Origin of the sequence: Campylobacter sp. BCW_6461 (assembly GCF_001762735.1) — a bacterium.
Classification (GTDB): Bacteria; Campylobacterota; Campylobacteria; order Campylobacterales; family Campylobacteraceae; genus Campylobacter_D; species Campylobacter_D jejuni.
Genome location: NZ_MJXJ01000028.1, coordinates 22,692 through 80,362 on the forward strand (window position 1 = coordinate 22,692; position 57,671 = coordinate 80,362).

At 31.7% G+C, this 57,671-nt stretch carries 54 protein-coding genes, 2 tRNA genes and 1 pseudogene (1 of these 57 only partly in view); 30 read left to right on the top strand and 27 right to left on the bottom strand.

The features are described 5' to 3' along the window. Positions 1 to 631, top strand: a 631-nt coding sequence (locus AJ882_RS09690) for a DUF2920 family protein (protein ID WP_261659913.1), incomplete at its 5' end; no start/stop codon positions are given. Positions 632 to 644: 13 nt separating this feature from the next. Here the strand turns inward: AJ882_RS09690 and AJ882_RS08505 are convergent. From AJ882_RS08505 to dcd, 10 genes and pseudogenes are all read right to left on the bottom strand, one after another. Continuing rightward, positions 645 to 866, bottom strand: coding sequence for an acyl carrier protein (locus AJ882_RS08505; protein ID WP_002789840.1), 222 nt, complete (start codon positions 864 to 866; stop codon positions 645 to 647). Beyond that, entirely contained in the window at positions 866 to 1,927 is a 1,062-nt protein-coding gene (locus AJ882_RS08510) for a beta-ketoacyl-ACP synthase III (RefSeq protein WP_011049944.1), read from the bottom strand. Before AJ882_RS08510 ends, AJ882_RS08505 begins: the two co-directional genes overlap by 1 nt. Then, positions 1,917 to 3,479, bottom strand: coding sequence for an HAD family hydrolase (locus AJ882_RS08515; protein WP_002867328.1), 1,563 nt, complete (start codon positions 3,477 to 3,479; stop codon positions 1,917 to 1,919). The genes AJ882_RS08510 and AJ882_RS08515 overlap by 11 nt, the downstream gene beginning before the upstream one ends. Continuing rightward, complete coding sequence (locus AJ882_RS08520) at positions 3,479 to 4,387, bottom strand: class I SAM-dependent methyltransferase (RefSeq protein ID WP_002788411.1); 909 nt, start codon at positions 4,385 to 4,387, stop codon at positions 3,479 to 3,481. Before AJ882_RS08520 ends, AJ882_RS08515 begins: the two co-directional genes overlap by 1 nt. Beyond that, positions 4,381 to 4,605 carry an acyl carrier protein gene (locus AJ882_RS08525; RefSeq protein WP_032591391.1) on the bottom strand — a complete coding sequence of 75 codons (225 nt, stop codon included), beginning with the start codon at positions 4,603 to 4,605 and terminating at the stop codon, positions 4,381 to 4,383. The genes AJ882_RS08520 and AJ882_RS08525 overlap by 7 nt, the downstream gene beginning before the upstream one ends. Further along, positions 4,602 to 5,387, bottom strand: coding sequence for an AAC(3) family N-acetyltransferase (locus AJ882_RS08530; RefSeq protein ID WP_070279740.1), 786 nt, complete (start codon positions 5,385 to 5,387; stop codon positions 4,602 to 4,604). The genes AJ882_RS08525 and AJ882_RS08530 overlap by 4 nt, the downstream gene beginning before the upstream one ends. Next, positions 5,384 to 6,695 (bottom strand): annotated as a pseudogene (locus AJ882_RS08535) (DUF4910 domain-containing protein). The gene AJ882_RS08530 and the pseudogene AJ882_RS08535 overlap by 4 nt, the downstream one beginning before the upstream one ends. Next, on the bottom strand, positions 6,688 to 7,818 hold the full coding sequence (gene pseC, locus AJ882_RS08540; protein WP_011049942.1) for a UDP-4-amino-4,6-dideoxy-N-acetyl-beta-L-altrosamine transaminase: 1,131 nt from the start codon (positions 7,816 to 7,818) through the stop codon (positions 6,688 to 6,690). The pseudogene AJ882_RS08535 and the gene pseC overlap by 8 nt, the downstream one beginning before the upstream one ends. Position 7,819: 1 nt before the next feature. Next, the gene (gene pseB, locus AJ882_RS08545) at positions 7,820 to 8,824 is read right to left on the bottom strand and encodes a UDP-N-acetylglucosamine 4,6-dehydratase (inverting) (protein ID WP_002859335.1); all 1,005 of its coding nucleotides are present in this window, start codon (positions 8,822 to 8,824) and stop codon (positions 7,820 to 7,822) included. Between the two features lie 48 nt (positions 8,825 to 8,872). Continuing rightward, complete coding sequence (gene dcd / locus AJ882_RS08550) at positions 8,873 to 9,433, bottom strand: dCTP deaminase (RefSeq protein ID WP_002859334.1); 561 nt, start codon at positions 9,431 to 9,433, stop codon at positions 8,873 to 8,875. Positions 9,434 to 9,580: 147 nt separating this feature from the next. Between dcd and accB the strand changes: the two genes are divergently transcribed. Together accB and AJ882_RS08560 are read left to right on the top strand one after the other, a co-directional pair. After that, on the top strand, positions 9,581 to 10,036 hold the full coding sequence (gene accB, locus AJ882_RS08555; protein WP_002853623.1) for an acetyl-CoA carboxylase biotin carboxyl carrier protein: 456 nt from the start codon (positions 9,581 to 9,583) through the stop codon (positions 10,034 to 10,036). A gap of 1 nt (position 10,037) precedes the next feature. Beyond that, positions 10,038 to 11,369, top strand: a complete 1,332-nt coding sequence (locus AJ882_RS08560) for an acetyl-CoA carboxylase biotin carboxylase subunit (protein ID WP_002867331.1) — start codon at positions 10,038 to 10,040, stop codon at positions 11,367 to 11,369. Between the two features lie 36 nt (positions 11,370 to 11,405). Here AJ882_RS08560 and salC read toward each other — a convergent pair whose 3' ends face one another. Then, entirely contained in the window at positions 11,406 to 12,221 is an 816-nt protein-coding gene (gene salC, locus AJ882_RS08565) for a peptidylprolyl isomerase SalC (protein WP_011049941.1), read from the bottom strand. A 64-nt stretch (positions 12,222 to 12,285) separates the two neighbouring features. Between salC and gltX the strand changes: the two genes are divergently transcribed. The 4 genes from gltX to AJ882_RS08585 are packed head-to-tail and all read left to right on the top strand — an operon-like array spanning position 12,286 to position 16,214. Continuing rightward, complete coding sequence (gene gltX, locus AJ882_RS08570; RefSeq protein ID WP_011049940.1) at positions 12,286 to 13,677, top strand: glutamate--tRNA ligase; 1,392 nt, start codon at positions 12,286 to 12,288, stop codon at positions 13,675 to 13,677. Position 13,678: 1 nt separating this feature from the next. Further along, positions 13,679 to 14,914, top strand: coding sequence for a malic enzyme-like NAD(P)-binding protein (locus AJ882_RS08575; protein ID WP_002867333.1), 1,236 nt, complete (start codon positions 13,679 to 13,681; stop codon positions 14,912 to 14,914). After that, entirely contained in the window at positions 14,911 to 15,537 is a 627-nt protein-coding gene (upp, locus tag AJ882_RS08580) for a uracil phosphoribosyltransferase (protein ID WP_002867334.1), read from the top strand. The genes AJ882_RS08575 and upp overlap by 4 nt, the downstream gene beginning before the upstream one ends. Positions 15,538 to 15,542: 5 nt before the next feature. After that, entirely contained in the window at positions 15,543 to 16,214 is a 672-nt protein-coding gene (locus AJ882_RS08585; RefSeq protein WP_002867335.1) for an MqnA/MqnD/SBP family protein, read from the top strand. Here AJ882_RS08585 and AJ882_RS08590 read toward each other — a convergent pair. Continuing rightward, positions 16,211 to 16,861, bottom strand: coding sequence for a potassium channel family protein (locus AJ882_RS08590; RefSeq protein ID WP_002853664.1), 651 nt, complete (start codon positions 16,859 to 16,861; stop codon positions 16,211 to 16,213). The two genes, AJ882_RS08585 and AJ882_RS08590, sit on opposite strands and share 4 nt — an antisense overlap. Before the next feature lie 10 nt (positions 16,862 to 16,871). After that, entirely contained in the window at positions 16,872 to 18,215 is a 1,344-nt protein-coding gene (locus tag AJ882_RS08595) for a TrkH family potassium uptake protein (RefSeq protein WP_002867336.1), read from the bottom strand. Between the two features lie 139 nt (positions 18,216 to 18,354). Between AJ882_RS08595 and AJ882_RS08600 the strand changes: the two genes are divergently transcribed. Further along, positions 18,355 to 18,430 (top strand) — tRNA-Phe (locus AJ882_RS08600). Between the two features lie 115 nt (positions 18,431 to 18,545). Here AJ882_RS08600 and AJ882_RS08605 read toward each other — a convergent pair. Both AJ882_RS08605 and AJ882_RS08610 read right to left on the bottom strand, forming a co-directional pair. Continuing rightward, positions 18,546 to 18,622, bottom strand: a tRNA-Ile gene (locus AJ882_RS08605). A gap of 53 nt (positions 18,623 to 18,675) precedes the next feature. Then, positions 18,676 to 19,776 (bottom strand): FtsW/RodA/SpoVE family cell cycle protein, encoded by a 1,101-nt coding sequence (locus tag AJ882_RS08610; RefSeq protein ID WP_002887899.1) that lies wholly within the window; start codon positions 19,774 to 19,776, stop codon positions 18,676 to 18,678. A gap of 77 nt (positions 19,777 to 19,853) precedes the next feature. Here AJ882_RS08610 and AJ882_RS08615 point away from each other — a divergent pair, with 77 nt between their 5' ends. The 17 genes from AJ882_RS08615 (at position 19,854) to AJ882_RS08695 (ending at position 39,419) form a co-directional block, all read left to right on the top strand. After that, on the top strand, positions 19,854 to 20,822 hold the full coding sequence (locus tag AJ882_RS08615; protein WP_002867338.1) for an RluA family pseudouridine synthase: 969 nt from the start codon (positions 19,854 to 19,856) through the stop codon (positions 20,820 to 20,822). Then, positions 20,767 to 22,002 carry a fibronectin type III domain-containing protein gene (locus AJ882_RS08620; protein ID WP_074482847.1) on the top strand — a complete coding sequence of 412 codons (1,236 nt, stop codon included), beginning with the start codon at positions 20,767 to 20,769 and terminating at the stop codon, positions 22,000 to 22,002. The genes AJ882_RS08615 and AJ882_RS08620 overlap by 56 nt, the downstream gene beginning before the upstream one ends. Next, the gene (gene trmB, locus AJ882_RS08625; RefSeq protein ID WP_011049923.1) at positions 22,002 to 23,180 is read left to right on the top strand and encodes a tRNA (guanosine(46)-N7)-methyltransferase TrmB; all 1,179 of its coding nucleotides are present in this window, start codon (positions 22,002 to 22,004) and stop codon (positions 23,178 to 23,180) included. The genes AJ882_RS08620 and trmB overlap by 1 nt, the downstream gene beginning before the upstream one ends. 69 nt (positions 23,181 to 23,249) lie before the next feature. After that, positions 23,250 to 23,915 (top strand): cell division ATP-binding protein FtsE, encoded by a 666-nt coding sequence (locus AJ882_RS08630; protein WP_002856386.1) that lies wholly within the window; start codon positions 23,250 to 23,252, stop codon positions 23,913 to 23,915. Beyond that, positions 23,902 to 24,708, top strand: a complete 807-nt coding sequence (locus AJ882_RS08635) for an ABC transporter permease (RefSeq protein WP_002867341.1) — start codon at positions 23,902 to 23,904, stop codon at positions 24,706 to 24,708. Before AJ882_RS08630 ends, AJ882_RS08635 begins: the two co-directional genes overlap by 14 nt. Continuing rightward, on the top strand, positions 24,705 to 25,898 hold the full coding sequence (locus AJ882_RS08640; RefSeq protein ID WP_002867342.1) for a murein hydrolase activator EnvC family protein: 1,194 nt from the start codon (positions 24,705 to 24,707) through the stop codon (positions 25,896 to 25,898). Before AJ882_RS08635 ends, AJ882_RS08640 begins: the two co-directional genes overlap by 4 nt. Positions 25,899 to 25,949: 51 nt before the next feature. Beyond that, positions 25,950 to 26,669 (top strand): UMP kinase, encoded by a 720-nt coding sequence (gene pyrH, locus AJ882_RS08645; RefSeq protein WP_002854049.1) that lies wholly within the window; start codon positions 25,950 to 25,952, stop codon positions 26,667 to 26,669. Positions 26,670 to 26,679: 10 nt separating this feature from the next. Further along, positions 26,680 to 26,904: a DNA-directed RNA polymerase subunit omega gene (locus AJ882_RS08650; protein WP_002853464.1), complete on the top strand. Its 225-nt coding sequence runs from the start codon at positions 26,680 to 26,682 to the stop codon at positions 26,902 to 26,904. Then, positions 26,888 to 29,083 (top strand): RelA/SpoT family protein, encoded by a 2,196-nt coding sequence (locus AJ882_RS08655; protein WP_002867343.1) that lies wholly within the window; start codon positions 26,888 to 26,890, stop codon positions 29,081 to 29,083. The genes AJ882_RS08650 and AJ882_RS08655 overlap by 17 nt, the downstream gene beginning before the upstream one ends. Before the next feature lie 11 nt (positions 29,084 to 29,094). Beyond that, complete coding sequence (gene tyrS, locus AJ882_RS08660) at positions 29,095 to 30,300, top strand: tyrosine--tRNA ligase (RefSeq protein ID WP_002874423.1); 1,206 nt, start codon at positions 29,095 to 29,097, stop codon at positions 30,298 to 30,300. Then, the gene (locus tag AJ882_RS08665) at positions 30,297 to 31,388 is read left to right on the top strand and encodes a nitronate monooxygenase (protein ID WP_002857924.1); all 1,092 of its coding nucleotides are present in this window, start codon (positions 30,297 to 30,299) and stop codon (positions 31,386 to 31,388) included. Before tyrS ends, AJ882_RS08665 begins: the two co-directional genes overlap by 4 nt. Then, positions 31,388 to 33,367, top strand: coding sequence for an N-acetylmuramoyl-L-alanine amidase (locus tag AJ882_RS08670; RefSeq protein ID WP_002867345.1), 1,980 nt, complete (start codon positions 31,388 to 31,390; stop codon positions 33,365 to 33,367). The genes AJ882_RS08665 and AJ882_RS08670 overlap by 1 nt, the downstream gene beginning before the upstream one ends. After that, on the top strand, positions 33,364 to 35,205 hold the full coding sequence (mnmC, locus tag AJ882_RS08675; protein ID WP_002867346.1) for a bifunctional tRNA (5-methylaminomethyl-2-thiouridine)(34)-methyltransferase MnmD/FAD-dependent 5-carboxymethylaminomethyl-2-thiouridine(34) oxidoreductase MnmC: 1,842 nt from the start codon (positions 33,364 to 33,366) through the stop codon (positions 35,203 to 35,205). Before AJ882_RS08670 ends, mnmC begins: the two co-directional genes overlap by 4 nt. Positions 35,206 to 35,325: 120 nt before the next feature. Beyond that, complete coding sequence (locus AJ882_RS08680; protein ID WP_070279742.1) at positions 35,326 to 36,465, top strand: hydrogenase small subunit; 1,140 nt, start codon at positions 35,326 to 35,328, stop codon at positions 36,463 to 36,465. A 2-nt stretch (positions 36,466 to 36,467) separates the two neighbouring features. Beyond that, the gene (locus AJ882_RS08685; RefSeq protein WP_002867348.1) at positions 36,468 to 38,183 is read left to right on the top strand and encodes a nickel-dependent hydrogenase large subunit; all 1,716 of its coding nucleotides are present in this window, start codon (positions 36,468 to 36,470) and stop codon (positions 38,181 to 38,183) included. 10 nt (positions 38,184 to 38,193) lie between these two features. After that, positions 38,194 to 38,886, top strand: a complete 693-nt coding sequence (cybH, locus tag AJ882_RS08690; protein ID WP_002853700.1) for a Ni/Fe-hydrogenase, b-type cytochrome subunit — start codon at positions 38,194 to 38,196, stop codon at positions 38,884 to 38,886. Further along, complete coding sequence (locus tag AJ882_RS08695; RefSeq protein ID WP_002859319.1) at positions 38,883 to 39,419, top strand: HyaD/HybD family hydrogenase maturation endopeptidase; 537 nt, start codon at positions 38,883 to 38,885, stop codon at positions 39,417 to 39,419. The genes cybH and AJ882_RS08695 overlap by 4 nt, the downstream gene beginning before the upstream one ends. Here the strand turns inward: AJ882_RS08695 and recR are convergent. From recR to AJ882_RS08710, 3 genes are read right to left on the bottom strand one after another with little or no spacing between them, the layout of a single operon-like run. Then, a complete protein-coding gene (gene recR / locus AJ882_RS08700; RefSeq protein ID WP_011049920.1) occupies positions 39,416 to 39,988 on the bottom strand; it encodes a recombination mediator RecR in 573 nt (190 codons plus the stop codon). The two genes, AJ882_RS08695 and recR, sit on opposite strands and share 4 nt — an antisense overlap. Continuing rightward, on the bottom strand, positions 39,988 to 41,223 hold the full coding sequence (locus AJ882_RS08705; RefSeq protein ID WP_070279744.1) for an ArsS family sensor histidine kinase: 1,236 nt from the start codon (positions 41,221 to 41,223) through the stop codon (positions 39,988 to 39,990). Before AJ882_RS08705 ends, recR begins: the two co-directional genes overlap by 1 nt. Continuing rightward, the gene (locus tag AJ882_RS08710) at positions 41,220 to 41,891 is read right to left on the bottom strand and encodes a response regulator transcription factor (RefSeq protein WP_002853168.1); all 672 of its coding nucleotides are present in this window, start codon (positions 41,889 to 41,891) and stop codon (positions 41,220 to 41,222) included. Before AJ882_RS08710 ends, AJ882_RS08705 begins: the two co-directional genes overlap by 4 nt. Positions 41,892 to 42,047: 156 nt before the next feature. Here AJ882_RS08710 and dnaJ point away from each other — a divergent pair, with 156 nt between their 5' ends. After that, positions 42,048 to 43,169, top strand: a complete 1,122-nt coding sequence (gene dnaJ, locus AJ882_RS08715; RefSeq protein WP_011049918.1) for a molecular chaperone DnaJ — start codon at positions 42,048 to 42,050, stop codon at positions 43,167 to 43,169. 115 nt (positions 43,170 to 43,284) lie between these two features. Here the strand turns inward: dnaJ and porA are convergent, their stop codons facing one another. Together porA and AJ882_RS08725 are read right to left on the bottom strand one after the other, a co-directional pair. Next, complete coding sequence (gene porA / locus AJ882_RS08720) at positions 43,285 to 44,580, bottom strand: group 2 major outer membrane porin protein PorA (protein WP_052795691.1); 1,296 nt, start codon at positions 44,578 to 44,580, stop codon at positions 43,285 to 43,287. Between the two features lie 251 nt (positions 44,581 to 44,831). Next, positions 44,832 to 45,287, bottom strand: coding sequence for a low molecular weight protein-tyrosine-phosphatase (locus AJ882_RS08725; RefSeq protein ID WP_011049916.1), 456 nt, complete (start codon positions 45,285 to 45,287; stop codon positions 44,832 to 44,834). A gap of 53 nt (positions 45,288 to 45,340) precedes the next feature. Here AJ882_RS08725 and AJ882_RS08730 point away from each other — a divergent pair, with 53 nt between their 5' ends. Both AJ882_RS08730 and AJ882_RS08735 read left to right on the top strand, forming a co-directional pair. Beyond that, a complete protein-coding gene (locus AJ882_RS08730; RefSeq protein ID WP_014517271.1) occupies positions 45,341 to 46,522 on the top strand; it encodes an MFS transporter in 1,182 nt (393 codons plus the stop codon). Between the two features lie 17 nt (positions 46,523 to 46,539). Further along, positions 46,540 to 47,202, top strand: a complete 663-nt coding sequence (locus AJ882_RS08735; RefSeq protein ID WP_002859315.1) for a DUF4230 domain-containing protein — start codon at positions 46,540 to 46,542, stop codon at positions 47,200 to 47,202. A gap of 49 nt (positions 47,203 to 47,251) precedes the next feature. Here AJ882_RS08735 and AJ882_RS08740 read toward each other — a convergent pair whose 3' ends face one another. From AJ882_RS08740 to guaA, 7 genes are all read right to left on the bottom strand, one after another. Continuing rightward, positions 47,252 to 47,734, bottom strand: a complete 483-nt coding sequence (locus AJ882_RS08740; protein WP_002859314.1) for a DNA-deoxyinosine glycosylase — start codon at positions 47,732 to 47,734, stop codon at positions 47,252 to 47,254. After that, positions 47,731 to 49,890, bottom strand: a complete 2,160-nt coding sequence (locus AJ882_RS08745; protein WP_002908583.1) for a polyribonucleotide nucleotidyltransferase — start codon at positions 49,888 to 49,890, stop codon at positions 47,731 to 47,733. Before AJ882_RS08745 ends, AJ882_RS08740 begins: the two co-directional genes overlap by 4 nt. Before the next feature lie 69 nt (positions 49,891 to 49,959). Continuing rightward, entirely contained in the window at positions 49,960 to 52,008 is a 2,049-nt protein-coding gene (locus tag AJ882_RS08750; RefSeq protein ID WP_011049915.1) for an LPS-assembly protein LptD, read from the bottom strand. Then, complete coding sequence (locus tag AJ882_RS08755) at positions 51,998 to 52,450, bottom strand: RDD family protein (protein ID WP_002853161.1); 453 nt, start codon at positions 52,448 to 52,450, stop codon at positions 51,998 to 52,000. The genes AJ882_RS08750 and AJ882_RS08755 overlap by 11 nt, the downstream gene beginning before the upstream one ends. Further along, a complete protein-coding gene (purD, locus tag AJ882_RS08760; protein ID WP_002853212.1) occupies positions 52,447 to 53,697 on the bottom strand; it encodes a phosphoribosylamine--glycine ligase in 1,251 nt (416 codons plus the stop codon). Before purD ends, AJ882_RS08755 begins: the two co-directional genes overlap by 4 nt. Before the next feature lie 239 nt (positions 53,698 to 53,936). After that, entirely contained in the window at positions 53,937 to 55,397 is a 1,461-nt protein-coding gene (locus AJ882_RS08765; RefSeq protein ID WP_002867356.1) for a hypothetical protein, read from the bottom strand. An 85-nt stretch (positions 55,398 to 55,482) separates the two neighbouring features. Beyond that, entirely contained in the window at positions 55,483 to 57,018 is a 1,536-nt protein-coding gene (gene guaA, locus AJ882_RS08770; RefSeq protein WP_011049914.1) for a glutamine-hydrolyzing GMP synthase, read from the bottom strand. A 138-nt stretch (positions 57,019 to 57,156) separates the two neighbouring features. Here guaA and AJ882_RS08775 point away from each other — a divergent pair, with 138 nt between their 5' ends. Both AJ882_RS08775 and uvrC read left to right on the top strand, forming a co-directional pair. Then, positions 57,157 to 57,651 carry a hypothetical protein gene (locus tag AJ882_RS08775; RefSeq protein ID WP_002867358.1) on the top strand — a complete coding sequence of 165 codons (495 nt, stop codon included), beginning with the start codon at positions 57,157 to 57,159 and terminating at the stop codon, positions 57,649 to 57,651. Next, positions 57,644 to 57,671: the start of an excinuclease ABC subunit UvrC gene (gene uvrC, locus AJ882_RS08780; protein ID WP_002898461.1), read on the top strand. The gene runs 1,775 nt beyond the window's last position; the window shows 28 of its 1,803 coding nt (coding positions 1-28); its start codon is at positions 57,644 to 57,646; its stop codon lies off the right edge, out of view. Before AJ882_RS08775 ends, uvrC begins: the two co-directional genes overlap by 8 nt.

The following is a 57,671-nucleotide window of genomic DNA, read 5'->3' on the forward strand; positions in this document are numbered from 1 at the left end:
ATACCTATCTTTACTCATAGCAAAAATAGCTCCTTGGTATGTGGATGGTGTGATTGATAATTCGGGTTCGGCTGTTCCACCGCTTAATTATATTATTGGTAGAGAGTTGGAATTTAAAAGCAAAGATACTAATGGGGATATGTATATGCAGGGCGATCATTTTTTTGTGAGTTGTTTTCTAAAAACCCACTGGACGCGTAAAGAAAATTCACCTTATTTTTTTAATAATGAAAATTATTTTATTAGAACATTGTTAAATAAGGATCATTTGATTTTGCAAAGTCAAAAAAATAAAAATATTATTTATGTGAGTTATCATAGTAAAGAAGATCCTTTAACTCCAGCAAATTTTAAAGAACTAACCATGCAAATATTAAAAATTTTAGGTTACGATGTAAGCTTAAATTTGATAGATGAAAATAAAATTGATGGAAAATTTATTAAAAATTTAGATCATGGTTGTGGTATACCTGATAAAGCCTTATTTAGAAAAGAACTTCCTTTAATGCTTGAAAAACTACAAGGAAGAAAATCTTTCATGCAAGAAAATTCCATCTCTTATCCTTGTGGAAATAAAGTGTTTATATTTAAAGATGTGGGTGACAAATTTGAATTAGTGATAAAAGATTAAAACCTTAAAGGTTTTAATCAAGCTTTGCTAAATTGATTAAATCACTTACTTTTTGACAATTTTTCAAGTCCTCGGCTGTGATTTTTAAAGTAAAAAGATTTTTATAAAGCACCATCACAGATACAAAAGCCAAACTATCCCACTCATCTATATCATCAAGTAGCATATCCTCGTTTAAGTCTTCATCTCTATGCATAGCTTCTTTAAGCTCTTCTAAAAATTCAGTTTTTGTCATTATTTCTCCTTTGTGTAAATTAAAATATCTTTTGTGTATAAATCTTTGAAATTCAACACCGCACTTCCCCAGCTAAGCCCTGCACCAAAAGCACTTAAACTCGCTTTAAATTCTTTTGGAGTATCTAGTTCGCAAAGTAGGGCAGGTAGTGAACAAGCGCTTAAATTAGCGTATTTTTCCATGATGAAATTAGGAACTTTATCATCATTAAGTTTTAATTCTTCTTTGATGCAATCAACCAAATACGCATTGGATTGATGAAAAAGATGAAAAGCAATGTCTTTTTCATCTACTTTAGAAAATTCTAAAATTTCTTTAAAGCTTTTAGGTTCGCTTTCCAAAGCCATATTGAAAATATTTGCTCCGTCCATATAAAGATTTTCTAATTGTCTAAACTCCTCAGTTTGCATGAGTGAATCATCGTTGAAAATATCTGCTTTAGGTATTCTCATCGCACCTTTTGGAATGATGAGTTTATCAAAATATTTTCCATCGCTTCCAAGCTCAAAAAAAGCTTCGTTAAAATCCGTTTTTTCAATTAAAGTTGCACTTACTCCATCACCAAAAATAGGAGCTAAATTCATATTTTTAGGGTGGATGAATTTGCTTAAAGTATCTCCACAAATGAGTAAAATTTTACCTAAGCCACTTTGTATTAAAGAATGAGCGACAAATAAGCCGTATAAATACCCTGCACAAGCTTGCCCTAAATCAAAAGCTACAGTTTTGGAGCTTAAATTTAAAAGTTGGTGTAAATAACAAGCCGTAGAAGGCATGAAAAAATCAGGACTTTGAGTTACTACGATGAGTGCATCAAGGCTATTTTTATCTATATTTAAACCTTGTAAAAGTGTATTGGCTGCGTGTTTTCCAAGATCGCTTACGCAAGTGTTTTCATCGCAAATATAACGCGTGTTTAAACCTATGACTTTTTTCATTCTTTTAAGGGTTTTGATATCGTTTGAAAAAACGCTTTCTAACTCATCATCAATGCAAATTTTATGTTCAGGTACGCTTACGCAAATGCCTGAAATTTTGGCTTTATCAAATCTAGTTTTCATGGATTATAAGTCCTTTGAAGTTTAAATTTTGAAATGGAATAAGGGCTGAGTTTTTTTCAAATTCTTTGGAAATTTGTTCTAAAAAGCTCAAAAATGGCATATTTCTTTCGCCTTTTTGATAGTAAAGCCTTGCATTATTGTTTTTAAGATCAAAGAAATGTAAAGCTAGTTCAAAGGCTTTAAAAAACATTCTAGTTTCAAGTTTTCTACCTAAAGCCCTACAAGAAATGCAAAGATCATCGATAAATAAATTTCCTTCTTTACAAGAAAAAACAAAAATAGCGATAATCCCACTATCGCTTAATTTATCACTCATACTCACACTTACAATGAGTTCTTTTTGCATGTGTTGTGCGACTTTTTCTTGATTTAAGCGTGTGTAATTAGCGATAAATTGATTGGTTTTGCCTAAAAGTTCGCTAATGCGAGGGATATTTTGCAGATCATTTTGTCTAAAATCTAAGCTGATTTCAAGATTTTGAAAATATTCTTCATCGCTTAAGCTTTTAAGCTCTTCTCTTAAAGCATTGGCTGCTATATCTTTGGCACGAATTTGATCTTCTTTGGTGTTTGAAAGTTTTAAAAGATTAGGAAAAAGCTTGATTTTATAAAGTATATTTTCATCGCATAAAAGTGTTTTAACACCTGTAAATTTAGTGTTTTCAAGCTCGGCGATATTATCATCTATAAAAAGCATAGCATTAGTATTTATATTAAATTTTTTAGCAATTTTTAAGATATTTTCACCCTTTGGTTCCCAATTGATCATTCTAGCATCAAAATCATCCCATTGTAAGATAAAATCTTTCCTTGTTTCAAAAAGTTTTTTTGCGTCTTTTTCTTCATTTTTTGAAGCTAGGGCAAGTAAAAAGCCTTGTTTTTTAAAAGTTTTAATTTTTTCTTGTAAGGTTTTGTGCAAAGGACTTAAATTAAGATTATCTATACCCTCTTCACCTAAAATTCCTTGATACAAGGTATTATCAAGATCAAGTACAAGAGCTTTAAGAGCGGGTTTTACGAGTGCAGGGATGAGGCTAAGTCCTAAAATTTGTGCTAAAAAAATCAAGGCTTTATTATTAAGCTTAGAGCCTGTAAGTTCTTCTTTAGCTAGGTCTAAAATATCTTCTTCATCAAAATACTCTTTTATGAGTTTTTCTATGTTAAAAATTTCACAATTTAAAATTTTTTTATCTGTTTTAAATTCTCCTAAACTAAGAACTAAAATAGGGTTTTGTGAAATTTTTCTTAGTTCTAAAAGTCTTTCTTCTATAAAATTTTGCACATTATTTTTATAGCGGGTTAAATCTAGCCATAAAAGTTCTAAACTAGCTTCTTTAAAGTTATCAAAACTCAAGCTATCATCATAAGAGCTGAAATTAAACTCAGCTCTTAAATTAGCAAAATGTAAAAAAGGAGCAATGATGCTTTGCACTCCTTCAAAAGCATGATTTCTATGGATATTAACAAGAAGATCTTGACTTTTACTAAAGTCTAACTCTTTGGCAAATTTTATAAGCCCATTGCGTTTTAAATGAGGTGAAAAAAGATTCATTATTTTTCCAAAACCACTGCCATAACAATGGCATTTTTTGTTTTTAATGCTTTTTCTAAAGAATAATTATTTGCCATAAAATATTCGCATTCTTTGATTTTTAAACCTGCATTTTTAAGCAAATCTTTAACTTCATCAGGATGGGAAAATAAATAAATATGGTCAATAGCAGGAGCGTTGATAGGGATGGTTGCAAAAATTTCTCCACCATCATTCAGTAAAGTTTTTACATCTTTCATAAACTGTAAAGGTTGTTCTACGTGCTCCAAGACTTCTCCCATTACAACTAAATCTGCTTTATTGTTGAAATTGCATTTAGTGAAATCTTTACATATAAAATCACATTTAAAATTATTTTGATTAATTGCTCCAAATTGATTTTCTACCATATCTTTGCTCATTTGACAACTTATAGGAGAAATATCTATTCCATAATATTCTATAAATTTTTGACTTCTTAGTGCTTTAACAAAAAATTCTCCATGACCAGGACCGATTTCAAGATAAGTGCTTTTTCGATCTTGTTTTTTATCTATATATTTAGCAAAATATCTTCTAACTTCAATATGAGCATTCCAAATAAAAGAAGATATAGCAAGTCCCACCATGTATTGCTTCATATAATTTTCATTGAAATATACCATATTTTTTACTTCTGCTAAAGTGCTATATCTATATTTTCCAAATTCTATAAAATATTTAGTTTCTTCTAGAGTGTCATTGAGTACAACTATATAACTTTTAGCTTGTTCTTCTAGATTGATGTTTAATGTATCTTTATAATAGATGATAAGTTTTTCTAAATCATTATATTCTTCATCTGAAAGTTGCAATCCATCTAAACATTTTTTATGCAAAGCATTTTTTTCTTCTATGAGTTTAAATAGTTTTTTAGTATTTTTTAACATAATTTCTCCTTAATAGCTTTTAAAAGTTCATTTTGAGATTTTAGCTGACTTAATTCATCTTTGCTAAATTTGATTTCAAATTCTTCTTCTAAACTCATGATGATATCAATATGAGCTAAAGAAGTCCAGTTCTTGCAGTTTTCCATGCTTAAATTTGTATTTTCATCTACTTTGGTTTCAAGTATATTTTCTAAAATTTCATAAAATTGTTTCATTATCGATCTTTCTTATATATGGCTAATTTATCATTGGTCAAGGCTTGACATATTGCTTGAACATATTCTCTAGTATTATAAATTTCTATAAAATTTTTAGCAAAATTTATTTTTTTATAATTTTGCGTTTCTTGAATTATAGGATTAATTTTATTAATATCGCATAAATAAGACTGTTGCAAATCTCTAGCGTAGTAGTCAATAGTTATTGTTTTTTCTTTCCTTTTTTCGTTTATTAAAATACCTTTAAAATTTTTAAAATATCTACAAAAAGTTGTATTTTTTTCTTCTGCGTAATGAACTAGAGCGTGCCCTTCATTTAAACCAAAAATTATATATTTTCCATTCTCTTTGGCTAAAACTTCATAAACACAATTTTCCCCAAAACAACTTGTTGTATCTTTTAAAAATAATTCTTCTTTTGCTCCTTTTATAGCAAAAGAAAATATAGGATCGTTTGTGCGTTTTACTCCTGTTTGTTTGCGAAAATATTCATTTAATGCTCCCATTTTTGTTTTGGAATTTATTTTGTCATAAACTTCATTTTTACAAAAACTATAAGTAAAGGTTGGCATGATCAAAGTGCCTTCCTGACCTATAACTTCAAAAAAACAATTGAGTATAGTCTGTAAAAATTCATTTCTAGAAAGCAAAGGTATGCCAAATTTAAAAAGTTCTGTATGTACACATAAAATATCGCCTCTTTTTATACCTAGTTGATAAAAAGCATCTATTAAATCCTTATCGGAGTATTTTTTGTCATTGTGTTCTAAAAAATATTTCATTTTACTAGTCCATAAAATTTTATTTTTTTCAAAAGTTCTTTAAATTCATAAGCTTGCATATTTAAGATATTGGCTATATCGATGATATCATTCTCTCCATCACAGTAAGCTAGAAAATTACAAGCTAAAGGAATGTCATTGGCAGTGCTAAGGGTATGATATAGTCCTCTTTTGCCAAGATTGGGCTCGCATACTATGGTGTTTTTATATACGGCGTTGATTTCTAGATTTAAAATCATTTCTTGCATGCTTTGAAGTCCACCCATTAAACCTTTTTCAGAGATAAAATTGAGATTATCTTTGCTGGTGTGGTATTGTTCGTATTCTAGGTATCTTGTGCGACATACTCCTACAATGCCAAGATTTACAAGCGGAGCATTGTATTGTCTTTCATCGCTTCCGCGATCCAAAAAACTAAAAGCTTTGAAATTTTCTTTATTTTTAAGCGTATGCAAGGCAACTTTATCGCTTAGAGTGTTTTCTTTAGGTGTATGTATGAGTGAGTAAGCATGATCATCGCCTAAGCAAGAAAGCACAAAGCCTGCTTTAACATATTTTTTTAAATGCTCTAAATGTTTGCTAAGATAGACTATAGACCCTATGGTTTCAGGGATGATGACAAAGCGGTAATTATATTTTCTTTCTTTTAAACCCAAAAGCCATTTTGCTAGGAAAATAGCCACCACAGGGCCACTAAGCTCGTTATTTGCCATGGAAGGATGACAAAGATAGGTTGAAATTAAAATTTCATCTTTTGAATTTTGCGTACTAGGTAGGATAAAATCAGCATAGTCCAAAACCCCATTTTCATCATGTTTTGCATCGATATAAACTTTGTATTTGCCTTTTTTAAGTTTTTTTCTTTCATTATGCGTGAGACAAAATCCCCAACGCCTTTTGTAATAACTCGTTACATAAGGAATAGCATCGGGCATTTCTTCTATGGAGTAAAGATGATCTTGAAGTTCTTCTAGTTCGATTTCTTTATCGATAGCTTCGCTATAGTTTAGAAGGTGTAGATTATGCTTTTTAAAATCACAAATTTTTTCTCCTTCTGGAGTGATGATATAGGCTTCTTTGGCGTTCCATTCATCAGGGACTATCCAGTCAAAAACCTTTGTACCACTTTTTATAGAGTGAAATTTGAGTATCCCCCCCCCCGCCCAGAGTTTTATTTAAAATTTCTAAGCTATCTCTAAAACCTTGCCCTGTGATACTTCTAGGGATAGGAAAAAGTTCACAAGCTAGTTCATACATAGCCTTTCCAGTTTGGCTAAAATCTTGGCTTCTAAAGTCTAGCTTATCCACAATATCCCTTTTTAACTTTTTCAAGAATGCTAAATAAAGTATCTTTGACAAATTTTGCATCTTTTAGATTCATTTCTTGATGACAAGGTATGCTAAGCTCGGCTTTGTAAAAATTATCCGCATTTTGGAGTTTGATTTCCCCTAAGAGTTTTTTATAAAAACTAAACTCATAAGTAGGTTTGTAATGCACCTGTACACCAACTCCTGCATGAAGCAAGCTTTCAAAAAGCTCTTCTTTTTGACAATAAAATTCAGGAAAAAGCAAGATAGGGTATAAATGTCTTGAGCTTTTTTTATAATTTTTGATTTTTATCGTGGAAAAATAAGGATTTTTTTCAAATTCTTTATCGTAAAAACTTGCGATTTCTTCTCTTTTTTCAAGATTATGATCGAGTTTTTTAAGCTGGTTTATCCCTAAAGCACAAGCAACATCACTTAAGCGGTAATTATAGCCAAGTTCTACCATATCGCTATCCCAAAGCCTTTTTTTAACAATACCATGGCTTCTTAAAAGCTTGATTTTATCGATAAGCTCTTCATTATCACTCACCACAGCCCCACCTTCAAAAGTAGTGATAGGCTTAACAGGGTGAAAAGAAAATATAGAAAGATCGGCTTTTTTTCCTACTTTTTCACTTTTATACAAAGCACCTAAAGCATGGCTTGCATCATCGATTAAAGGGATATTGTATTTTTTAGCAAGGCTTGAAATTTCATCTATTTCAACGCTATTTCCCCCAAAATCCACCACGCTAATAGCTCCTATATTTTTACTATCTTTTAAAAGTCTTGCTTCTAGTTTTTTTTCATCAATATTGCCATCGTTTTTAATGTCGATAAACTCTACCTTAGCTCCAGCTATTAAGGCCGCATTAGCCGTAGCAGCGAAGGTTAAAGGAGTGGTTAAAACGATTTTTTCTTTGATGCCTAGTGCTGTATAGGCAAGATGAAGGGCTGAAGTGGCTGAGTTTAATACACAAGCGTGTTTTACGCCCACATATTCACAAAGGGCTTCTTCAAATTCATCTACCTTTTTACCCCCTGTTAAAATTTCATCTTTTAAAGCTTTTGTAAGCGCATCTATATCGCTTTGATCGATGTTTTGATGAGAATAAGTAAGCATTTTAAAAACCTTCGGTGTGATTGATGATTTCTAAAAGTTCTTTTTCGCTTGTCCATAAAGGATTATTATCCGAACTATAAGAAAAACCATCTTTTACCTTTTGTCCTTTTTCGCCTAGGGCATTGATACTAAAGTCATTATCTTTATCTACAAGTTTAATGCTAGGGCTTATGGCATAGTAGTTTTCAAATTCATAGGTTAAATGACTATCATCGCTTGAAATCATGATTTCATGTAGTTTTTCTCCTGCTCTTATGCCTATGATTTTATGGCTTAAATTAGGAGCTAGAGCATGGGCTAGATCGGTGATTTTCATCGAAGGAATTTTAGGGATAAAGATTTCTCCTCCATGCATTCTTTCAAAATTACTCAGTACAAATTTTACTCCATCTTCAAGGCTGATCCAAAAACGAGTCATTCTCGTATCGGTGATAGGAAGTTCTTTAGCTCCTTCGCTGATGAGTTTTTTAAAGAAAGGCACCACTGAACCTCTTGAACCTACAACATTGCCATATCTTGTAACACCAAAGCGTGTTTGCTTGTTACCTGCTATGTTGTTTGCAGCGACAAAAAGCTTATCGCTTGCAAGTTTGGTTGCACCGTATAAATTTACAGGATTGCAAGCCTTATCCGTACTAAGAGCGATACATTTTTTAACCCCATTTTCAAAACAAGCATCTATGACATTTTGCGCGCCGTGGATGTTTGTTTTTATACATTCCATAGGGTTATATTCAGCAATAGGCACATGCTTCATCGCAGCAGCATGTATAACAAAATCCACATCACGCATAGCAGTGCTTAAACGCTCTTTGTCTCTTACATCTCCTATGAAATAACGCATGCAAGAAGCGTTAAAAACGCTTGCCATTTCAAATTGTTTAAGCTCATCACGAGAATAAATGATGATTTTATTAGGTTTATAATTTTCTAGCAAAACCTTAGTATAGGTTTTTCCAAAAGAGCCTGTTCCGCCTGTGATTAAGATATTTTTTTTGTTAAACATTTTGCCTTCCTTTGCTTAAGTTTTTTAAAATTAAAGCAACAAGTGTTCCTATTTTAAAATTCTTGGCAAGGTTATGCCCGTTTGAGCTTGATACTTGCCTTTTTTATCTTTATAAGTGGTGTCACATTTTTCATCACCTTGTAAAAACAACACTTGTGCTATGCCTTCATTAGCATAAATTTTTGCAGGTAAAGGCGTAGTATTTGAAATTTCTATAGTAATATGTCCTTCAAAACCTGGTTCAAAAGGGGTAACATTGACGATGATACCACATCTTGCATAAGTGCTTTTGCCAAGACAAATAGCTAAGACATCATCAGGCATTTTAAAATACTCTATAGTTCTAGCTAGGGTAAAAGAATTTGCAGGAACTATACATACATCACCTTCAAAATCTACTACATTTTCTTCTACGAAATTTTTTGGATCCACTACAGTTGAATTAACATTGGTAAAAATTTTAAACTCACGTCCTACGCGTATATCATAACCATAGCTTGAAAGTCCATAGCTTACCACACCTTTTCCTATATTTGCTTCGCAAAATGGTTCGATCATCTTGTGTTCTAATGCCATTTTTCTTATCCAATTATCCGCTTTTAAGCCCATTTTTAACCTTTTAATATTTGTAATTGTTTGTAAGGATTATAACCTAAAAAATCTATATTTTTTATGATTTTTTTCTTTTTTAAAGTTAAATTTCAAGTTTTTTTATATAATACAAGGTTAAGTTCTTAAATTTTGTAGGAGAATTTTATGACAAAAGAAGAAATTAAAGAGTTAGTAAACCTTTTTGCTGAAGCAAATATTAGTAAAATTAAGATCAAAGAACAAGATGGTTTTGAAATAGAACTTGAAAGAGATATGTGCTGCGATGTTCCAGCTCCTGTTTGTCCTCCAGTTCCAGCTCCACAACCTATCAATGTAAGCGTTGTAAACGAAGCTCAACCTAGTCAAAGTGTAAAATCAAACAAACCAAGTATAAATAGCCCTATGGTAGGAACTTTCTATCAAGCTCCAAGTCCAGGTGCAGCACCTTTTGTAAAAGTAGGCAGTACGGTTAAAAAAGGCGATACTATAGCTATTATCGAAGCGATGAAAATTATGAATGAAATTGAAGCGGAATTTGATTGTAGGATCGCTGAAATTTTAGTTGCTGATGGTCAGCCTGTAGAATTTGGAATGCCTTTATTTGCGGTGGAGAAATTATAAAATGGAAATTAAAAGCATATTAATTGCTAATCGTGGAGAAATAGCACTGCGTGCTTTAAGAACGATTAAAGAAATGGGTAAAAAAGCAATTTGTGTGTATTCTGAAGCAGATAAAGATGCTTTGTATTTAAAATACGCTGATGCAAGCATTTGTATAGGCAAAGCAAGAAGTTCTGAAAGCTATTTAAATATCCCAGCTATTATTACAGCAGCTGAAATTGCTGAAGCAGATGCGATTTTTCCAGGATACGGATTTTTAAGCGAAAATCAAAATTTTGTTGAAATTTGTGCTAAACATAACATCAAATTTATAGGTCCTTCTGTGGAAGCTATGAATTTAATGAGTGATAAATCAAAAGCAAAACAAGTCATGCAAAGAGCAGGCGTACCTGTGATCCCAGGAAGCGATGGGGCTTTGGCAGGAGCTGAAGCAGCTAAAAAACTTGCCAAAGAAATAGGTTATCCTGTGATTTTAAAAGCAGCTGCAGGTGGTGGTGGTCGTGGTATGCGTGTGGTTGAAAATGAAAAAGATCTTGAAAAAGCGTATTGGTCGGCTGAAAGCGAGGCTATGACAGCATTTGGCGATGGAACTATGTATATGGAAAAATACATACAAAATCCACGCCATATAGAAGTACAGATTATAGGAGATAGTTTTGGGAATGTGATTCATGTGGGCGAAAGAGATTGTTCTATGCAAAGACGCCATCAAAAACTTATAGAAGAATCCCCTGCGATTTTGCTTGATGAAAAAACACGCACTAGGCTTCATGAAACTGCTATTAAGGCAGCTAAAGCCATAGGATATGAAGGTGCGGGAACTTTTGAGTTTTTAGTAGATAAAAATTTGGATTTTTATTTTATAGAAATGAATACGCGTTTGCAAGTTGAACACTGTGTAAGTGAAATGGTAAGTGGGATTGATATCATAGAACAAATGATTAAAGTAGCAGAAGGTTATGCTTTACCATCTCAAGAAAGTATTAAATTAAATGGGCACTCTATAGAATGTAGAATCACAGCCGAAGATTCCAAAACTTTCTTGCCAAGTCCAGGTAAGATTACTAAATACATTCCACCAGCAGGACGCAATGTCAGAATGGAAAGTCATTGTTATCAAGACTATAGCGTGCCTCCTTATTATGATTCTATGATAGGCAAACTTGTAGTTTGGGCAGAAGATCGCAATAAAGCTATTGCAAAAATGAAAGTAGCTTTAGATGAGTTGCTTATAAGTGGGATAAAAACAACCAAAGATTTTCATCTTTCTATGATGGAAAATCCTGATTTTATTAATAATAATTACGATACAAATTATCTTGCAAGACATTAAAATTTCCCTATTAAAGGGAAATTTTAATTGTAATTTTTATCTTAAATATTCTATATTGATTTTAGAGCGGAGTTTATCAAAATAATCCTGTATAAAATTTTGTCTTTGTTCACTTACATAAGCGTTTAAAACTTCATTTTTAACTTGTTCATATTCAGGAGTTTGTGCCCCATCTCTGCTTTTAACTTCATAGAGTTCATAGCCATTTTTTCCATTTAAAACAGGGGAAAAGCCTCCAACAGGAATTTGTGATAAAAGCCCTAAAAGTCTTGGATCGGCATTACTTGTGTTTAAAGATGCATTTTGTGGTTTAAGGATTGTTTTTTTTGTATTTTTGATATTTTCTAAAGTTTGAGGATTGTTTGATAGATAAATATTTGCATTAATTTGTGTATAAAAAGTGAATTTATCTTTATTTTGTTCGAAAAATTTTTTTGCTCCATCATCACTAAAATCAGTTTTTGCCATACTTGCGATTTTTTCATAAAGCTTTCTTTTTTCTAAGTCTTTTTTAAAATTTGCACGAAATTGTTCATAGCTTTGATTTTTGGATTTTAAATTTGCTTTGAAAGCATTTAAAGTCGTTTTGTTTTGAGCAAGCATTTTATTTATAGCATCATCAAGCTCTAGATCATTGACTACAATACCTAGTTGTTTCATTTGTGAAATTTCCATTTTTTCATTGATGAGTACGCCTAAAGCTTTATTTCTATCAATTTTAAGTACTTTCATAGTTTGATCTATATCATAAGTTGTGATAGGCTCTTTGTCTACAACTACAGCTATAGCATTAATGGTATTTGCACTAGCTAAACTTGCAAAAAATGCAAAACTTAATAAAATTTTTTTCATTTCAAACCTTTATTTAAGTATAAATATCGCATTATATCAATAAAAATTTAAGAAAAGGCAAAAAATGCACGAAAAACTTACAACGCGTTTTGCTCCAAGCCCAACAGGGTATTTGCACATAGGTGGACTTAGAACAGCTCTTTATAATTATTTATACGCTAGAAAAAATGGTGGAAATTTTTTACTTCGTATCGAAGATACGGATTTAAAAAGAAATTCCAAAGAAGCTACTAAAGCAATTATCGAAGCTTTTAAATGGTGCGGTTTAGAACATGATGGAGAAGTAACTTACCAATCAGAGCGTTTTGATCTTTATAAAGAATATGTTAAAAAGCTTTTAGATGAAGGCAAGGCGTATTATTGTTATATGAGTAAAGAAGAATTAGAAGAATTGCGCGCCAAGCAAGAAGCTGCCAAAGAGCGCCCAAGATATGATGGAAGATATAGAGAATTTACAGGCACGCCACCTCAGGGTATAGAGCCTGTTGTGCGTATTAAAGCACCTCAAAGCGGTGAGATTGTTTTTAAAGATGGGGTTAAAGGCGAGGTGAGATTTAAAGCAGAGGATATAATGGATGATTTTATCATTGCAAGAAGTGATGGAACTCCAACTTATAATTTTACTGTTGTTATTGATGATGCTTTAATGGGGGTAAGTGATGTGATTCGCGGAGATGATCATCTTTCAAATACTCCTAAACAAATTGTGCTTTATGAGGCATTGGGTTTTAAAATTCCTAAATTTTTTCATGTGGCTATGATACATGGAGAAGATGGTAAAAAGCTTTCAAAAAGACATGGGGCAACTGATGTTATGGAATACAAAGAAATGGGAATTTTACCTCAAGCTTTGCTTAATTTTCTTGTGCGTTTAGGTTGGAGCCATGGTGATGATGAGGTTTTTTCATTAGAAGATTTGAAAAAACTTTTTGACCCTTATCATATTAATAAAAGCGCATCTTGTTATAATGCTAAAAAGCTTGAATGGCTTAACGCTCATTATATTAAAACTTTGCCTTTTGAAGAGATTAACCGTCAGCTTAAGGATCTTGGCTTTGATTTATCTGTTTATGAAAAGGCAGGATTTTTACTTGATTTATTAAGAGAGCGTGCAAAAACCTTGCATGATATTATCAATGGTGCAAAAAGTATAGTTAATGCGCCGCAAAATTATGATGAAAATGCAGTACAAAAATTTATTAACAAAAATAATTTAGAATTGCTCCAAGCATTTGCTAATACACTTAAAGATCAAAAAACAGGTAAAGATTTTGAAGATTTTACAAATGATTTTTTAGAAAAAAAAGAAGCAAAGTTAAAAGATTTGGCTCAGCCTATACGCATAGCTTTAACAGGGAGTGCGGTAAGTCCTAGTATTTTTGAAGTATTAGAATTTTTAGAGGTTGATGAGTGCAAAAAAAGAATAGAAAATTTTTTAAAAGTTAGAGGAAAATAAAATGAATTTAAAAGAAGAAGCTTTAAAATACCATTTAGGTGGGAAAATTGATATTGTACCAAGTAAGCCAATGGCTACAAGCCATGATCTATCTTTGGCGTATAGCCCAGGAGTTGCAGAACCTTGCCTTGAAATCGCTAAAGATAATGAGCTTGCTTATACTTATACAAATAAGGCTAATTTAGTAGCTATAGTTAGTGATGGTTCTGCTGTTTTAGGACTTGGAAACATAGGAGCGCAGGCTTCAAAACCTGTTATGGAAGGTAAGGCTTGTTTGTTTAAAAAATTTGCAAATGTCAATGCTTATGATATAGAAATTGATGTTCATAGTGTGGAAGAGATTGTAAATTTTTGCAAAGCTTTGGCTCCAACTGTAGGCGGGATAAATTTAGAAGATATAGCTGCTCCAAAATGTTTTGAAATCGAAGCGGCTTTGCAAGATTTAGGAATTCCTGTAATGCACGATGATCAGCACGGAACAGCTATTATTTCAACTGCGGGACTTATGAATGCTATGGAAATAAGTGGTAAAAAATTTAAAGACATCAAAGTAGTTGTAAGTGGTGCAGGTGCCGCAGGTATAGCAAGTGCTAAAATGTATAGAAATTTAGGGGTCGAAAATATTATTTTAGTAGATAGCAAAGGAGTGATTTCTAAAGATAGAAATGATTTAACTCCTCAAAAGCTTGAATTTGCTGTTGATTCTAAGGAAAAGACTTTAAAAGAAGTTTTAAAAGGAGCTGATGTTTTCCTAGGACTTAGTGCACCAAAAATTCTTGATGATGAAATGGTTTTAAGCATGGCAAAAGATCCTGTGATTTTTGCTTTGGCAAATCCTATTCCTGAAGTGATGCCTGAAGATGTAGCTAGACTTAGAAAAGATGCGATTGTAGGAACAGGAAGAAGTGATTATCCAAATCAAATCAATAATGTTTTAGGTTTTCCTTTTATTTTCCGTGGGGCTTTAGATGTGCGTGCAAGTAAAATCACTGAAAATATGAAAGTAGCGGCTGCTAAAGCATTAGCAGATCTTGCAAAACTTCCTGTAAGCGATGCGGTTAAAAAAGCTTATAATTTAAGCACTTTAGAATTTGGAAGAGATTATGTTATACCAAAACCTTTTGATGAAAGAGTAAAAGCTGCAGTAAGTACAGCTGTAGCAGCAGCTGCGGTAAAAGATGGTGTGGCTAAGGTGAAAAATTTTGATGAGAAAGCTTATTTTGAAAGCTTAAAATGAAAAATATTCATTGTATCAATCATCCATTGATCGAACATAAATTAGGAATTTTAAGGGCTAAAGAGACAAAGCCCTTTCAATTTCGTATGTTAATCGATGAAATTTCATCTTTTTTGCTTTTTGAAGCGAGTAAAGATTTTTCTTTAAAAGAAATTGAAATTTCAACACTTATACAAAAAACTACAGTAAAAAAACTTGATGAAAAGATTATGATTTGTCCTATTTTAAGAGCTGCATTAGGAATGCTTGAAAGTGTTTTTAAGATGATTCCTGATGCAAGTGTTGGGTTTTTGGGGTTTGTGAGAAATGAAGAAACTTTAAAGGCGGATTTTTATTTTCAAAAACTTCCCAAAGATGCAAAAAAACGCACTGCTATTGTTATAGATCCTATGTTTGCTACAGGTGGGACTGCTATAGAGGCTTGTAATTTTTTAAAAAGCCAAGGAGTTAAAAAAATAAAATTTATATCCATACTTGCTGCTCCACAAGGTTTGAAAAAATTTAGCCAAATGCATGATGATGTAGAAGTTTTTGTGGCTTGTATTGATGAAGGTTTAAATGAAAAAGGTTATATTATCCCAGGGCTTGGAGATGCAGGAGATAGAGTGTTTAACACTCTTTAAAAGAGATGATTTTTGGAAAAATTGATTATATTAATCTTTTACCTTTACATATATATCTTAAGAAATATCCCCTACCTAATGGTTATAAAGCAAGTATGGAGTATAAAAAAGGAGTTCCAAGTAAGCTAAATAAAGATTTATTTTATAGAAGAATTGATGCAGCTATCATTTCAAGCATAGAAAGTGCTAGAAAAAAATATAAAAATTTAGATTTGGGTATTTGTGCTAATAAAAGAGTTTTAAGTGTATTAGTAGAAAAAAATACATCAAATGCCAAAGATCCAAGTTCAGCAACTTCAAACGCTCTGGCTAAAGTATTAAAACAAGATGGAAAAGTAATTATAGGTGATAAGGCTTTAAAGCTTTATCTAAAAGATCCTTCTAAATATATCGATTTATGTGCAAAATGGCACGAAAAAACAGGATTGCCTTTTGTTTTTGCTAGATTTTCTTGTGTGCAAAAAAAAGCTTTATATAAACAAATTTTGAAAAAATTTCCAAAAACAAAGATTAAAATTCCCTATTATATACTTCAAAAATATGCCAAAACAAGGGATTTAGATGTAAAAGATGTTAGATATTATTTAGATGAAGTTATATATCATAAAATTTCTACCAAAGAAAAAACAGCCTTAAAGCGTTTTGTAAAGGCTTGCAAGGCTTTAAATCTTGCTTAGTGTTCAAATTCTCTAAGTTCCTTAACTGTTCCAAGGAGAATTACAACATCTCCACTATAAACTGTCGTGGTTTCTAAATCAGGTAGTATTTCCCAGTCGCTATTTAATTTTTTATAAGAAATCACTTTCATATTTTGTGCTACATGTTTTAAAGAATTTCCTGCTAATTTTTCATCTATATTGATCTTAATAGCTCGTATAGTATTTGCTGAAAGATCAAAAACTTCATAATCAGCATCTTTGGTTAAAAATTCTTTTACTAGTCTTTTAGCACTTTCTTTTTCAGGATAAATAACCTTTGTGGCGCCTAACTTAGAAAGAATTTGACCATGGATATTAGAGGTTGCTTTAGCAATGATATTTTTAACACCTATATCTTTAAGCGCCATAAGAGTAAGGATTGATTTTTCAACATTTTCTCCTATGCTGACAATAACAACTTCAACATCATGAAAGCCTGCTTCTTTTAGGGCTGAAATATTTGTAGAATCTAAAATATAAGCATAGCTTGGAGGATTTTGTATGCTTTTTAAAGCTTCCTCATCTTTATCTGCAACGATAACAGTATGACCTCCAGCAATGAGTTCATCTGCTACAACTGAGCCAAATTTTCCAAGTCCTATAATTCCATAATTAAGATTTTTCACGATTTTACCTTTATAAATTAACCTTTCCTTCAGGGAATTTTAAATGAATAGATTTGTCTTGTTTGAATACCGAGAGTAAAAAAGCAAAAACACCTATCCTACCACTTAGCATCATAATGATGATAATTACCTTGCTAGGATCACTAAACAAAGCGCATAAAGATAAAGTTCCACCATTTCCTACTGAAATTCCTACAGTTGCAAAAGCTGAAGAAGTTTCAAAAAGCAAGGCTATAAAATCAAATTTTGACTCTAGCAAGGAAAGCAAAATAACAGCTATTACTATATAAACAGCTGAACCTACAGCTATGATAAAAGCTTTAGATATAGTTTCTCTTGGAATTTCATGTCCAAAAATTCTAACTCTTCCATCGCGGATACTCCAATAAGCATAGAGCAATAAAACCATTACAGTTGTTACTTTCATACCCCCAGCTGTTCCACCTGGTGCACCACCAATAACCATAAACAATGATCCAAAAAATAAGCTTGCATCATGCAAATGTCCCATATCTAAGGTATTAAATCCTGCTGTACGGTAGTTAATAGCGATAAAATATGAGCTTAAAATTTTATCAAAAAATGAAAAATGTCCTATAGTTTGAGGATTTGAGTATTCAAAAGCAAAAATAATAAGTGTTGAAGAGAGTATAAGAAAAATACTTGCAACAACAACTATTTTTGTATGTAGGCTTAAATTTTGCAATTTTTTTCTTTGAAAAAAGTATAATTCAACCAAAACAAAATATCCAAGCCCTCCAATAATAATCAAAGAAGTGATAATAAGATTAATTGTTATATCATGTTTATAAGCTATAAGCCCATGTTCAAATATAGTAAACCCAGAATTATTAAAAGCGCTAATAGAATGAAAAATTCCAAACCATAAAGCTTTCTTAAAATTCATTTCAAGGGCAAAACGCATGGTGAGAAGTATAGCACCTATCAATTCTATAGTAAAAATGAACAGCAACACCTTTTTAAAAAATTTAAATAAACCATCCATTGATGGATAAAATAAAGACTCTTTTAGTAAATTTCTTGCACTAAAACCAACTTTTTTGCGTATGAGTATATAAACAAATAAACCTATACCCATATATCCTAAACCGCCAATTTGTACTAAAGCTAAGATAATAATTTGCCCTGCTAAAGTAAAATCAACCGCAGTGTTTTTAACTACTAATCCTGTCATACTAACAGCAGATGTGCTTGTAAAAAAGGCATCTAAAAAATCAATAGGGGTTGTATGTGCCCAACTTGAATGTAGCAATAAAGCCCCAAACAATGCAATAATAATATAACCAGCTAGTAAAATTTTAAAAGTTCGTCTATCTAGTCCAAATTGTTTCAAAAAATTTCCATTTGATAATGATCTAAAGCGGGTATTCTATCTTATTAAAACTTTAAGGGAAATAAAATTTTATTTTTGTATTTAAACTCAAATTAAAGAAAAAAAGATACAATTGTATTTTTAATTTATCAAACATTGTGGTTGGATAGCTCAGTCGGTAGAGCAGCAGACTGAAAATCTGCGTGTCGGCAGTTCGATTCTGCCTCTAACCACCACTTTATCTTTTAAAAAAATCACATCACATACTTTTTTATATAAGATTGAAATATCTAAAGAATTTAAAAATTATTTTTTAAAGAGAGAATCTATAGCTTATACATATACATAGAATGGTGGATTTAGCAGGACTCGAACCTGCGACCAACCGGTTATGAGCCGGTTGCTCTAACCAACTGAGCTATAAATCCGCCTAAGTTGAATTAAAAGATAAAATTATATCTTATTAATGCTTAAAAATATTTTATTTAGCCTTTATATCCGTCCAAAAATATCTAAAAGTGATTAAATGCTGTAAAATTCCAAAAAAAATCATAAAAATAGTAAAAGAACTTCCACCATAACTAAAAAAAGGCAAAGGGATCCCAACTACTGGTGCAAAACCTATAGTCATTGAGATATTTACTGCCGCGTAAATAAAAATAAATAATGCAACGCAATTAATAGCAACTCTAGCAAAATAATCATCTTTAAGTTTATAATTTAAACTAAGTAGATGAAAAATAAGTAAAATATAAAATATAATTAATGTTAATCCCCCAATAAATCCAAATCTTTCTATCATGTAAGCGAAGATAAAATCGCTAGTTGAAATAGGTAAAAATTTAAAATGAGTTTGTGTAGCTTCATCTTGAGATTTTCCAGTTAAACCACCATTTCCAATAGCTATCATTGATTGGGTTACTTGATAACTTGGTTTTTCTGAAATAAAATCATGAATTCTTTGCTTTTGGTAGGGCTTTAAAAGATGTGTATAAATAATAGGAGAGCTAACGCTTATAGCTATAACAATACTTAACCAAATTTTATAATGAACTCCCATGATAAAAAGCACTCCAAAACCAACAAGTAGTAAAACCATAGCACTTCCTAAATCAGGTTCTTTTGCAATTAGCAAAAAAGGCAAGATGATGTAAAAGCTAAGTTTGATGAATTGTTTAAGTTTGTATCCATTTTTTGGAGGAGGATTTTGATAAATAAGATAGGCAAGCATTAAAATAAAACTAGGTTTAAAAATTTCAGAAGGTTGTATAGTAAAGTGAGTAAAAGGAATTTCAAGCCATCTTTTAGCACCTAATTTTTCAACCCCAAAAATATCTACGCTTAGCAATAAAAAAATATTAATCCAATAAGCAACAGGAATAATCCAAATAAATTTCCTTATGGGAAAGAAGAAAAAAACCATAAAAGCAAACAATCCCACACAGGCATAAACAAACTGTTTTTCTGCTAAAAAAGGATTAGCTTCAAAGATTAAGAAAAATGAAATAAGAATTATGGGTAAAAATAAAATGGGTTGCATATAGTCAAAATGAGTTAAAATTCTTCTATCTAATCTAAACAAAATTTGCCTTCAGTTGGTAATATAAAGCTATAATTATAAACTAAAATTTTAAATTTATCAAAACCTCTAAGGAAAAAATGCAAACTTTTTTAGTAGATGAAAATTCAAGGCTTGATGTATTTTTGGCTAAAAAATTAAACCAAAGTCGCAATCAAGTTGCTTTACTTATAGAAAAAGATTGTGTACAGGTTAATGATAAAATTCAAGATAAAAATTCATTTAAGCTTAAAAATGGTGATATTATTTCTATTGCAAGTTTAAAGCTTTGCAATGAGATAAAACCTCAGTTTGAAGTGGATTTTGATATTGATGTGTTATACGAAGATGAAGACTTGCTTGTTTTAAATAAACCTTCAAATTTAGTCGTTCATGGAGCAAGTAGCGTTAAAAATGCCACTTTGGTGGATTGGTTAATAGAAAAAAAATATACTTTATCAAATTTAGGAGGAGAGATAAGAGCTGGTCTTGTCCATAGATTAGATAAAGATACAAGCGGATCTATACTAATAGCGAAAAATAATTTCACCCATCAAAAATTAAGTGAACAGCTTGCAGATAAAAGCATGGGAAGAATTTACCTTGCGTTAATTGATTTGCCACTAAAAGAAGATAAAATTATAGTAGAAAAATTTTTAATGCGTTCGCCTTCTAATGCTATTAAAAAAATAGCCATAGATAAGGAAAATAAATTCAGTAAAAACGCAAAATCAGCTTTTATAAATGTAGTAAAAACTGAAAACTTAACTTTGATGGCTGCTAAGCTTTTCACAGGAAGAACTCATCAAATTAGAGCGCATTTAGCTAGTTTAAATCGCCATATTTTGGGTGATGGTTTGTATGGTTATAACGGTAAGTATGATTGTAGGATAATGCTACATGCTTATTTTTTGTATTTTATCCATCCAAAAACCAAAGAGCAAATTTTTGTTAAAGCACCTTTGATGGAAGATTTTAAAAATATTATGTTTGAACAAATTAATTTAGGAGAGAATGATGAAAAGATTTCGCTTGAGTTTTTACTTGAGTTTTTTAACTCTTTTGCTTAGTGCTTGTAGTGTTTCGCAAATGAATTCGCTAGTTTCAAGCAAAGAGCCTGCTGTAAATGAGAGCTTGCCAAAGGTTGAAAGTTTAAAAAATCTTAGTGATATGAGTAACATTGCTTTTGAATGGGAGCCTTTATATAATGAAAATATCAAAGGATTTTATCTGTATCGTTCTAGCGATGAAAATCCTGATTTTAAACTTGTAGGTACTATTAAAGATAAGTTTCAAACTCATTATGTAGATACTAAATTAGAGCCTGGTACTAAGTATCGTTATATGATGAAAAGCTTTAATGAACAAGGACAAATTTCAGAAGATGGCAAGGTTATAGAAGTGAGCACAGCTCCAAGACTTGAAGCTGTTCCTTTTGTTCAAGCTGTGACTAATTTGCCTAATCGTATTAAACTTATTTGGCGTCCGCATCCTGATTTTAGGGTTGATTCTTATATTATTGAAAGAACCAAAGGTGATGATAAAGAATTTAAAAAAATTGCAGAAGTAAAAAATCGTTTAAACGCTGAATACATCGATAGTGATTTAAAACCTAATGAAAATTCAAGTTATAGAATTATTGCTGTGAGTTTTAATGGGATAAAGAGTGAGCCAAGTCAAGTTGTAAGTTCTACAAGCAAGGCTTTACCTCCTCAAGTTGAGCATTTAAGTGCTAGTACAGATGGTTCTAATAAAATCATTTTAACTTGGGATGCTCCTACGTATGAAGATTTTTCTTATTATAAAGTTTATTCTACGAGCTCAAGTTTCCTTCCTTTTAGTGTTTTGGCAAAGACTGATAAAAATTCTTATGAGGATATAGTAGAAGGAGCAGGTAAAAGCAAGTATTATAAAGTAACAATGGTCGATAAAGATGGTCTTGAAAGTCCTATGCCAAAAGATGGTGTAGAAGGTAAAACTTTAGGCAACCCTTTGGCTCCTAGTATTATTTTGACCCAAAGCACAAGTGAAGGGATAAATTTAGAATGGAGTGATAATGATACTAGAGCTGTTGAGTATGAAATAAGACGCTATGGTGGGGAGCAAAATGCAGTTTTTAAAGGGATTAAAGAAAAGCGATTAAAAGATGTAAAAGCTTTACCAGGGGTGGAATATAGTTATGAAGTTATTGCTATTGATTCAGCTGGACTTCGTTCAGAACCTTCAAGCAAAGTTAAGGCGGCTCAGTAGTGCCAAATTTTAAAAGTAAAAAGATCAAAGAAATAAATCTGCCTTATAGTAAGGATGATGTTGAATTTCTTTGGCTTGCTAAGAATGATAATGTTAGTCTTATTTATACAAAGGTTCAAGAAGAGAGTTTTTTTCTGCAGATTAAAAAAGCACAAAATGGTTTTGTGATTAAAGGCGATAAACATACAAAACCTTCTAAAATAGGTTATTTGCAAAAGGCTTTAAAAATCTTTAAAGAAGGTTTTTGTGAGGATATTATCAATGAAGCTTTTGGACTTAAAAACAATGCTTTAATTGAAAAAACACCATTTATCGTTGACAATTTTGATGAGCTTTTGTCTAGGCTTCAAGGTAAAATTTATATAGAAATAGGCTTTGGATCAGGAAGACATTTGCTTTATCAAGCAAAAGAAAATCCAAATGTTTTAATTTTAGGGGTGGAAATTTACAACCCAGCTTTAACTCAAGTGGCTAAACTTGCTAAAGCACAAAATGTAAATAATATTTTGCTAATCCAAAGTGATGCGAGATTGTTATTGAGTGTATTAAAATCAAAATCAGTTGAAAAGATTTTTCTACATTTTCCTGTTCCTTGGGACAAAAAGCCTCATAGGCGAGTTATTGGGAAAGATTTTTGCAAAGAATGTGCTAGGGTTTTAACCCAAAATGGTCGTTTTGAACTTAGAACAGATAGTTTTGAGTATTTTAATTTTACTCTAGAACAATTTTTGACTTTTCCTGTTCCAAAATTTAGTCTTAGAAAAAATGAAAATTTAGAAATTTCAAGCAAATATGAAGATAGATGGAAAAAGCAAGAAAAAAATATATATGATCTTTGGGTGTGGAATTTTAACCAAGAGTGTAAAAACTATGAGTTAAATGAATTTAATCTCTCATCGGTTGAATTTTCTAAAGAGGATTTGAAAAAAATAGAGCAGAACTTTAAAAATATTACTATAAAAAAAGATGATTTTTTCTTGCATTTTGAAAGCATCTATAAACAAGATGAGAATTTGCTTTTAAAGGTTGCTTTTGGAGCTTTTAATAAGCCTGAACATTGTTATTTGCATCTTGATAAAACGATTGATTTTGCTTTTAAAGAGCCATTTAAAATTCAAGAAAATATTAAAGCGATAAATGAATTAAAAGAAATTTTAAAAGTTCAGTTTAAAATATAATTTTTCTTGAAAATTAAGCAAAAATAAAGCATAATTTAAAAATTTAAAAAGGGAAATTAAGGAAAAAGGATGCCTAATTTAATCCAAGCAAATAAACTTACTTTAGGTTATGATGAACTAGTTATTAAAGAAGCGAGTTTTGCTTTTAAGGATGATGATTTTGTTTTTATTACGGGTAAAAGTGGGAGTGGTAAGAGTACGCTTTTAAAGTCTTTTTATGGAGATTTAGAACCTATTTCTGGTAAACTTGAAGTATGTGGATCTTTGATGAATAAAATTGGAAATTTAGAACTTTTAAAATTACGTCAAAGAATAGGGATTATTTTTCAAGATTATAAACTTGTACAAGAATATAGTGTTGAAAAAAATGTTATGTTGCCTTTAATGATTAAAGGTTATAGCAAAAAAGTATGTCATGATCAAGCTGCTAAGCTTTTAAAGCATGTAAATTTAACTTTTAAAGCAGATAAATTGCCTAATCAACTTAGCGGTGGTGAGCAACAACGCGTCGCTATGGCTAGGGCTTTAGCTCATAATCCAAAGCTTTTGCTTTGCGATGAGCCAACGGGAAATTTGGACGAGTATTCTTCTGATATTATATGGACTCTTTTAAAATCTGCTAGAGAGCTTTTAGGAACTTGTGTTATAGTGGTAACACATAGAATTCCTAGTAATTTAAGAGTGGATTATCGTCGTTTTAATATAGAAAATGGAAAAATGAATGAAATTTTTTAAAACACATTTATCTTTAATTTTACCTTTACTTTTTATGATGTTTGCTTTTGAATTTATTTTGGTTACAAATGCAACTTTAAAGCATTATGAAGAACTTGTTAATAAAGATTATAATATTATAGTTGTCAGCAAAACTAAACTTGATCAGAATGTAGTAAAAACAAAAGTACCATTTTTTGCTGGACTTGAATCTTTAGATCCTAAGGGTTTAATTGATCGTTTGAAAAATGATGTTTCTGAAAAGAATTTGAAAGTTTTAAAAGATTCTCTACCAAAATTTTATACTTTAAAATTAAATTCTTTGCCCGATCAAAATGAACTAAATTCGATTAAAAATCAACTTTTAAATATTGTAGGTGTTAGTAAGGTTGAAACTTTTTCCAAAACCCATGATAAGATATACTCTTTGCTTATTTTGATGAAATTTGTTTTTTGGTTATTTTTGTTTATCATTATTTTACTTGCCTTTGTTTTGTTTTTAAAACAGATGAGAATTTGGCTTTATGAACATACCGATCGTATTGAAATTATGTGTTTATTTGGAGCTCCGTTTTGGTTTAGATCTTTTATGCTTTATAAGGTGGTTGTGGTTGATTGTTTTATTGCTTTTGTTATTTTACTTGCCTTTTTTACCCAAATTTTTGATCTTTCTATTATCCAAGAAAGTTTAAAGGCTGTAGATATTATTTTTCCACCTATTAATTTTATTTTACATTTGACTTTAATTTTTTTAGCTACTTTGTTTATTTGCTTGTTGTGTGTAAATACGGTTATGTTTAAGGTTAAAAGATGAGAAAAAATATTCTTATCTTTTTTTGTTTTTTTTTGTTTGTTGATATAAGTTTAGCAAACGCTATAAATGAAAAAACAAAAAGTTTAGAAGAAAATAAACGCATACAAGAACAGTTAAATAAAAAACTTGAAGATTTGGCTAGCGATATTTTAAATGGTGAAAAAAGTTTGAAAGATCTAAGTTTGCAAATTGAAAGCTTAAATTCACAAACTTCTAAGCTTGAAGCAAGTGCTAAGGCTCAAAATCAAGAGTTAAACACCCTTACAAGCCAAAATGAAGATTTGCTTAAAAGTAAATCAAATATGGAAGGTAAGCTTATATCTTTAATGGCTAAAGATTTTGCTTATGATTTACCTATCCCTCAAGGCTATATTGAAAGTGAAGAAAGTTTTATGGCTTTTGAAATTTTAGGAAGTTTAAACAAAGTTTTAAATGAAGAAATTTTTAAAATTTCTAAAGATTATGAGGGAGTAAGCAGGCTTATTGATGATAAACAAGCTCAGATTAAGAAAATCAATGAAAGTCTTAAGGATTACAACGCTCAATTAGCCAAGCTTCAAAGTTTAAAACAAAAACAAATTAGCGAAATTAATAAACAAAAAACAGATCGAACCATATATGCAAAAAAACTCGATGACTTACAAGCTCAGCAAGAAGAGCTTAGAAAAACATTAAATCAATTAAAAATTATTAATAATAAAGAAGGTGCAAATTTAAACAAAAATGATACTAAAATAGTAAAAAATAATCAACAAATAAGGCAATTAGGTTCAAGCTATCAAGGAAGTTCAGTCAAGCGTTACACAGGAAAAAAAACCATAGCTCCATTGGATTCTTTTACTGTGAAGCAAAAATTTGGAAATTATGTTGATCCTGTTTACAATCTTAAAATTTTTAACGAGAATGTAGTTTTAAGAAGTAATAAAAGCGATGCAGTTGTTAAAAATGTGCTAGATGGAAAAATAGTTTTTGCTAAAGATACTAGTATGTTAGCTCGAGTTGTTATTGTTGAACATGATAATGGCATACATACAATATACGCACATTTAGATAAGATTGCTCCTAATATTAAAGTTGGTAAGAATATTAAAAAAGGTGCCGTAGTGGGTAGAATAAAAAATGATCTTACTTTTGAAGTAACTCAAAAAAATTTTCATATCAATCCTTTGGAACTCATTAGCTTAAATTAGCTAAATTTAATGGAATTTAAAATATAATTTCAAGTTAAATAAGGAGAAATAATGCAAGAGAGAAAAAGAGTTTTAGTAAAATTTTCAGGAGAGGCTTTAGCAGGTGAAAATGGCTTTGGTATAGAAAATTCTATTTTAAAATTCATAGCTTCAGAGATTAAAGAACTTATAAAAAATCAAATAGAAGTAGGCATAGTTATAGGCGGTGGTAATATTATTCGCGGAGTAAGTGCTGCTAAGGGCGGATTGATTAAAAGGACAAGTGGAGATCATATGGGAATGCTTGCTACAGTTATCAATGCTATTGCTATACAAGAAGCTTTGGAAAGCTCTGGACTTGAAGTTAGGGTTCAAAGCGCCATTCAGATGGAAGCATTTTGTGAAACTTATATTATGAGAAGAGCGCAAAGACACTTAGAAAAGGGTCGTGTTGTGGTTTTTGCTGCAGGTACTGGAAACCCTTATTTTACTACGGATACAACAGCTATTTTAAGAGCTGTGGAAATTGATGCAGATATGGTAATAAAAGCTACAAAAGTTAATGGAGTTTATGATAAAGATCCAAAACAATTTGATGATGCAGTATTTTTAAATACTTTAAGTTATGATGAGGCTATGCAAGATAATATTAAAGTGATGGATGATACAGCTATAGCTTTAGCTAAAGATAACAAACTTCCTATTGTGGTTTGTAATATGTTTGAAGAGGGTAATTTACTTAAAATCATACAAGGTGATACTAGCCTTTGTTCAATCGTTAAAAATAATTAAGGAGAAAATTATGGATAAAAGAATAGAAGAAGTAGCGGCAAAAGCTTTGGAAAAAATGGGTAATGATAGATATCGCCTTTCTTTAGTGGTAGCAAAAAGAGCGGAACAATTGGCAAATGGAGCAACCCCTTTGGTAGACTTTGATAAAAATAAAAATAAACTTGCAGATATAGCTTTATATGAAATTGCAGAAAATAAAATCACTTTAGAGGGTTTAGTTGAAACCAATCGATGAAGAATTATTGCTTGAACAATTAATCGATAATGTAAAAAATTGTAAAGATTTAGAAGCTGCTAAGGCTTTGCTTTTCGAAATTTGTGGCCATGATGCTATTCTTGAAAAAGCGGTAGATTACTGTATATTTTGCCATGAAGGGCAGTTTAGAAAAAGTGGAGAGCCTTATGCGGTACATCCTATTTTAGTAGCAACACTGGTTGGATTTTTAAGTGAAAATAAAAGCAATATTTTAGCTGCTTTATTGCATGATGTGATCGAAGATACAAACTGTACTAAAGAAGAACTTAGAGAGCAGTTTGGTTCTGAGGTTTTAAAACTTGTTTTAGGGCTTACTAAAATTATAGAAATTAGAGAAGATAATCTCATTTCATCAAAATCTAAAAAAAGTTTAACTAAATCAGCCTTGACTTTCAGAAATATGCTTTTAGCAAGCATTGAAGATGTTGGGGTTTTGATTGTGAAGTTATGTGATAGGCTGCATAATATGCTTACTCTTGATATTCTAAGAGAAGATAAGCAAAAAAGAATCAGCGAAGAAACTTTAGTTGTATATGCCCCAATAGCCCATAGACTTGGTATTTCAAGCATAAAAAATTATTTGGAAGATCTTAGTTTTAAATATCTTATGCCAGATGAGTATAAGCTTATTGACAATTATATCAACTCCAATAATCAAGAAATGCAATTAGGTTTAAATGAATTTATTTCCAAAATCGAACTTTTATTTTTGAGCAATGGCTTTAGACAAGGTAGTTTTGAAATTCAAAAACGCATTAAACATAGCTATTCTATTTATCTTAAAATGCAAAGAAAAGGCATTGGTATTGAAGAAGTTCTTGATTTGCTTGGGGTAAGAATTTTGGTTGAAAAAGTAAGTGATTGTTATTTAGCTTTGGGAATTTTACATACACATTTTAATCCCTTGGTTTCGCGTTTTAAGGATTATATAGCCTTGCCTAAACAAAATGGTTATCAAACCATACATACCACACTTTTTGATGCTAAAAGTATTATAGAAGCACAAATTCGAACTTTTGATATGCATAAAATTGCGGAATTTGGTATAGCAGCGCATTGGAAATATAAAGAAGATGGCAGTGTGGTTGCGCCTCGTCTTGATTGGCTTACAGATATTTCAATGCAAAGTATAAACAATCTTGAAAATGCAGAAGATTATAATGCTATTGAACTTTATGAATATGCTAAAGATAGTCTTTATGTTGAAGATGTCGCAGTTTATTCTCCTAAGGGAGAAATTTTCACTTTGCCTCGTGGTGCAACGGTTCTTGATTTTGCTTATGAAGTGCATACCAAAGTAGGGCTTCATGCAAAAAGTGCTTATGTAAATCGTATTAAAGTGCCTTTGTTAACCGAGCTTAAAAATGGCGATATTGTGCGAGTGGTTACTAGCAATGATAAATTTTATCGCTGTTCTTGGATAGATAGTGTTAAAACAGGAAAAGCAAAAGCAAGTATAAGGGAATTTTGTAAGCAAAAAATCAGAGAGATTAATCTAGCAAGTTCTATTAATATGTTAAGTTTTATTTTTGGAGTTGATAAAAACAGAATTGAAACTTGGATAGAAAAAGAAAATTTAGCCAGACGTATTAGACAAGTAGCAACAGATAGTGCTTATTTGAAAGATATAGTTAATGGTCTTAAAAAATACGCCAAGAAGTCATATTGGTTTGATAAATATGAGATTAAAGAACAAAAAATAGGAAATTTTACTCTATATTGTAACCATAAAATCGCTAATGTGGATTTTGATTTTTGCTGCCATCCAAAAAGAGGTGATGCTGTTTTAGCTTTTGTTAAAGGTGGTAACGCTATTGTCCATCATAAGCTTTGCGATAGAGCTGATAAAATGATAGATAATAATCAAGATATGGTATTTATAAAATGGGATTCTAACATCCCTAAATCTTATAAATTGATTTTTTCTTTGGAAAATAAAAAAGGTGTTTTAGCGGAATTTTTGGCATTTTTAGCTAAAATGCAGATAAATTTATTAACAATTAATTTATCAAGTGATTTAAATTCGGCGGTAGATTATTTTGAGATTACAATGGAAATTCCTGATAATATCAATCCAGATAGTGTCAAGGATAGGTTAAAATCTCGTTGTAAAATTTTAGATTTTACATCTTTAAATGATGCTTATAAAGAAGGTTAAAAAGGTTTATTATGGATATAAAAAAAATATTAGCAGAAGTTAAGCGTGGTTGTGCAGAGCTTATTGATGAAGAAAGAATAGAAAAATTAATTAAAAATTATTATGAAAAGGGTGAAAATTTCTTTATAAAGGCGGGGTTTGATCCTACAGCGCCTGATTTACATTTAGGTCATAGCGTGGTTTTAACAAAAATGGCTTTTTTGCAAAAACATGGAGCTATTGTGCAGTTTTTGATTGGAGATTTTACAGGACAAATTGGCGATCCAAGTGGAAAAAGTGCAACGCGTAAAAAGCTGGATAAAGAGCAAGTTTTAATCAATGCTAAAACTTATGAAACGCAGGTTTTTAAGGTTTTGGATAAAGAAAAAACACAGATTAAGTTTAATTCTACTTGGCTTAATGAACTTGGAGCTGCGGGTATAGTAGAGCTTACTTCAACTTTTAGTGTAGCTAGAATGCTTGAGCGTGACGATTTTACCAAGAGATTTAAAGAGCAAAGTCCTATTTCGATTTGCGAGTTTTTGTATCCTTTACTTCAAGGATATGATAGTGTGGCTTTAAAAAGCGATATTGAAATGGGTGGAACGGATCAAAAATTTAATCTTTTGATGGGAAGACAGCTTCAAAGAGTTTATAACATAGGAAAAGAACAAGCTGTGATTATGATGCCTTTACTCGAAGGTTTAGACGGTGTAAACAAAATGAGTAAGAGTTTAAATAATTACATTGGTGTTACAGAAAAAGCTAATGATATGTATGCTAAAATTTTAAGTATTAGTGATGAATTGATGTTTAGATATTATGAACTTTTAAGTCAAAAAAGTCTAGAAGAAATTGCGCAAATAAAAAAAGATATAGAACAAAGCAATTTACATCCTAAAAAAGCTAAAGAAAATTTAGCTTTAGAGATTACAGAGCGTTTTCACTCCAAAGAAGAGGCTAATAATGCTAAGTCTGAATTTGATAGAATTCATTCTCAAAATGCTTTGCCAAGTGATATGGCTGAGTTTGAAATACAAGGAAAAATTTGGCTTGCTAAGGCTTTGGTTGAATGTGGTTTGGAAAGTTCTACTTCTGCGGCAAGAAGAAGCATCAGTGCTAATGCAGTAAGTGTAAATTCTCAAAAAGTTAGCGACGAGCAAATGTATTTGAAACAAGGAGAATACATCTTACAAATAGGTAAAAGAAAATTTGCAAAATTAAAGGTAAAAGAATGAATTTACAACCCTTACAAATAGGAAAACATACTATAAAATATCCCATTTTTCAAGGGGGAATGGGACTAGGCATAAGCTGGGATAGATTAGCTTCTGCAGTTTCTTTAAATGGTGGACTTGGGATTATTTCTTCTGTGGGAACAGGATATTATGAAGAAAGAAAGTATGCAAGTAAAGAATTAAATGCTAAGCCTTATGGAAGTGAAAATTTTTACTCACGCAAGGGTTTGCAAGCTTTGATTAATAATGCAAGAAAAGTTTGTGGCGATGCACCTTTGGGGTGTAATATCTTATGTGCAAGTAATGATTATGCAAGAATAGCACGCGATGCTTGTGAGGTTGGTTTTAATGTGATTGTTTCAGGTGCTGGACTTCCTACAAATTTACCTGAATTTACTGCAGATTTTCCTGATGTGGCTTTAGTGCCTATCATTTCATCTGCAAAGGCTTTAAAAATTATTTGCAAAAGATGGCAAAGCCGTTACAATCGCTTGCCTGATGCAGTGGTTTTAGAAGGGCCAAAAAGTGGAGGTCATCAAGGTTTTACTTATGAGCAGTGCTTAGATCCAAATTATCAGCTAGAAAAATTAATCGCTCCTGTGGTAGAAGAGGCTAAAAATTGGGGGTCTTTTCCCGTGATTGCTGCAGGTGGAATTTGGGATAAAAAAGATATAGAAAATGCTATTTCTTTAGGGGCTAGTGGTGTTCAAATGGGAACGCGTTTCATAGGAACTTTTGAATGTGATGCGAGTGAAGAGTTTAAAAGCGTTTTGCTAGCTTCTAAAGAAGAAGATATAGAGCTTATTAAATCTCCTGTGGGCTATCCTGCTCGTGGAGTTAGAACCAATCTTTTAAATTTGGTAGATAAAAGAATGGGTCCAAAGATTAATTGTATAAGCAATTGTGTAGCGCCTTGTGGACGTGGAAAAGAGGCGACTAAAGTAGGGTATTGTATAGCAGATAGGCTTTTTGATGCGTGGTCAGGCAAAAAAGAAACAGGACTTTTCTTTACAGGTGCAAATGGATATCGTTTAGATAAGCTTATCAGTGTTAAAGAACTTATGGAAAAATTGGTTAATGGTGAATAATGGCTAAAATTTTTGTATTTTTAGTATTTGCTTTCACAACTCTTTTTGGAGCTTATGAAAATGAACTTGCAAATTTTGATAAAAATTTTATCGGTTCTAAAAGTGAAGTGCAAGTAAAATTTCACCATCAGCTCAAAAGCCTTTATATACAAAGTGTTATTCATGAAGATGAAAAAACTAAAATTGAAATTTTAAAAAGATTGATCATCAGTTCAAATACTTTAAATTTAGATGACAAGTCATATGCTAATGAGTTAAAAGAAAGTGGTATAAGTGAAGCAAGTATTAATGCTTTAAGAAAGGCTGTTATTAAAGATATTAAGGTTCAAAATATTTCTCAAGACACTGAAAAAACAACTTTTGAACCTATAAAAACAGTTCAAAAAAATGAAAAAAAATCATCTAACGAACAAATAAAAAATACAGAAAAAACAAATTCTAAAACTTCGCAAGCACCAAAGAGCAGTATCGTTTCTAAAGCAAAAAGCGATGATAAAATTTATGTTTTAAAGTCAAGTAAAACAAACCAAGGTGTAGAGTTTGAACTAAATGCAGATTTGGATAAGGATCAATTAAAAAGTTTTGCTTTAGACGAAAAAGGAAACTATCGTTTTATTAGTGATTTTGATGGGGTTTTAGAAGGGGGTAAAAAAGAGTTTAAATTTGATGACTATCGTTTAGTGATTTCACAATTTAATCCCAAAACCATACGCATAGTGGTTTATGCTAAAGAAAAAATTCCTATTGATATATCTTTTAAAGAAGAAAAAATAATTTTTTCAAAAGAAACTACTAGTCAAAAAAAGACTGAGCAAATTAGTAAAATTTCAGAGAAAAAGCAAGATCAAAAAACAGAAATTAAAACCAAAGTTTTAGAAACAAAAAAACAAGATAAAAAAACCAATAATGAAAAAGAAAATCAAAAACCTTTATATGTTTTAGATGTGGATAAAATTTCTAATGCTGTGGTGTTAAATTTAAGCGATGATTTAGATGAAAAAGAAATAGCAGTATTTGATACCAAAGATCAAAAATTCCGATATGTTGTAAGTTTTAAGGGTGTGTTAGAAGGTAATAGAAAAAGCTTTACTTTTGGACAAAATGTGATTACAGTTACTCAATACAATCCAAAAACCGTTCGTGTGGTTTTGAGTGCTCCTAAAGAATTTAAACTTTTAAAGGAGTTGGATAATAATAATCTCACTTTAGGTTTTTATATACAAACTACAAATCAAAATGCAAACAAAAAAGCAACTCAAAGTTCTAGTAAAACTTTAAATACAAATTACAAATCAGGAAAGCTTGTGGTTATCGATGCGGGGCATGGTGGAAAAGATAGCGGTGCTTTAAGTGATAAAAAAGGAAGTTTAAAAGAAAAAGATATAGTTTTAAGTACGGCTTTAAAACTTGGAAATGAACTTAAAAAACGCGGTTATAAAGTGCTTTATACTAGAAGTTCGGATAAATTTATCAATCTTCGTGATAGAACCAAATATGCCAATGATAAAAGAGCGGATTTGTTTATTTCTATACATGCTAACGCAGCACCAAATGCCACAAAAGCCAAAAGTAGCGAAGGCGTGGAAACTTTCTTTTTAAGTCCTGCAAGAAGCGAAAGAAGTAAAAAGGCAGCAGAAAAAGAAAATCAAGGGGATTTTGAAGAGATTAATTATTTCTCAAAACAAAGTATTTTAAATTTCTTAAATCGTGAAAAAATCGTTGCTTCAAATAAACTAGCCATTGATGTACAAAAAAATATACTCACTCAAACACGCAAAAAGTATAAAATTGTAGATGGCGGTGTAAGAGAAGCACCTTTTTGGGTTTTAGTAGGTGCGCAAATGCCTGCAATTTTGATTGAAATTGGCTATATTACACATCCAAATGAAGGCAAAAGAATCGCCAATAAAGCTTTTCAAGATTTATTGGTTAAGGGTATTGCCGATGGAGTTGAGAGTTATTTTTATAACAACCGATGAAAAAAGCTAAGCTAATTTTTAAGGATAATACTCCTTTTTCTTTGGATTTTGATGATTTTTATTTTAATTCCAAAGATGGCTTAAATGAAAGCAAATTTGTTTACACTCATTCTTTTGAATGGAAAAATCAAGAAAATTTTATTATCGCAGAGAGTGGTTTTGGTATAGGTTTAAATTTTTTTCTTACTTTGAAACGCCTTTTAGAAACTACCCCTTCTAAGCGTCCTAAAAAACTTTTTTATATTAGCGTAGAAGCTTTTTATATCGAAAAAGAACAATTAAGAGAAATTTATCAAAAACTAGAATTTTATGAAGAGTTTAAAGAGCTTTTAGAACAATTTTTAAAATTTTATCCTAAGGCTAAAGAAGGAATTTATCGTTTTTATTTTGAAGATTGTTTTTTAGATCTTGTTTTTGAAGATATAGCTGTTTTAAAAGAATTGGATTTTAAAGCTGATGTTTGGTATTTAGATGGATTTTCTCCAAATAAAAACTTGCAAATGTTTGATGAAAATTTAATCTTTGAAGTGGCAAGACTTTCTAAAAAAAATACACAAATTTGCACCTTTTCTTCGGCAAGTTTTTTGCAAAAAAATTTAAAAAAATATGGTTTTAGAGTAGAAAAAACCAAAGGTTTTAGAAAAAGAGAAATGATTAAAGCTTATTTGGAAAATGAGCTTGAGTTTAAAGACAAAGAAGCGTATTTTTCAAGAACATTTTCATCTTTAAAAAATAAAAAAGTAGCTATTATTGGTGCGGGTATATCAAGCGCTGTTTTAGCTTATGAACTTAGTTTAAGGGGTTTTGAGATAGATGTTTTTGAAAAATATTTAGAATTAGGCAAGGGTGCAAGTGGAAATGAAAGTGGAATTTTAAGCTCTTTAATCTTAAAACCTAAGGTAAATTTAGGGGAGTTTTCAGAGCTTTCTTTTATAGAAGCAAGCCGTTTTTATAGACAAATTTTAGATTTAGAATTTAAGGGTGTGGTGGAGTTTGCACATAATGATTTGATGCAAGAAAGATTTGACACACAAAGAGAAAATGTTTTGTTTAAAATTTCAAAAAATCAAGCTTTTTTAGAAGAGGGTGGAGTGATTTTTCCAAAAAATTTGGTTAAAAATCTTTTTGAAAAAAGTAAAGCTTGTATATATTTTAATCATGAATTTCAAGCTTATAAATTTAAAAATGAGTGTTTTACTTTAAAATTTAAAAATGATATTGTTAAAAGTGATTATGCGGTTTTGATTTATGCTATGGGTGCAGATACAAAAGATTTTGTTTTTTATGATGAGATGAAATTAAGCAAAGTAAGAGGTCAAGTTACACATCTAAAACCTTTTTTAGATACCCCATTTCCTTTATCTTCTAAGGCTTATATTTGCCCTGTAAAAGATGATTTGCAAGTAATTGGAGCAAGTTATGATAGGCTTAATGCAAGTTTAGAATCAAAAGAAGAAGATGATAAACAAAATATAGAAAATATAGCCGAATTTATAGATAAAAATACAAAATTAGAAATCATAGGTTCTAAGGTAGGCTTTAGATCTTATTCGAGTGATCGCTTTATGATAGTTGGAAATGCCTATGATGAAGTGTTTTATAAAGAAGAATATAAAGCTTTATTATGGACAAAAAACAAGGAGCAAAAACCAGCTAAAATGTCTTGTAATTTGTATTTTAATTTTGCTCATGGATCAAGGGGTTTTAGCACAAGTGTTTTAGCGGCAAGGTATTTGTGTGCATTGATAAATAATGAACCCTTGTGTTTAGAAAAAAAATACATCCACGCTATTCACCCTGCAAGATTTTTGATTCGCAAACTCAAAAAAGGCTTATGATTAAGCTTTAATTAAGAGTGATACTAATATTTGCTTATGAGAGTAAGTTTTTAACTTTATTTTAACTTTCTTTATTTTATTATTTATAGAGAATAAATTTCATGTTATAAAGGAAATATAATGATTGATTATCATCAAATAGAGTCGCGTTTATCGGCTCTTGAAAAGCTTCCTTCTTTGAAAGACAATGATAGTATTACAAAAGCATTAGAAAAGTCAGGTTTTTCTAGAAGGGATTTTATGAAATGGGCAGGTGCTATGACGGCATTTTTGGCTTTGCCAGCGAGTTTTACTCCTATGGTGGCAAAAGCTGCTGAGCTTGCTGATAGGCTTCCTGTTGTGTGGCTTCATATGGCTGAGTGTACAGGCTGTAGTGAGAGTTTGTTAAGAAGTGATACTCCAACGATTGATAGTTTGATTTTTGATTATATTTCTTTAGAATATCACGAAACAGTGATGGCTGCAGCAGGTTGGCAAGCTGAAGAAAATTTAGAAAGTGCCATTCAAAAGCATAAAAATAAATACATTTTAATGGTTGAAGGTGGTATCCCTATGGATGATACGGAGCATTTTTTAACCATAGGTGCACATGGAAAAACAGGCTATGAGCTTTCAAAAATGGCAAGTGAAAATGCTTTGGCGATTTTTGCTATAGGAACCTGTTCTAGCTTTGGAGGAATTCAAGCCGCAAGACCAAATCCTAGCAACGCGCAGCCTTTAAGCAAAGTAACAAGTAAAACTGTGATCAATGTTCCAGGCTGTCCTCCAAGTGAAAAAAATATAGTGGGTAATGTACTTCATTATTTATTATTTGGTGAGTTACCAGCACTTGATGTGTATAATAGACCAAAATGGGCTTATGGTTTAAGAATTCATGATCTTTGTGAAAGACGCGGACATTTTGATGCGGGTGAATTTGTACATGCTTTTGGAGATGAAGGAGCAAAACAAGGTTTTTGTCTTTATAAAGTAGGTTGTAAAGGACCTTATACTTTTAATAACTGCTCAAGAGAGAGATTTAACCAGCACACTTCTTGGCCTATTCAAGCAGGGCATGGTTGTATAGGTTGTTCTGAGCCTAATTTTTGGGATACTATGGGACCTTTTGAAGAGCCTATGGCTAGTCGTAAATTTGATACTGTTTTTGGTTTGGGTGCGGATAGTGTTTCAGATAAAATCGGTATAGGTGTGCTTACACTCACAGGCGTTGCTATAGCAGCACACGCAGTTATATCTTCCAAGCAAAAAGATAAGGAATAAAAATGAGTCAAAAAATAATCGTAGATCCTATTACAAGAATTGAAGGGCATTTAAGAGTTGAAGTTGTTGTTGATGATAACAATGTGGTAAAAGAAGCTTATGCGGGCTCTACTTTGTGGCGTGGTATTGAAACCATAGTAAAAGGGCGTGATCCAAGAGATGCGGGTTTTATGACGCAAAGAATTTGCGGAGTTTGTACTTTTTCACATTATAAAGCAGGTATAGTTGCTGTTGAAAATGCTTTAGGTATTACTCCGCCTTTAAATGCGCTTTTAACAAGAACTTTAATGAATGCGGCTTTATTTTTACACGATCATATTGTGCATTTTTATCAACTTCATGGGCTTGATTGGGCTGATGTGGTAAGTGCTTTAAGTGCTGATGTTAAAAAAGCAAGCGATGAAGCTTTTAAATACACTTCAAATCCTTATGCAACAGGTGCGGATAAACTTCTTGAAGTGCAACAAAGACTTAAAACTTTTGTAGATAAAGGAAATTTAGGACCTTTTGCTAATGCGTACTATGGTCATCCAACTTATCGTTTAAGTCCTGAGCAAAATTTAATCGTTCTTTCTCACTATCTAGAATGTTTAAGAATTCAAAGAATCATTGCTCAATGTATGGCGATTTTTGGAGCTAAAAATCCACATCCACAAAGCTTAACCGTTGGTGGTGTAACTTGCGTTATGGATTTACTCGATCCTGCAAGAATGGGTGAATATATGGTTAAATTCCAAGAAGTGCAAGACTTTGTTAATCGTGCGTATTATCCTGATCTTGTGATGGTAGGAAAAGCTTATGCACATGAAGCAAGTGTTTTAAATGATATAGGGGTAAATAATCTTTATACCTTTAAAGAATTCCAAATCGGAAGAGATGAATGGCTTTTTGAAAGTGGTATTATCAAAAATGGAGATTTAAGCAAGGTTTATGAAGTAGAAGAAGATAAGATTACTGAAGAGGCAACTCATTCTTGGTATGCAGACAATGAACCTTTACATCCTTATGACGGCAAAACAAATCCAAATTATACAGGACTTGTAGATGGGGAAAGCGTAGATCATCATGGAAATAATGTTCATTCTAAAGTGTTTGATACTAAGGGTAAATATAGTTGGATTAAAGCTCCACGCTATGAAGGAAACCCTATGCAAGTAGGACCTTTAGCAAATATCGTTGTAAATTATGCTAAAGGTAATCAAAATGTTGTTCCTGTAGTAGATGAGTTCTTAAAAGAAACAGGACTTCCTTTAAATGCTGTATTTAGTACACTTGGAAGAACAGCTGCTCGTTGTATTGAAGCAAAAATCGTTGCAAATAATGCTTTAAAAGCGTTTAATAATTTAGTTGAAAATTTAAAAGTAGACCAGAGTACTTGTGCTCCTTATGTGATCGATAATTCTAAAGAATACAAAGGACGCTATATGGGGCATGTGCCACGCGGAACATTAAGCCATTGGTGTAGAATTAAAAATGGTGTTATTGAAAATTGGCAAGCTGTGGTGCCTTCTACTTGGAATGCAAGTCCAAAAGACGCAAATGGCGTAGGTGGAAGTTATGAGCAATGTTTGATAGGACTTAAAATCGCTGATGTAAAACAACCACTTGAAATCATTAGAAAAATTCACTCTTATGATCCTTGTATTGCTTGTGCGGTGCATGTAATGGATACTAAGGGCAATAATCTAAGTGAATATAAAGTGAATGTCAATTTATAAGGAGGCTTTCATGCAAAACAAAGAAGAAAAATTGCAAAGAAAAGCTGAATATGAATTTAGCATAGGTTTGCGTTTAACGCACTGGGTAAGAGCTATTGCTATAGTGATTCTTATTGGCACAGGGTATTATCTTTCCTATGTGTTCCAAAGCCCTATTAGTAACGGTGAACCCGTAAATTTTATGCAAGCAAAATACCGCTTAGTACATCAAGCGGTGGGTTTTGTTTTAATCGCTTGTATTATTTTTAAAGTATATTTGTTTTTCTGCGATAAGGTAAGCGCAAAAGAACGCAGAAGTGTATGGGATATTTTTAATATCAAATTATGGATAGAACAAGTAAAATTTTACATTTTCTTAGGAAAACATCCGCATTTAAAAGGGGTTTATAATCCTTTGCAATTTGTAACTTATTTTTTCTTTTATCTTGTGATATTAGGTATCATTCTTACAGGGCTTATTCTTTATACTCATACTTACCATGAGGGCTTAGGTGGGCTTTTATATCATATTTTAAGACCGCTTGAAGCTGCAATGGGCGGTTTGGCCGATGTAAGAACTTATCATAGAATTTTGATGTGGGTAATTATGATTTTTGTGCCAGTACATATTTACATGGCGATTTTTAACGCAGTAAAAGGTAAAGATGGTGCTATGGATGCTATTATTAGCGGATATAAATTTGTAAAAGAAGAAAAGCATTGAAATTCTTAGTCCTTGGAATAGGTAATATCATGTTTGCGGATGAAGGCTTAGGCGTTCATCTTTGCAAACAACTTGAAAAAAACTACAAATTCACTCATTCTGAATTTACTTTAGATTTTGTTGATGGTGGAACTTTGGCTTTGCAGCTTAGCTATATCATCGCTCGATACGATAGACTTATCGTTTTAGACTGTATAGAAGCGCAAGGTGCGAGTATAGGAGATGTATTTTTCTTTCCTTATGATGCTATGCCTAATAAAATTAGCTGGAGTGGAAGTGCCCATGAAATAGAAATGCTTCAAACCTTACAATACATGGAACTTGCAGGAGATTTGCCTAAAACACACATCTTAGCTTGTGTGCCAAAGCGTATTGAAGCGATGAGTTTTAAGCTTTCAGATGAGCTTATACAAGGAGCTAAAATCATGGAAAAAACTTTACTTGATTTTTTAAGCAAGGAAGGTTTTGCTTATGAAAAGATTGCGGATTTTTCTTTGCAAGAATTAGCCGATATTTCTTATAAAAATTACTAAATTTTTGTTCTAAAATTCATAGCTTTATTTAAAGAGATTAAATCCACATTTTCTAAATTTATACCACTTGGAATTCCTTGAGCGATTTTACTAAAAGTTAGGTTTAAGCCTTTAAATTTATCCTCTATAAAAAAGATGGTTGCATCAGAATTAATACTATGTGTCAATGCAAAAATGAGCTCAGAGATATTTAGCTTAAGTATGATTTGCTTTAGTTTTTCAAGTTTTTCTTCATTTAACTCATCTAAAACAAAATATAGCCCATTGTAACTTTGACTCTCTTCGAGTGTTAGTATATCTTTTGGGCTTTCAACTATACATAAAATGTTTTTATTTCTTTCTTCATCGCTACAAATTTCGCAAAGCTCATTTTCGCTTAAAGCACCGCATTGCTCACAAGGTTTTATAAAGCGGATAGCATTTTCTATATTGTGTGCGAGTTTCATACCATCGATTTGATTATTTATGCAAAGGTGATAAGCAAGCCTTATGGCGGTTTTTTTTCCTATGGTAGGTAAATTTGCAAAACTTTCAACAAGTTCATTGAATTTTTCCAGGCCTTTTACCATTATTTTTCTTTATCTCCAAAGAAAATTTTAAAGCAATGCTTTCCATCATCATAAAAATAAATCAAATCAAAATTATGCAGTTTACATACCTCTGAAACTATATAAAGTCCTAGTCCCATACCTTTGACTTGATTGTGTTTTTCTCTTGTAAAAGCTTCAAGATAATGCTCTATAGGCTCTGCTAAAGGTTTGCCTGGATTTTTAATGGTAAAACATTCTTTACAACAAAAAAGCTCACAAGTGCCATTGTCTGAGTATTTTAAGGCATTATCGATAAGATTTTTTAAAATTACAGAGAAAATTTCCATATCAACATTGATTAAAGCGTCATATCTTATATCGACTTTTACAACTTTATTAAAATCATCTATCATAAGGTGTTCTTTAGCTTCTTCAAGTATAGCGCTAAAACGACTAGGTTTAAAGTGTAAGTTGTAGTTTTTTGAAAATAAATTTTCGATTTTGGCAAATTCATTGATCAAAGAATCCATGCGTAAAAATATAGCGATAAGTCTTTCTTTTTGTCTGTCTTCTTTGATCATTTCAGAAATGATTCTCCCTTTTCCTATAGGGGTTTTTAACTCATGCATGATTGTTCTTAGGAAAAGTTGTCTTGATTGGATTAATTCTTGGTTTTTCTTGAAAGCTTTTTGAAATTCAAAGGCGATCTTGCCTACTTCATCTTCTTGATAGTCTAGAAAATCAGGTTGTTCCCCATTTGCAACTTCGGCAACTTGTCTTCTTAATTTTTTTAAAGGTTCTAAGGATTTTAATACAGAAAAATACATAAAAACAACCAACAAAGAAAAAGAGAAAAATCCTATCAATAAAAGATTATAAACCCTATCACTAGTATTTTCTTCATACAAGCCATCAAAATCTTTACATTGAACATCAAAATAAAGATTGCTATGATATTTTAAAGAAGAAAGAGTACAAAGCTCTCCGCCTGCTTTAAAAAGTGATTGTCCATTATTTCTTATAGCTTTTACAAGATTGGGATTTTGTATAGCGTTAAAACCGCTGTTTCCAAGATAAGCTCCTATTTCAACACCTGAAGTGTTTTCATAGGAGATGAGTAAATTTTTTATAAGATTTTCTTGTTTTAAACTTTCTTCTTCATTATAGGCATTCCCTTCTATTTTTAAAAGAACGATAAAAAGCACACAAACCAAGAAAAAAGTAACAATAAATAAAATAATCAGTTTGGTATGAATAGAATAATTTTTTGTCATCCTATCAGTTTATATCCTATACCTCTAACAGAAAAAATATGTTTTGGAGATTTTGAACTATCTCCTATTTTTACCCTTAAGCGACCGATGATAACATCAAGGCTTTTAGAATCTTTATCTTTTAGATTTTTACAGCGACTTACAAGCTGTTCTCTTGAAACACTATATCCGTGTTGTTGGATAAGGTATTCTAAAATTTCAAATTCAGCAGGAGTAAGTGTTAAAACCTTATCTTCATAGGTGATCTCATGTCTTCTTTCATCAATTTTGAAAGCAGAGTTAATATTTTCATTATTAGTGTGTTCAACTCTTTTTGTGCGACGAATAAGACTCATAATCCTTGCATACATTTCTTTTGGATCGTAAGGCTTTGGTAGATAATCATCAGCACCGATTTGAAGCCCCACAACTTTATCGCTTAAGTCACCTCTAGCCGATGAGATGATAATAGGAATATTGCTTTTTTGTCGGATTTCTCTACAAACTTCAAGACCATCAATTCCAGGTAAAGTTAAATCTAAAATCAGACAATCATAGCCTTGAATACCCACATTTAAAGCACTTTTAGGATTTTCAAAATTTGTGATTTTAATATTAAATTGCGCTAAATATTCAGATAATAATTGTGCAAAGTCAGGATCATCTTCTATCATCAACACATTAATCATTCTAGTGTCCTTGTAAATTTTTATGTAGTCTTTAAAATCTTTACATAATTTTATTTAAAATTTGATAAATTATTGATTTTATTTTTGCTAAAATTATATTTTTGAATTTTTAAAATTAAAATTCTAGTAAAATTTTAAATTTTTTAAAGGAATAATGTGGAAATAAGTTATTATGAAATTCTTGAAATCACGCAAAATGCTGATAAAGAAACCATAAAAAAAGCCTATAGAAAAATGGCTTTAAAATATCATCCTGATAGAAACCAAGGTGATAAAGAAGCAGAAGATAAATTCAAGCTTGTTAATGAAGCCTATGAAGTTTTAAGCAATGATGAAAAGCGAGCTATTTATGATAGATACGGAAAAGATGCTTTAAAAGGCGGTGGATTTGGTTCTAGTAGCTCAGGTTTTGGTGGTTTTGAGGATTTAGGAGATATATTTTCTAGTTTTTTTGGAGAAGGCTTTGGCTCATCGCGTCGTAGAAAAAGTTCAAATGATGAGAAAATCCCTTCAGATTTTATCGTTAATTTAAAATTAAGTTTTAAAGAAGCGGTTTTTGGTTGTAAGAAAAATATAGACTTTACTTATAAATGCTCTTGTAAAACTTGTAATGGAACAGGGGCTAAAGATGGAAAGCTTCAAACTTGTCCAAAGTGTCAAGGTAGAGGACAGGTTGGGGTTTCTCAAGGTTTTATCACTTTTGCACAAACTTGCCCTGATTGTCAAGGAATTGGAGAAAAAGCTAGTGAAAAATGTAGTGATTGTAAAGGTTTGGGTTATAATGAAAGCAAAAATAGTGTCGAGCTTAATATCCCAGAAGGTGTAGATACAGGTATGAAGCTTCGTGTCAATGCTAAAGGTAATATCTTAAAAAATGGTACTAGAGGGGATATGTATGTTAAGATCATCGCCGCTGAAGATGATACTTTTATCAGAGATGATGATGATATATATATAGAATTTCCAGTGTTTTTTACTCAAGCTATCTTAGGAGAGAGTATAAAAGTACCCACCATACGCGGTGAAGCGACCTTAAATTTACCAAAGGGTGCTAAAGATGGACAAAGATTTGTTCTTGAAAAAGAAGGGGTAAAAGATGTTCATAGTTCTCGCATAGGAAATCAAATCGTTCAAATTTCTATCAAATTTCCAACTTCTTTAAACGATGAACAAAAAGAACTTTTAGAAAAACTAAGTGAAAGTTTTGGTATCAAAGATGGTATGCATCAAGAGCAAAAAGGACTTTTTGAAAAAATCGCTAATTGGTTTAAGTCTTAATTTTCCTAAAGCGTTTTAGCTTGGGAAAATCTTTTTATATAAATTTAAGTTTTAAAAATCAGGCATAAAAAAAGGCGGAGCAAAACCCCGCCTTGAAGTTAGACTTAAAAGCTTCTTAGAATTTGTAAAGAGCTTGAAGTCTTACAGCATCATGATGAGTGCTTTCAGGATCTGTATCAACATTTACATAAGAGTAGAATGCTGAGAAGTTAAGTTTTGGAGAGTATTTGTAATCTACTCTTGCAACAGCTTCAAGTTTTTTACCACCTTGACCAATTATATTTGTTTTTGTTCCACCGTATACAAAGTCAGCACCAACGCGAACTGTTTCATTAAAAGTATATCCAGCAGTTACATAACCAAAGATATTTCTACCAATATCGCCATTTAAATTAGAACCATTAGTATAGAAAATTTCTTCACCTGCAAGCAAAGAGCCAAGATTACCTTGATCTTCAATTGTGGTTAAAGTAACTTTATCTTTTTTACCATAGTATAAACCACCAAGACTTGCATCCCAACCATTTACCTCAACAGTGCCTCTTAAAGCAAAGAAATTACCATTTGCTGCATCTAATCTATCTTTAAGTTTATTATCTACAGAATTTCCTAGGTAAGCACCTTCGATAGTCCAGTTAATTCCATCAAAGATAGTTGTGCTATAAGCTGCATCTAAAGCATATAAGAATGCATTATCACTCATATAAGCTAACCATAATTGTGGGTTGAATTGTCCACCAGCGATATCATAAGAGCCGATAGCTGCAGCACCATAAATATTTTTGCTCCAATCTAAAGCACCACTTACATCACTATCACCTTTAGGATTTCCACGATTAAATTGAACTCCTGTAATTTTTTGATTATTATCTTGAGTAATTGTTACAGTAGTATCTGAAGCTTCATTGAAACTATCCATTGCAAAAGCAGCTAGAGTTAAACCATCGATGCTGTTGTTTACTACTTTAACACCTGTTCCAACTAAACCATCGATACCATTGTCAGTCCAGATAGTGTTTAGTTGTTGTTTACCAGCGATTACGCTTGTAGCAACATCTTCATTTGTATAAGTTAAATATAATTGACGAACTGTTAAAGTATCGCTTGTGTTACTGATGCTATCTGTGCCATAACCACCATCTTGTGAGTTGTAGTCAAATTGAACGAAAGCTTTAAAGTTGTCTGATATAGCACCGCTGAAGTTAACTTGTGCTCTGTATTTATGATCTTGTTTTCCAGAAATACCAGAACCAAAATTTGCATTGCTCCATGGATTGCTACTTTCATATCTGTATCTTAATACTCCAGATACATCGATATCTTTGATCGCTTCTTCAAGTGGAGTAGCGTTAGCTGCTGAAAAAGCACCTGCAGCAAGAGCTGCAACTAAACTAATTTTAACTAGTTTCATGAGAATTCTCCTTGTCAAAAATTAATAAAACATCGTAATTGTAGCACATAAATTTGGAGTTTTTTCTTAAGAAGCACTTAAAATAGTAAAAATTTTAAATCCGAAGGATAAAAACATCTAAAGAAAAGCCTAGCTAAAGGGATTTAAGCTAGGCGTGTAATTTTAAGGAGTTTTTCTTATGAATGTTTTTCGGTTCGTTTAGAAGTATAAGCCTAAAAAGTAAACAAGAAGTAATATATAGTTGTTTTAAATTATTTTGATAAAAAAACAAGTAAATTTTTACAAGCTAGGGATAAAATTTTATAAGTTTCATCAAAATTCCCACTATACCAAGGATCAGGGACTTCATCGTAGTTTAGACTAGGGCTAAAATCAGTGATTTTTAAAACTTTGTTTTGGGTGTTGGTGAAGTTTTTTAAAACATTTTTGAAGTTAGAATTGTCCATGGTGATTAAAAAATCGCTTTCATCGCAAAGCTTTTGAGTGAGTTTTTTGCTTGTGAAGTTTTTGTGTTCTATGTTAAGTTGAGTAAGCTTGTTTTTGGTGCCATAGTGCATACCTTCTCCATCGTGTTCTCCTGAAGTTCCAGCACTACTTATAAAAAATTCTTTTTCTAAATTTGCTTTTTTGATAAGATCTTTCATGATAAATTCTGCCATAGGCGAACGGCATATATTGCCTAAACATATAAAGAGTATTTTTTTCATTTTTATCCTTGAGTTTTAATTAAAAATTATAAAAAATATCATACAATAAATCCATGGAAAATTTCAATAGAACTTTGCTTGTGTGTTGGTTTGGTGTTTTTACCACAAGTATGGGGCTTAGTCAAATCGCTCCGATTTTGCCTTTTTATATCAAAGAACTAGGACATGTTGATACGAGTGAGATAGCGTTTTATTCAGGACTTGCTTTTGGGATCACTCCGCTTTTTATGGCTGTTTTTTCACCTTTGTGGGCTTTTTTGGGTGCAAAGTATGGTTATAAAAATATGCTTCTTCGTGCAAGTTTTGGGATGTCGGTTTTAACTTTATGGCTTAGCTTTGCTCATAGTGCTTTAGAAGTAGTTTTTGTGCGGGGTTTAACAGGGATAATTTCGGGTTTTACTTCTGCTGTTGTGTTTATCGCTGTGATAGCACCTAAAGAAAAAGTCGCTTATGCTTTAGGAACTCTTTCTACGGCTTCTATAAGTGGAAGTTTGCTTGGGCCTTTGTTTGGTGGCTTTGTGGCTGAATTTTTTAGTATTAGTACGGTTTTTGATATGGTGGCTTTTTTGATCGCTTGTTCTTTTGTGACGATTTATTTTTTCATCCATGAGAGAAAAATTCAAAAAGAGGCGAAGAAAAATACTCAAAAAGTGAAAGAAAACAAAACCCTTATTATCGTTCTTTTTATCACTACTTTTGTGATACAATTTGGTACTTTTGGAGTGATGCCGATTTTAAGTATCTATGTTGAGCAAATTCATCAAGGTGGAAATTTGGCTCTTTGGGCGGGTATAGTAGTGGCTGCAAGTGGGATTAGCAATCTTTTTTTCGCACCAAAACTTGGAAAAATCGCCGATAAGATAGGGCCTAGTAAGATTATTTTTGGAGCTTTGATATTTTGTGGAATTTGCTTTTATTTGCAGGCTGTAGTAAGTAATGTTTATACGCTTATTTTCGTGCGTTTACTTATAGGTGTAGGACTTGGAGGGCTTTTGCCTTGTGTGAATGCCTTGCTTAAAAAAAGTGTGAGTGCTAAAAATTTAAGTGTGATTTTTGGTTTTAATCAAACTTGTCAATTTTTGGGAAATTTTTGTGGAGCTTTTGGCGGAGGGATTATGGCTTCACATTTTAGCGTGGAATTTGTTTTTACTTTTGTGTGTTTGATTTTTATCATTAATGCTTTTATTTTCTTAGCGTTTGAGAAAAAATATATCTTTTCAAATCAAGGTTTATAAATTTAGAAAGGTTTAAAATGGAAATGATTTTATTTGTTTTAGTGATGATTTTACTTGTACTTTTGTTTGTAGTGCTTTTTAGGCAGTATAAAAGCCCTAAAATAGAAGAAAAAAGCACGCAAAGTTTTAGCGATATCATGCAGCTTAAATCCATAGGAGAATTAAGTGTTTTTCAAGTTTTTAGTAAAGAGATTGTCACTAAAAAAGATAGCGCTTTTAATGGAATTTGGAAAAATCTTTTAGGATGGTCTTTGAGTGAAAGACAGATTGCTTTGATTTTTGAATTTGAGATCACTTTCTTGTATGATTTAAGGGATAAAAACTTTGATATTTTGCCTTTAGGGGACGATGCTTATAAGATCATCATGCCAGAGTGTAGATACAAACACAGCATCATAGATATGAAATTTTATGATGAAAAAAATGCTAAATTTTTACCTTTTTTACTGCCTGATTCTATCAATAGTACGGGGATTAGTTTTAGCGAAAGTGATAAAAACAAACTCATAAAAGAAGCCAAAGATGAGGTTAAAGACTTGTCTTTAAATCTTATCCAAAATTTAGAAAGCAAAATTCATAAAAGTGCTAAGGATACTTTAGAAGCTATTGCTAAAGGTTTTGGAGCTAAGAGAGTGGAATTTGAATTCAAGGATAACACGCAAAAGCTAGATATTAACTAGCTTTTTTCTTGTTTTACTTTTTTTTTGGGGGGGGGTAATGCTTAGTTTGTTATTTTGTAAATTTTTTGATTATTTCATAGTTTTGCAAAAGCTGTTCAAAAGAAAAATTTAAATTTGCAGGAGAAGTTGAGGGTAGGGCTATGGCTTTTAAGCGAGGGTGGAATTTAATAAAAAATTTATAAGCACTTTGTCCAGTAGTAAAAATGGCTTGGATTTTGGTTTGAGAAAGGATCGGGCTTAAATCATTGGCTTTTGCATAACTTATAGTTTTATCATCTGAATTTTTTATCTTGCAACTTTGAAGTACATCCCAAAGAGCGATATGTTTTTTTCTTAAAAAGGCTTGTTGTTCTGTGATATTTTCTAATCTTACATCAAAAAGTGTTTCTAGTATAGGCCAAAAACGATTTCTTGGGTGTTGATAATAAAAGCCATCTTGTCTTGATTTTACCGAAGGAAAAGATCCTAAAATTAAGATTTTAGAATCTTTGTCAAAAAAAGGCTCAAAAGGATGAGTTAGAAATTCACTCACTCACACAAATCCACAGAAATTTTTCCGTTTTTAATTTCGCTGATTTTAACTTTTAAGCTTTGGTTTTCGCTTAAATTAAGATGCTTGCTTTTTGAACTATGCAATAAACCATCAACACCATTTTTAAGTTCCACAAAGGCTCCAAAAGGAGCGATTTTTTTAACAATACCTTGAAATTCTTGCCCAAGTTCAAAGCCTGATATATCTTTGTCTTTAGAGCCTTTTTTAGTTCCTTTTTGAGAGCTTGTGATGTTTATGATGTAGTCTTTTGCGGCTTTGATTTGCTCATTTTGACTACCTGCTATTTTTACTTCACCTTTTTCGCGATCTAAGTCTATAGAAACGCCAAATTTTTCTACGATTTCTTTGATGGTTTTTCCGGCTTGTCCTATAATATCAACGATTTTTGAAGGATCAACGCTAAAAAGCTCAAGTTTAGGTAAAACTTCTTCATTGACTATGATTTCTTTGGCGGCTTCTTCCATGATATTTAGAATGTGAATTCTTCCTTCTTTGGCTTGGTATAAAGCTTGTTTTAGTGTTTCTTGATCGATTCCACCTAGTTTTATATCCATTTGAAGAGCAGTAACGCCGTCTTTGCTTCCTGCTACTTTAAAGTCCATATCCCCATCATGATCTTCAAGTCCCATGATATCTGTTAAAACAGCATACTTGTTATCTTCAAAGATAAGCCCCATGGCTACTCCTGCAACAAGTTTTAAGCTTGGCACTCCTGCTGCTTTTAAGGCTAAAGATCCGCCACAAACCGTTGCCATAGAACTTGAGCCATTGCTTTCTAAAATTTCACTGACTAAGCGGATTACATAAGGATAGTTTTCATCCACACTTGGATAAAGTGCTCTTTTGGCTAAATTTCCATGTCCTAGTTCTCTTCTTCCTGGAGCTTTGATAGGACTTGCTTCGCCTACTGAAAAACCTGGAAAATTATAATTTACCATAAAGCGTTCGCTTATAGGATTTTTTTCTGTAAGCAAGTCTATCATTTGAGCATCGTTTTCTCCGCCTAAGGTTGCAACCACTAGGGCTTGAGTTTGTCCACGAGTGAAAAGACAAGAACCATGAGCGTTTGGCAAGATATTGGTTTCTATACTAATAGGACGCACTTCGTTTAAACTTCTACCATCAGCTCTTTTGCCTTCATTTAAAATTTGCCCACGAATAAGTTTGCGTTTGACTTTAGCTAAGGTATTTAAGACACTTTCTTCGCTCCACTCTTTAGCGATTTCAAGATTTGAAATTTCTTTAGCGATTTTATTTAGTTCGCTTGCTCTTTCGCTTTTTGCCATTTGGTTGATGGCTTCTTTGATTTGTTTTTGGAAATTATTTTCTATAAAAGCTAAAATTTCAGGATATTCAATCTCATTTTTTAGTTCGATTTGAGAATTTTTTTTGTGTTTGCTAAAGGCTTCTTCATAAGCATTTGAACCATTTAATATAGCTTTTTGAGCTAAATTTAGAGCTTCTAAAATTTCATCTTCGCTAAGTTCATTCATATTTTGTGAAGTGGTTTGAGTTAAAACATCAGCATAAGGAGCTTCGATAAAGATTTCATTTTCTTTTTGATCAGGTAAGGCTCTCATTTCTATCATCAAAAGCTCATCTTTTACACCTGCTACATAGAGATCTAGGGTGCTATTTTGAAGCTCTTCATTGTTTGGATTAAGTATGAAATTTCCATCTATCTTTCCTATACGCACACCACATACTGGAGCTTTCATAGGTATATCACTAAGATAAAGTGCCACGCTTGCGGCATTTAAGCTCATTACTTGCAAATCTACTTTAGGATCAGCTGAGAGAACCATCACAACGATTTGAGTCGGATAAGCATAGCCTTTTGGAAAAAGAGGGCGTAAGCTTCTATCAATAATGCGTGCTGTTAAGGTTTCTGCATCGCTTGGCTTGGTTTCTCTTTTGACATAACCACCAGGGATTTTTCCTGCAGCATAAGCCTTTTCGATGTATTGGACGGTTAGAGGTAAAAAATCTTCTTCAACTTGTTTTTCTTCTCTTGCAACTGTAGCTAGAACAACGCTTTTGCCTTGTCTCATTAAAACAGCACCGGCAGCTTGTTTGGCGACTTTGTCTATATTAAATATTTCTGTATTTTTGTTAATTTCTATGCTGTATTGCATTATTTTTCCTTTTTTACCAGATAATAAATTCGTAAAATTTTTTAAAATATTTAGCAAATTTCATCCTTTTTAAATTTTGTTTTCACTTTCTGCTAAAGAGAAATCGTATTTTACTCCTCCTAAAGGATAGAAGTTGAAAATAAAATAAACTCCGCTTTGATTTTTAGCTGTGATACCACCACTTGTGAGTTGTGGATCGATTCTTTCTCTATACATTAAAGAATAGTTCCAACATTTTCTTTGGTAGGTATAGCCAAGTTCCCACATGTTTGCATGAGCTCTTTGAGTATCAAACCAAATTCCACCAAATAAATTGTAATTAGGTGTGGCAATATAATTTGCTCTTGTGCCAATAAAGCTATATTTTCCATACTCATCGTTTTGATAAGCATGAGAAAACATCCAATTAAATTTTGAATTTGTATTGACTTCTATTTGGCTGATGACATTGGTAAAGCGACTTTGTTCATAAGAGTAAAGCACTTCGCTGTTGAGATTGATATTTTCATTAAAATAATAAGTTAAAAGATTTTCAAGTTCATAGAATTCATTTTGTTTATTGAGATAGTCAAGTGAAATTCTGTGTTTGAGTTTTTTTTGTCCTTCGTTGTTATAGAAATATTGCACAGCATAAAGACTTGTATGTTCGTTTTCTTTGTCGTATTCTTCAAGATAATCTTGCGTGATTTTACCTGATTTTGCTCCTGGTAAAATGTAATTCACCCCTAAATTTAAAGTATGAAAGAAATTTTCATAAGCTTTTGAAAGATCGGTGTAGAGATTAAAATCATGAGTGTTTCTGAAATAATGCTCATGGTTTCTTTCGGGATCGTTGCTATAATTTACAAAAGAAGCATAAAATCTTTCTGTAAAAGTAAAGTGTAAAAAGTCTCCAAAAAAAGCGTTGTGATACGAGATAGGCAAGTCTAAATTTAGCTCATTTGCATAAGAACCAGCAGGTCGGTAAAAATTATGAAATGAAGCATCAAATGAATAACGCAAGCGTTCATCAAAAAGGTTATTTAAAAATCTATGATATTGAAAGCTTGGATATTCTTGTAAGGTTGTATTGTTGCTAAGTTTAGATGTGTCGATATAATATCTTGCATAAGCTCCGTAAAAATTGTTTTCATCAGCTAAAAAATAATTGATTTTGGAGGTTACAAGCGAGTTAAGATCTCGATAATCCCTACTTCCTAAATTTAAATAATCCACATCGTTGAGATAGGTTGCATCTATCCATAGGCCTTCTTGAAAATTATCACTGAGTAAAGATTTGATTAAATCATCTCTTGAGTATTTTAGTTCTATTCCATAGTGGGTTTGATTTTTTAAATTTTCATCGTGAAAATAGGAGCTATTTTCCCTAAAAGCACCAAAATTTAATTCTCCTGTTGAATATGGAGAATCAAGAAATCTTAAAGTAGAATAAAGTCCAAAACCACGGTTTGTTCGAATTTGTGGATTAAGTTCTAAATCCCAATTTTCTTGAGTGGCTATATAAATAGGTTGTTCATAGTATAAGCCTTCGCTACTTTTTAAAACGATTTTTGGGATTAAAAGCCCGCTTTGTCTATGAGTATCAGCGCTAAATCCAAAATAAGGTAGATAAAAAACTGGGGTATTTTTAACATATAATCTTGCATTGTAAAGATGAACAAAATTGGTTTCCCGGTTAAGCCAGCCTTTTGAAAAACGAATTTCCCAATCAGGATCTTCAACATTGCAGCTTGAAACTGCTGAAACTTTGCTTTCAAAGACTTTATCATTTAGATGACTTGTTTTGCTTTGAAACCATACTTCAAGATTGTTATTGGAAAAGAAAAAATTACTAAAATCGGCTTGATTGGAATTTAGGTTGATTTTAGCATAATCAGAATGTGATCTTTCGTTTTGTCCCCTTAGGATGTTAACATCGCCAAAAAGCTCAACATCTCCGGTTTTTTCATTGTAAATTGCTTTATTAGCAGTGATGAAATAAAAATCAGAAAAAATAATAACATCATTGTTTGCAGTAAGAATATCACCTTCTTTTTTTACATCAAGAGCGTAAATATCAACTTGTGCTGCATTTAAAGCTATACTAGTTCCTAGCAATAGGGAAAATTTACGCCACATCGACTACTATTGTCCTTGCTAGATAATCCTCCCAAGCTTTGCGTAAATCATTGCTTAAAGCCCAAGCAAATCCAAGCATAAACGCCATAGCACTAACTTGTCTTACGGCAGACCTGATGCAACTTTGAATGAGATTGGGTTTATCAAGAAGATTTTCATCCAAGATGATAATTTTGCATAATATTTTTCCCAAACTTGCCCCATAAAGATAAGTAAAAATTGCTTGATAACTAAAATGAAGCAAGATGAAGCCAAGGTAAAAATTTCCTACAATTTGAGTTGTTTCAAATAAATCTTTTGCTTGGATTAGACGATCATAAAAAATGATAAACACAATCAAAGAAATAACCATATCATCGATTAAAAAAGCTAGAACTCTTTTTCCAAAACTTGCTATTTTTAGATTTTCACGCTCTAAGCGGTCTTGTAAATTTTCTTTCATTTCAGAACCTGATGAGCGATGTCTTTTCTGTATTGTTTTCCTTTGAAATTTACATTATCACAAAGTTTATAAGCATTTTTTTGCGCTTCTTCTATACTTTTTCCTGTGCCAACGCAAACTAAAACTCTTCCACCATCAGCCATTAATTTGCCATCTTCTAGGCTTACTCCAGCATAAGAAATATGAGAGTTTTCAGGAATGTTATTTACGGTAATTTCACTTTTTGGTGAACTTTTGTAAGGATAATTTTCACTTGCGCATACAACCCCTACTGCAAATTCTTTTTTGATTTTGATTTTTGAGTGTCTTAAGCGTCTTTGAGTAGCAGCTAAAATAAGCTCTAAAGGATCTTCGATTAAAGGCATTAAAACTTCACATTCAGGATCGCCAAAGCGAACGTTAAATTCTAATACGTAAGGTTTATTTCCAACGATCATAGCACCTATAAATAAAACACCACAAAATTCCGCTCCTTCTTTTTTCATACCTGCTAAAGTTGGTAAAATAATATCTTTTTGAACTTTTCTAAGCAAGCTTTCATTCGCCAAAGAGCTAGGAGCGTAAGCACCCATTCCACCAGTATTTGGCCCTTGATCATTATCGAGTAATTTTTTGTGATCTTGTGCTGCAGGAAGTAAAACAAAATCATTGCCATCACATACTGCAAAAATGCTTAGTTCATAACCATCTAAAAATTCTTCAATTACAACGAGTTTTCCAGCATCTCCAAAGCTTTCTCCGCTCAGCATTTTAGCTGTTTCTTCTATGGCTTCTTCATGAGTTTTAGCTATGATAACACCTTTTCCTGCGCAAAGTCCATCGGCTTTTACTACTATAGGAGGGGTTAAACTATATATAAAATTTTTTGCTTTTTCAATGTCATTTGTGTTTAAAAATTTGGCTGTTTTGATACGGTATTTTTTAAGAAAGCTTTTCATAAAAGATTTTGAGGTTTCAAGCATTGCAGCAGCTTTACTTGGCCCAAAAATAGCAAGTCCTTGTTGTTTAAAAATATCTACAACCCCTTCAGCTAAAAAACTTTCACTTCCTACTATACAAAGATCAAAACCTTTTTCTTTTGCATAGGTTGCTAAAACTACTGGATCTTTTAGGTTTAAATTTGTTCCAAGACTTTCGGTAGCGCCATTTCCAGGAGCAAAATAAAACTCTAAATTTTTGTCTACTCTTCTTAAGGCTAAAGCAATAGAATATTCTCTTGCACCACTACCCAAAATCATTATTTTCATTTATATCTCCTTTTAAACCCAAACAGCCGTTTAACAAAGATTGACCCCAAAAAGTCAAAGAAAACCGCTAGGTAATTTTTAAAGGCTGCAACTTCTCACTTTTTTCAAAGCTCAAACGATGCCACAGAACACGGTAAATCACACAATCGCAGTTAATAAAAATGTGTTGGATCACTTTAAATACTACAAACTGTTTAGGCAAGGAAATTATAACTTAATTTAGCTTAAATTTCTATGTCTTAAATCAGTTTAAATTTGGTTTTTCCTGATTTGTCAAAATGCTTTCCTTGTAAAATAATATCGGCAACATTTTCCCAAACATGTTTTTCATCAATATAGACTATATCAAAGGTGTTATCACGCATTAAAGATTGATAATTTACTTTTTTAGGTGCGTATTTTACTAAATAATACGGATTTTGTGAAAAGTTTTCAATTTTTAATTTGCATAATAAATCTAAATCCGATGTGACAACTAAAAATTTTTTTCTTTGTTCTTTTGTGATTTTTTGAATATACACTAAAAGTTTTTGATCAAAAGGATTTAGAGCGGATTTATTTAAGCGACTTAAGTAATGTTCTGCAAAAGAAAGAGAACAGAAAGAATTTTCTATATTACTCATAGTAAAATAAGAATTTTTAACCCCTGATGATTTTAAAGATAAGTGCCAAATTTTGACATCCATTATGGTTGCACATAGATTTAAACCTGTGACAATTTTTTTAAAGAGTTTTTCTCGTGAAAGTTTAAAAGCATTTTCGAAAATATTGTAATTTTTCTTATAAAAATCTTCCCTTATAGCATCAAGTCTTTTTAGTGTTGTTCTGTAGTATTCTGCTTCTTTTTGTAGTTTAGCCAATATTTCTTGTCGTGCTTTAAGTTTTTCAGGGTCTGCATCGGTCGCATTGCTTTTAAGATTTATTTCAGATTGTAAAGTTTTCATTTGTGCTTCAAGTGAGGCTAGACGATTTTTTCTTGTATCTATGGTGGCTACTAAAGCTTGGTAATGACACTGCAAAGATAAAAAAGTTTCGTTAAAAATTTTAGTGATATTTGGTTTTTGATCAGCCATCATTTGCTTATACGAATTCTCTAAATGCATCATGATGCTTTTTAATGCGCTAAATTGGTTTTGGTCTATGCTATTATCCATAAAAATTAAAGTATCATAAGCTTTAAATAAAAATCTTTTAAGTATAAGATAATCAAGTATACAAGGAATTTCCTTTTCATCTTGTAGATTGGCTTGAAGCGTTTCTACGGATAAAATTTCATGGGCAAAATATTTTTGTATAGCTTGAGGTATAGTAAAAGAAAGAGGAATTTTTTCTATAGTGTCAAAGTCTGTTGTTCTATAAAGTTCTGTTATATAAGCACTTCTTCTTGAGTTTTGCAAGTCTTCTAATTCATCATCATTGTCAGTTTTCCAAAAATCATGCTCAGTGATAAAATCCCCTTCTTTAAATTCTTGAAATTTTGAAGGTTTTATACCTGTTATGGTTTTGCTTGTTTGAACGGGCTTGCCGTCTTCTGCTTTTTTTTCGCTAGAAAGAGTTCTAAATTCCACAAGCATACCAACACTTGGCATACTTTTTTTATCATTCCAAATTTGGCGATTGAAGTCAAAAAAGGTATTTGCTGAGTTTGTAACGGTTCCACGTCCTGTAGAATCCATATAAATAGCTATTTTTCCATGCATATTTCTTCCTTGAAATTTCTTGAATAAATTCTAGCCTTATTTTTATAAAAATTTTATAATAAAAATAAGTGCTAGAAAAAATGGATCATTCCCATTCTATGGTTGCAGGTGGTTTGCTTGAGATATCATAAACAACGCGGTTTATACCTTCTACTTCATTGATGATACGGCGACTTATGTTTTCTAAAACTTCGTAAGGTAAATGCGAGAAAGTAGCTGTCATGCCATCGCTTGCATCTACAACGCGTATGCAAACTGCATTATCATAAGTGCGATTATCCCCCATAACTCCAACGCTTTTAACATTTAAAAGTACGCAAAATGCTTGCCAAGTTTTATCATACCAACCTGTACTTTTAAGTTCTTCAAGTAAAATTACATCAGCCTTGCGCAATAGTTCTAAGCCAGGGCGATTTACTTCTCCCATAATACGTATAGCAAGACCTGGTCCAGGGAAAGGATGACGATAAACTACTTCTTTACTAAGTCCAAGCTCAAGTCCTAAGGCACGCACTTCATCTTTAAAAATTTCTTTTAAAGGCTCTATGAGTTTAAGATTCATTTTTTCAGGTAAGCCCCCTACATTATGATGGCTTTTAATGGTTTTGCTTGCACCTACAACAGAACTTTCTATGATATCAGTATAAAGTGTGCCTTGAGCGAGATATTTTACATCTTTATGTTTTTTTGCTTCTTCTTCAAAAACTTCTATAAAGGTATTTCCTATGATTTTTCTTTTTTGTTCAGGATCTGTGACATTAGCTAAGCGACTTAAGAAAATTTCACTTGCATCAATGCTGATGAGATCGATGCCTAAAGTGTTTTTAAACATAAATTCAACTTGTTCTTTTTCTCTACTTCTTAAAAGTCCATTATCTACAAAAACTACTATAACTTGCTCTTTTATAGCGCTAGCTAAAAGTGCAGCAACTACGCTACTATCTACTCCGCCACTTACAGCACAAAGCACTTTATCATTGCCTACTTCTTCACGGATTTTTTCTGCTTGAGTTTTTGCAAAAGAACCCATATTCCAAACACTTTCACAATTGCAAGCATATTTAGCAAAATTTTTTAAGATATTTTTGCCAAATTCGCTGTGTTGTACTTCTGGGTGAAATTGTAGAGCAAAGAATTTCTTATCTTCGTTTCCAAAAACACAAAAAGGGCTATTTTCACTTGTGGCTAAAACTTCAAAACCTTGAGGTAAATTTTCTACTTTATCAGAATGACTCATCCAAACGGTTTGTTTTTTTGGAAGATTTTTAAACAAAGCGTTATCTTTTTTAATTTCTATGTTTGCTTTGCCGTATTCTTTATGTCCTGCAGGTGCTACTGTAGCTTTGTAATGATGTGCCATGAGTTGCATACCATAACAAATTCCAAGAATAGGTAGATTTAAGTCAAATATGCCTTTATCGCAAAAATACGCATCAGTTGCATATACGCTTGCTGGACCTCCGCTTAAAATAATACCTTTTGGTTCTTTCGCCTTAATATCAGTCAAGCTTACATTAAAAGGTAAAATTTCTGCATAAACTCCTTGTTCCCTTAAGCGTCTTGCTATAAGCTGAGTGTATTGAGAGCCAAAGTCTAAAACTAAAATATCTGCTTTTTTCATTATTTACCACCTATGTAATTGTTCGTATTTTTTAATGGTTTTTACCGAACCATTTTGTTCATAGCTTGTGTATTGAGGGTTGCCTTTATATCCGCAAGCACAGAAGAAAATTAAGAAAAGAAATGCTAAAATCATCTTATGGGAAAAAGAAATAATATTAAGATGACTAAAAACGCTAGTGCTGTTATTAATGAATTGATGGATAAACCTCATTATAAGCCTTTAAAAACCTTATTTTTTTGCAAAGATTTTTTAAGTTCTTTTCCGCTTGCTAAGCAACGTTTGATTGCTAAAATTTATGTAAAAAATCATATTTTAAATATAATAACCTTACATCCAGCAGCTTATCAAGAATTAAATCATGATGATAGCAAAATTTATATTAAATTTCTCATAAAAGCATATGGACAAAAATATCCTTTAAGTGGATTTGTTGATATAAAAGATATAAAAATCTTTTCTCAAAAATACACTTATACGGTAAATAAAAACAAAAATGATGAAAAACTCTCTAAAAATTCTTATTTGGAGCTTTCTAAGGGTGAATTTAAAAATTGCTTTGAAGATAAAAAATTATTTAAGAAATTTGAAGATTTAAGAGAGCTTATAAAAAAAGGTTCTAATCTTGATTAAAGAGAATTTAGAAAATGAGT

Coding starts and splice junctions, on each gene's coding strand:
- AJ882_RS08730 (WP_014517271.1), top strand. CDS start 45,341: ATGGAAAATTTCAATAGAACTTTGCTTGTGTGTTGGTTTGGTGTTTTT.
- AJ882_RS08775 (WP_002867358.1), top strand. CDS start 57,157: ATGGGAAAAAGAAATAATATTAAGATGACTAAAAACGCTAGTGCTGTT.
- AJ882_RS08585 (WP_002867335.1), top strand. CDS start 15,543: ATGATTTTTGGAAAAATTGATTATATTAATCTTTTACCTTTACATATA.
- AJ882_RS08650 (WP_002853464.1), top strand. CDS start 26,680: ATGGATAAAAGAATAGAAGAAGTAGCGGCAAAAGCTTTGGAAAAAATG.
- AJ882_RS08560 (WP_002867331.1), top strand. CDS start 10,038: ATGGAAATTAAAAGCATATTAATTGCTAATCGTGGAGAAATAGCACTG.
- AJ882_RS08575 (WP_002867333.1), top strand. CDS start 13,679: ATGAATTTAAAAGAAGAAGCTTTAAAATACCATTTAGGTGGGAAAATT.
- AJ882_RS08630 (WP_002856386.1), top strand. CDS start 23,250: ATGCCTAATTTAATCCAAGCAAATAAACTTACTTTAGGTTATGATGAA.
- dcd (WP_002859334.1), bottom strand. CDS start 9,433: ATGGGCTTAAAAGCGGATAATTGGATAAGAAAAATGGCATTAGAACAC.
- AJ882_RS08620 (WP_074482847.1), top strand. CDS start 20,767: ATGATGAAAAGATTTCGCTTGAGTTTTTACTTGAGTTTTTTAACTCTT.
- AJ882_RS08520 (WP_002788411.1), bottom strand. CDS start 4,387: ATGTTAAAAAATACTAAAAAACTATTTAAACTCATAGAAGAAAAAAAT.
- AJ882_RS08635 (WP_002867341.1), top strand. CDS start 23,902: ATGAAATTTTTTAAAACACATTTATCTTTAATTTTACCTTTACTTTTT.
- AJ882_RS08615 (WP_002867338.1), top strand. CDS start 19,854: ATGCAAACTTTTTTAGTAGATGAAAATTCAAGGCTTGATGTATTTTTG.
- tyrS (WP_002874423.1), top strand. CDS start 29,095: ATGGATATAAAAAAAATATTAGCAGAAGTTAAGCGTGGTTGTGCAGAG.
- AJ882_RS08680 (WP_070279742.1), top strand. CDS start 35,326: ATGATTGATTATCATCAAATAGAGTCGCGTTTATCGGCTCTTGAAAAG.
- pseC (WP_011049942.1), bottom strand. CDS start 7,818: ATGCTTACTTATTCTCATCAAAACATCGATCAAAGCGATATAGATGCG.
- AJ882_RS08705 (WP_070279744.1), bottom strand. CDS start 41,223: ATGACAAAAAATTATTCTATTCATACCAAACTGATTATTTTATTTATT.
- AJ882_RS08745 (WP_002908583.1), bottom strand. CDS start 49,890: ATGCAATACAGCATAGAAATTAACAAAAATACAGAAATATTTAATATA.
- AJ882_RS08750 (WP_011049915.1), bottom strand. CDS start 52,008: ATGTGGCGTAAATTTTCCCTATTGCTAGGAACTAGTATAGCTTTAAAT.
- purD (WP_002853212.1), bottom strand. CDS start 53,697: ATGAAAATAATGATTTTGGGTAGTGGTGCAAGAGAATATTCTATTGCT.
- AJ882_RS08670 (WP_002867345.1), top strand. CDS start 31,388: ATGGCTAAAATTTTTGTATTTTTAGTATTTGCTTTCACAACTCTTTTT.
- mnmC (WP_002867346.1), top strand. CDS start 33,364: ATGAAAAAAGCTAAGCTAATTTTTAAGGATAATACTCCTTTTTCTTTG.
- accB (WP_002853623.1), top strand. CDS start 9,581: ATGACAAAAGAAGAAATTAAAGAGTTAGTAAACCTTTTTGCTGAAGCA.
- salC (WP_011049941.1), bottom strand. CDS start 12,221: ATGAAAAAAATTTTATTAAGTTTTGCATTTTTTGCAAGTTTAGCTAGT.
- AJ882_RS08735 (WP_002859315.1), top strand. CDS start 46,540: ATGGAAATGATTTTATTTGTTTTAGTGATGATTTTACTTGTACTTTTG.
- recR (WP_011049920.1), bottom strand. CDS start 39,988: ATGGTAAAAGGCCTGGAAAAATTCAATGAACTTGTTGAAAGTTTTGCA.
- AJ882_RS08530 (WP_070279740.1), bottom strand. CDS start 5,387: ATGAAATATTTTTTAGAACACAATGACAAAAAATACTCCGATAAGGAT.
- pseB (WP_002859335.1), bottom strand. CDS start 8,824: ATGTTTAACAAAAAAAATATCTTAATCACAGGCGGAACAGGCTCTTTT.
- porA (WP_052795691.1), bottom strand. CDS start 44,580: ATGAAACTAGTTAAAATTAGTTTAGTTGCAGCTCTTGCTGCAGGTGCT.
- AJ882_RS08640 (WP_002867342.1), top strand. CDS start 24,705: ATGAGAAAAAATATTCTTATCTTTTTTTGTTTTTTTTTGTTTGTTGAT.
- guaA (WP_011049914.1), bottom strand. CDS start 57,018: ATGAAAAAAGCAGATATTTTAGTTTTAGACTTTGGCTCTCAATACACT.
- AJ882_RS08725 (WP_011049916.1), bottom strand. CDS start 45,287: ATGAAAAAAATACTCTTTATATGTTTAGGCAATATATGCCGTTCGCCT.
- cybH (WP_002853700.1), top strand. CDS start 38,194: ATGCAAAACAAAGAAGAAAAATTGCAAAGAAAAGCTGAATATGAATTT.
- AJ882_RS08710 (WP_002853168.1), bottom strand. CDS start 41,891: ATGATTAATGTGTTGATGATAGAAGATGATCCTGACTTTGCACAATTA.
- AJ882_RS08510 (WP_011049944.1), bottom strand. CDS start 1,927: ATGAAAACTAGATTTGATAAAGCCAAAATTTCAGGCATTTGCGTAAGC.
- AJ882_RS08505 (WP_002789840.1), bottom strand. CDS start 866: ATGACAAAAACTGAATTTTTAGAAGAGCTTAAAGAAGCTATGCATAGA.
- AJ882_RS08765 (WP_002867356.1), bottom strand. CDS start 55,397: ATGCATGGAAAAATAGCTATTTATATGGATTCTACAGGACGTGGAACC.
- gltX (WP_011049940.1), top strand. CDS start 12,286: ATGCACGAAAAACTTACAACGCGTTTTGCTCCAAGCCCAACAGGGTAT.
- AJ882_RS08755 (WP_002853161.1), bottom strand. CDS start 52,450: ATGAAAGAAAATTTACAAGACCGCTTAGAGCGTGAAAATCTAAAAATA.
- AJ882_RS08685 (WP_002867348.1), top strand. CDS start 36,468: ATGAGTCAAAAAATAATCGTAGATCCTATTACAAGAATTGAAGGGCAT.
- pyrH (WP_002854049.1), top strand. CDS start 25,950: ATGCAAGAGAGAAAAAGAGTTTTAGTAAAATTTTCAGGAGAGGCTTTA.
- AJ882_RS08665 (WP_002857924.1), top strand. CDS start 30,297: ATGAATTTACAACCCTTACAAATAGGAAAACATACTATAAAATATCCC.
- AJ882_RS08515 (WP_002867328.1), bottom strand. CDS start 3,479: ATGAATCTTTTTTCACCTCATTTAAAACGCAATGGGCTTATAAAATTT.
- upp (WP_002867334.1), top strand. CDS start 14,911: ATGAAAAATATTCATTGTATCAATCATCCATTGATCGAACATAAATTA.